Origin of the sequence: Microbispora sp. NPDC046973 (assembly GCF_040644495.1) — a bacterium.
In the GTDB taxonomy this organism is placed as follows: Bacteria; Actinomycetota; Actinomycetes; order Streptosporangiales; family Streptosporangiaceae; genus Microbispora.
The window spans coordinates 352,623-410,293 of sequence record NZ_JBEYWQ010000003.1 but is presented as its reverse complement, the minus strand read 5'-3'; the positions used below and the strand labels follow the sequence as shown (position 1 = coordinate 410,293).

The window sequence follows — 57,671 nt, the reverse complement described above, 5'->3', positions numbered from 1 at the left end:
ATGGAGCCCCCCATAAAAACGCCTGCCCTATACCCACCCTTGGGAAGGCGTAACAACATGCCTGTAATTACACGCGCGTGGCGTGTGTGGCGTCAAGCGGCATAACGATACCCGGGGAAAGACCTGCTCGCCCCGGTTCGTACGCCCCGATCTACGGTCCTATCAGCGTTCGGAACCATACCAAGGGAGGTTGGGGTCGGTTCCGCGGCCTGCCTGATCGGGGGCGGAACCTTCCTCATACTTTGCCTGCGACCTGTCGGGCGTGTAGATGGCCGTCGGGTCGAGCGGCTCCTCCCTGCGCAGCGGGTCGCTGAGCGGGTCTCCCTGGTAGCCGGAGGGGTCGAAGCGGACCGTCTGGTCGGCGGGGCCGGGCGCCGGGGGCTGGAACGGCGCGGGCTCGGACTGGGGGTGGCCGAGCGGGTTGTCGTAGTACTCCGGCAGGTCCTGCGGACCGGTGGGGTGGTCGGGCAGGGCGCCCTTCTGGTAGCTCTGCGCCTGCTGGTAGGCCTGCGCGAGCTGCTGCTCCCTCGGGTCGGCCGGGCCCTCGTACGCGGGGGGAGCGTCGAAGGCCGGGCCGCCGGTCCCGTGCTCGGCGGCCTGGCGGGCGAACGCCTGGCCCGAGTAGCCGGAGAACGGCGAACCCTGTCCGTACGGCTGGTCCTGCTCGTACGGCCTGGCCTCCGGGGCGGGGCTCGGGCTGTAGGAGGAGGGCTGGCCGTAACCACCGGGGGCGTTGCCGGGCGCGGCGGGGGGAGCGCTCGGGAACTGCCCGTAGCCGCCGGAGTCCGTCTGCTGGCCCGCGTAGCCGTACTGGTCGAACACCGGGCCCTGCGGCGGCGGGGAGTAGTCGGGCCGCTGAGGGGCGGGCGCCTCGGGCTGCGCGCCGTACGGACCGTAGTCGGCGTAGTGCGCGCCGGTCTGGACGTCCTGCAACGACGGCCGGGACTCCTGCTGCGCCTGTCCGTAGCCGGGACCCTGGGACGGAGCCGGGGCGCCGGGCTGCCCGAACGGCGGGGGCTGCGGGGCGGTCGGGGCGGGGGTGTAGGAGGGCTGCGGCTCGTATTCCTGGCCGTAGACGTCCTGGGGCCGCTCCTGGCCGAAGGCCCCCTGGCCCCGATCCTGCCCGTACTGCTGGTCCTGCCCGTACTGCTGGTCCTGCCCGTACTGCTGCTCCTGGGCGTACTGCTGGTGCTCGGCGTACCGGTGCTCGGCGGGCGGCAGCTGGGGGTGGACCGGCGCCGGCGCGCTCTGCCCGTACGCGGGCGCCTGCGGCTGGCTCTGGGGCTGGCCCTGGTGGGGGGCGTCGTACTGGCCGCCGGGGGCGGCGGCGTGCGAAGCGACGTGAGGGCTGACGGGCGGGGCGGCGTGCGGAGCGTTCTGGGGGACGTTCTGCGCGGGAAGGGGGTTGTTCTGCGGGTCGCCCGGGGCGGGGTGGCCGAACTGCTGCTGGCCGGGAACCTGCTGACCGGGCATCGGGCCGGGGTTGGGGGTGTGAGCCGGCGCGCCCGCACCTGCCGCTCCCGCACCTGCCGTTCCCGCACCTGCCGTTCCCGGAACCTCGCCGTACCCCTGCGGCGCCTGATGTCCGTGCGGGCCCTGCGGCAGCGCCGGAGCGTACGACTGGGCCGGATAGGTGTCCTCGCGCCTGCCGAAGTAGTCGCCCGCCGGTTCCCTGGCGGGCTGGAGCGCCGATGCCGTGCTCAGCGCGAACAGCGCACCGAAGACGGCGAGCGCGACCATCGGCAGTCCGGTGATCAGGTATTCGAACCGGATGCGGAACGTGCCCACGTCGCCCACGAGCACGCCCAACACGGCGATCACGCCGAAGACGATGCCGAGGCCGAGCGCCCCGGCCGCGCCGAGCGCCACCAGGCGGGCGCGGGGGGTGGGCGCGCCGGCCTTGGCGACGAGCAGCACGGCGCCGGCCGCGAGCGCGGTCGAGACCGGGGACACGAGGGAGTACAGACTCGACACCGCGCGGAGGCCGAACGTCATGCTCTCCAAGGAGCCGATCAGCAGGCGTGCGATGCTGACGAGGACACCGGTGATCACCACCGCGAGCATCGTCCACGCGGCCGGCTCGCGGAGCCGGCCGGTATCGACCTTGAGCACGACTACCCCCATCGGTCCAAAAGGCACTCGGGGAAGTTTTGCACATGCCTGACTTAAACGTCGGCAGACCCAAGAACCTCACAAGCGGAACACACCCTACATATCGCTGTTCATCCCGCTCTTGGGGTGGGTGTCGACGATCCCGCGGACGGCCGGTGGAAGACTGGCGGCATGCGCATCGTGTCCCTCGCCGGAGGAATCGGCGGCGCCCGGTTCCTCCGAGGTCTCAAGGCGGCGGCCCCCGATTCCGAGATCACCGTGATCGGCAACACCGGCGACGACATCACCCTCTTCGGCCTGCGCGTGTGCCCTGACCTCGACACGGTCATGTACACGCTGGGCGGCGGCATCAACGAGGAACAGGGCTGGGGACGGGCCGGTGAAACGTTCACGGTGAAGGAGGAGCTCGCCGCGTACGGCATGGAACCGCAGTGGTTCGGCCTCGGCGACCGTGACTTCGCCACCCACATCATCCGCACCCAGATGCTGGGGGCCGGTTATCCGCTCTCCCAGGTGACCGAGGCCCTGTGCGACCGGTGGCGTCCAGGGGTGCGGCTGCTGCCGATGTCGGACGACCGCACGGAGACCCACGTGGTCGTCTCCGACGAGGCCGGCAGGAGGGCCGTCCACTTCCAGGAGTGGTGGGTGCGGCTGCGCGCCTCGGTGCCGGCCGAGCAGATCGTGCTCGTCGGCGCGGACGAGGCCCGTCCCGCGCCCGGCGTGCTCGACGCCATCGCGGCGGCGGACGTCGTCATCCTCCCGCCGTCGAACCCGGTCGTCAGCATCGGCACGATCCTCCAGATCCCGGGCATCCGGGCGGCGCTGGAGGACAAGACGGTCGTCGGCGTCTCCCCCATCATCGGTGGCGCGCCGGTGCGCGGCATGGCCGACGCCTGCCTGACGGCGATCGGCGTGGAGACGAGCGCCCAGGCCGTCCTGGAGCTGTACGGCTCCGCGCTGCTCGACGGCTGGCTCGTGGCCGAGGAGGACAAGGGCGTGGCACTCGACGGCGTGGTGGTGGAGGCCCGCCCGCTCCTGATGAGCGACCCCGAGGCCACGAGGGACATCGCCGCCGCGGCCCTCGCCCTGGCCCGCTCCCTCGCGTCCTGAACCGACCCAGAACGGATGCCAGCACAGATGTCAGAGGAGCACATGCCCCACATCACCGTCAGCGGCGTGCCCGGCCTGCCCGAGGTGCGGCCCGGCGACGACGTCGCCCTGCTCGTGGCGCAGGCCGCGCCGGACCTCCGGGACGGCGACATCCTGGTCGTGACCTCCAAGATCGTGAGCAAGGCCGAAGGCCGGATCCGCCAAGGCGACAGCCGTACGGCCGCGATCGAGGAGGAGACCGAGCGCGTGGTCGCGCGCCGCGGGGACACGGTCATCGCGCAGACGCGGCACGGCCTCGTGATGGCCGCGGCCGGCGTCGACGCCTCCAACACCTCCCCCGGCACCGTGCTGCTGCTGCCCGAGGACCCGGACGCCTCGGCGGGCCGGATCCGCCGCGGGCTGCGCGAGCGGCTCGGCGTGCGGGTCGGGGTGATCGTCTCCGACACCTTCGGCCGGCCCTGGCGGCACGGCCTGACCGACGTCGCCATCGGCGCGGCCGGCGTGCGGCCCCTGGAGGACCTGCGCGGCGGCACCGACGGCTACGGCAACCCGCTCAACGCCACCGTCACGGCCCTGGCCGACGAGATCGCGGCGGCGGGCGACCTGGCGAAGGGCAAGCTGTCCGGCGTCCCGGTGGCCGTCGTCCGCGGGCTGGGCGACCTGGTGACCGAGGAGGACGGCCCGGGCGGGCGGGTCCTCATCCGCCCCGCCGACGAGGACATGTTCCGGTACGGCTCGGCCGACGTCGTCTTCGCCCGCCGCACGATCCGCGAGTTCTCCACGGCCGAGGTGGACCCGGCGGCCGTACGGCGGGCCGTGGCCGCCGCCGTCGCCGCGCCCGCCCCGCACCACACCACGCCGTGGCGGTTCGTGCTGCTGGAGACCCCGCGGGCGCGTACGGAACTGCTCGACGCGATGCGGGACGCCTGGATCGAGGACCTGCGATCCGACGGCTTCTCCGAGGAGTCGATCGCCCGGCGGATCCGGCGCGGCGACGTGCTGAGGAACGCGCCCTGCCTGGCGGTGCCGTGCCTGGTGATGGACGGCTCGCACACCTACAGGGACGAGCGCAGGAACGCCGCCGAGCGGGAGATGTTCGTGGTGGCCACCGGCGCCGGCGTGCAGAACTTCCTCGTCCAGCTCGCCGTGCAGGGGCTGGGCTCGGCGTGGGTGTCGTCCACGATGTTCTGCCGCGACGTGGTGCGCAAGGTGCTCGACCTGCCGCAGAACTGGGACCCCATGGGCGCCGTGGCCATCGGTCACCCGGCCGCTCCGCCGAAGGACCGGCCGCCGCGCGACCCCGCCGACTTCTACGTCACGAGGTGAGCGCGGGGATCACTGCCGCTCCGGGTACCACTCCTGGTCCGCGAGGTTGTTGCAGGTCCACTGGATGGCCTTCTTCCCCTTGCGGACCTCCCCCTTGCCGATGGCCAGGCACAGCCCGGTGGCGCGGTTCTGCAGGCGCCGCATGTCGTCGCGGACCCACTCCTGCTCCGCGCCGCCGTCCGTGCAGGGCCACTGGATGACGTACGCGCCCTTGCGGGTCTCGCCGCCGCCGACGGCGAGGCACATGCCGGTCTTGGCGTTCACGAGCCGGTGGCCGGTGTAGATCCACCTCTGGTCCTTCAGTCCGTTGCAGGTCCACTGAATGACCTTCTTCCCGGCCCTGACCTCGCCCTTGCCGATGGCCAGGCACAGACCGGTCTTCGCGTTCCTGAGCTGCCCGCCCTGTGTTGCCGACGCCTGTGTCGCCGATGTCCGGGTGGCCGCGGCGGAGGCGGGCGCCGCGACGGACACACCTGCCACCGCGGCCGCCAGGCCGACGGTGAGGAGCTTGTTCACCACGGTCGATCCCTTCGGTCGATCTGCTCTGTTCGCGGGATTAGATGCAGATCGCGGTGAAGTGGTTGTGACCGGTTCTCAGTGCGGCACGCAGGTCGGGTGGCACAGCCGCCGCGCCAGCGCCGACAGGAACACGTCGATGATCTGGCCCGGCTCCTGGGCCACGTAGAGCTGCCCGTTGGTGGCCGAGACGATCTCGTCGAGCGCCGGACGGTCGGCGGCCTTGCCGAACGCGACCACGATGATCTGCACCGGCTTGTCCGGGTCCCACTCCCTGCGCAGCCTGTCGACGAGCTCGCGCCGTGAGACGCCCTTCCCGTCGTCCACGCCCGCGGTGAGCACCAGCAGCGCGTTGCTCATCAGCGGGTCGTAGCCCTTCGACACCGACCGGAAGCCCGCGTCGATCGCGTCGTACAGCGAGCTGCTCCGGTCGCCGAGCGCCTTGATGCCGTCGGCCACCCGGAACAGGGCGGTCTTGCGGATCTCCTCCTGACCGTCGTCGGGCTTGCCGATCGGGCCGAGGCCGACGAGTTCGCGATGGTCCGCGCCGTCCTTCATGTCGCGGGCGAACTCCCACAGGCCCATGTGGGTCTCGTTCGGGAACAGCTGCAGGCCGAGCTTGGCCGCCTCGACCGCGACGTCCAGCCGGGTCTTCCCGCCCGCTTTCATCGGTTCCGCGTTCTCCTTCGACACGTCCGCGAGCACGAGGAGCCGGCTCGGCGGGGCCAGCCTGCTCCACGCCTCCAGAGCCTCGTCGATCACCTCGGCCGTGATCGACGGCCGCGGACGCGGCAGCTCGGTCGAGATGCCCGCACCGCCGTCGAACGGCGGCTGCCCGCCGGCGCCGCGGAACCCCGCCTTCCGTACGGCCTCCTGCGTCGCCGCCGACCGCAGCCATGCCGCGAACAGCCGCGAGGCCGCCGCCCGGTCGGGGTCCGCGGCCGTCACGACGTACGGATAGTCGAGGTTGATCGTGCCCTCCTTGGGCTGGAGGGCGACCACGGGCTCGGCGCCGCTCTGGCGGTTGTGCGCCCACACCGACTGCTCGGGGACGATCACCACGGGACGCGACCAGAAGCCGGGGGCGTCCACCGCGCCGAGCATGCTGCGGTAGTCGGGGGCCGACCCCGACTGCGCCATGCGCACGAACGCCGTGAGATCGCGGTCGGCCTTCTTACCCGTGCCGACGATGTCACGGGCCGCCGCGACGGTCGCGATCCCCGCCCCCGACACCGACGGGTCGGGGATGCGCACGATGTCGGGCTCGTGCTCGGTGGGCTGCAGGCGCCCCCGCACCGTGGCGGGGAAGACCATGTCCCAGCTCATGGCCGTCCCCCCGGCGGCGAACCGCTCGGCGAGCGAGCGCCGGGTGGCGAAGACCAGCGGGGAGGTCGCGACGACGGTCTCGTCGGCGGCGATGTCCTGCCCGCCCTGCTTGCGGGCCAGCCGCGCCCACACGGAGGAGTCGGCGATCCATCCGTCCGGGCGGTCGGGCAGGACCCCGGCCCGGTCGCCGATCAGCGTGCGGAGCACCGGCGCCGGGGGCTGCTCGGCCACCTGGACCTGGACGCACCGCCCCTCCACCCCCGCGCCGGAGGCGTTGAACCGCTCGGCCGCGTCCATCACCGGCGGCGCGACGTCCACGGCCGCCGCGACGCTCACGAGAATCGGATCCCGGGCGGAACACGTTCCCGTCGAGCGCGTGAGGAAGAGGACGACCCCCGCCACGACGATCGCCACGGCCGTCAGGGCCGCGACCACGCCCTTCCACCTGGCCTGCCTGCGGCGCCGCTCGACGGCAAAGGCGGCGCGGTGACGACCGGACGGCACGGTGTGGGTCCTTCCCAGTTCTCATGACCGGTGCAGCGGCATTGCGATTCTGCCCGCCCACCCCGCGTGCGGCGCAAGAGCGAAATAGAACTTGTTATATACAGCTCGTCCAATTACTCCTGCCGTGCGAGGGGAGAGACCGTGAGCAGCGGCCTGCGGACCGACTGGCACACCCCGTCGCTGCGCCTGGCCGCCTCGGCCCGCTCCTCGCTCGGCCGGCCGTACGACGTGGTGCGCTGGCGCAGCGGGCGGCCGGTCGGCGCGACCATGGCCGCGATCTCGCTGATCGTCTTGTAGGAGCCGTTCTCCGAGCCGGCCATCCGGCTGATCGTCTCCTCCATGAGCGTGCCGCCGAGGTCGTTCACGCCTCCGGCGAGCACGTCCCGGCACAGGTCGTCGCGCAGCTTCACCCAGGAGCACTGGATGTTGCGGATCGCGCCGTGCAGCATGATCCGCGCCAGCGCGTGGACGGCCCGGTTCTCGCGCGCGGTCGGCCCCGGACGGGCGATCCCCGCCAGGTAGATCGGGGCGCTGTGGTGCACGAACGGCAGCAGCACGAACTCGCTGAACCCGCCCGTCTCCTCCTGGATCGACCGGATGAGCCGGATGTGGCGCACCCAGTGCTCGTGGGTGTCCACGTGGCCGTACATCATGGTCGAGGTCGTCGGGATGCCGACCCGGTGGGCGGTGGTGATGACCTCGATCCACTCCCGGGCCGGGAGCTTGCCCTTGGTCAGCACCCACCGCACGTCGTCGTCGAGGATCTCGGCGGCCGTGCCGGGCAGCGAGTCGACCCCCGCCTCCCGCGCCGCGTGCAGCCACTCCTCGACCGACAGGTTCGTACGGCTCGCGCCGTTGACGACCTCCATCGGCGAGAACGCGTGCACGTGGATCTCGGGACAGCGTTCCTTCACCGCGCGGGCGATGTCGAAGTAGGCCGTGCCGGGCAGGTCGGGGTGGATGCCGCCCTGCATGCACACCTCGGTCGCCCCGGCCTCCCACGCCTCCTGCGCCCGGTCGGCCACCTCGCTCAGCGACAGGGTGTAGGCGTCGGCGTCGGTGCGCCGCTGGGCGAACGCGCAGAACCGGCAGCCGGTGTAGCAGACGTTGGTGAAGTTGATGTTGCGGTTGACGACGTAGGTGACGTCGTCGCCCACCGCCTCGCGGCGCAGCCCGTCGGCGATCCGGCACAGCTCGTCCAGGCCGGCGTCGTCGGCGCCCGCCCCCGACTGGTCCCCGGCGAGGTCGAGCAGCGTCAGCGCCTGCTCGTCGGTCAGCCGCGCCGGGTCCGCCTCGGCCTGCCGCAGCGCCTCCCGCACGTCCGCCCCGACCGACCCGTCTCGTCCGCCGCTGGGCAGGCGTTCGCGCAGGGCCTCCCAGTCGCCGTAGACGCTGTCGAAGTCGGCGCGGCGGTCGCCCGTCCGGCCCTCGGCGTCGACGGCGGTGTGCAGGTCGGCCCGTCCGCCGGTGACGAGCCCGCCGAGGCCCCCGTCGGGCTCCTGCCAGGGACGGCCGAGGAGGACCGCGTCCTCCCGCGCGAGCCCGGTGGCGGGATCGGCCAGCGCCGCGACGTGCCCGGTGAGCCGGGGGTCGAGCCACGGCTCCCCCGCGAGCACGTACTCGGGATAGATCGTGAGGCGCTCGCGCAGCGTGAACCCGGCGGCGGCGGTGCGGGCCGCCAGGTCGTCGATCTGCGGCCACGGGCGCTCGGGGTTGACGTGGTCGGGCGTGAGCGGGGACACCCCGCCCCAGTCGTCGATGCCCGCCCGCAGCATCAGCGCGTACTCCTCGCCGATCAGGTTGGGCGGCGCCTGCACGCGGACCTTCGGGCCGAGCACGAGCCGCGTCACCGCGATCGTCGCGGCCAGCTCGTGCAGGTCGGCATCGGGCATCCCGCGCATGGCCGTGTCGGGCTTGGCGCGGAAGTTCTGGACGATCACCTCCTGGATGCCGCCGTACTCCCTGGCCACCCGGCGGATCGCGAAGATCGACTCGGCCCGCTCCTCGATCGTCTCGCCGATGCCGATCAGCAGGCCCGTCGTGAACGGCACGCTGGAGCGGCCGGCGTCCTCCAGCACGCGCAGCCGCACGTCCGGGTCCTTGTCGGGAGAGCCGTAGTGGGCCTCGCCCTTCTCGGTGAACAGCCGCCGTGAGGTGGTCTCCAGCATCATGCCCATCGAGGGCGCGACCGGCTTGAGCCGCTGCAGGTCCTTCCAGGTCAGCACGCCGGGGTTGAGGTGGGGCAGCAGCCCCGTCTCCTCCAGCACCCGGATCGCCATCGCCCGGACGTACGACAGCGTGTCGTCGTACCCGTGGGCGTCGAGCCACTCGCGCGCCTGGTGCCACCGGTCCTCCGGCCGGTCGCCGAGCGTGAACAGCGCCTCCTTGCAGCCCATCGCCGCGCCCTGGCGGGCGATCTCCAGCACCTCGTCGGGCGACAGGAAGGCGCTGGGCAGCTTGTGCGGCGCGGTGGCGAACGTGCAGTAGCCGCATCTGTCCCGGCACAGCCGGGTCAGCGGGATGAACACCTTGCGGCTGTAGGTGATGACGCCGGGCCGGCCCGCTGCCTCCAGTCCCGCGTCCCTGACCCGTGAGGCGTGCGCGAGCAGGGCGTCGAGGTCGTCGCCGCGGGCGCGCAGCAGGATCGCCGCCTCGCCGAGGTCGAGGGTCTTGCCGTCCCTGGCCCGCGCGAGCGCTCGGCGGGTGCCGCTGTCGGAGCTGACGTTCGGGGGTCGCTTCGCCGTCATACGCCGCACCCTATGAGGCGTGGGTCCGTCCGGCGCACTCAGCCCCCGGCCGTCCGCACGGGGGAAGTCATGGTGTGCGCCCGCCGGGGAGTTTGCGGCCGCAGGGTATGAGCGATGGAGCGAGATCGATGAACAGGCGGGGAACCGATGGCCGGTATCAGGGTGAATAGTGCGTTTTGTCTGGCCTCGGTGGCCCGGTCGCTGGCCGTCGCGACGCTCGTCATCGGGTTGTCGGCGCCGCTCGCGGGTGAGGCGTTCGCGGCGCCGTACGCCGGGCACGGCCACGGATCGGGCAAGGGCCACGCCAAGCAGGTCACGGACGGCCGCAACACGGCCAACACGCCCGCGATCGCCAGCGCCCCCCGGCAGGTGTCCATGGGCAGGCGCAACGTGAACGCCGCCGCCGGCAACAACGGCCTCGCGTTCGCCGGCCTCCAGCAGGAGTCGAGCGTCGGCTTCTTCACCAACACCCTCAGCGGCACGTGCCATGCGGGGGTCGAGCACTGCGGGATCAACCAGGACCTGCGGACGGGCGAGGCCGGCGGCGCGCGGCGCGCCGGACGTGGTCAGAAGGCCCTGTAGTCGCGCGGGGCCATGCGCGGGCCGCGCGCCGGCGGCCTGACGCCGCTGAGCTCGATCAGCCTGACCACGCGGTGGCGGTGCCCCCGGAACGGCTCGAGCAGTTCGAGCATGCCGTCGTCGTCGGTCTTCCTGCCGGTCAGCGCGTAGCCGACGATGCCCGGCAGGTGGAAGTCGCCCACGCTTGGGGCGTCCGGGTCGCCATGGGCCCGCTGGCGCACCTCGGCGGAGGTCCACACGCCGATCCCCGGCAGCGCCCGCAGCAGGCGGTCCGCCTCCGCCGACGCCTCCGCCGACGCCTCCGTGGTGCGCTCCAGCTTCTCGGCGTGCCGGGCCGCGTTGACGATCGTCTTGGCCCGTACGGCCTCCGCGCCGGCCCGGTGCCAGCCCCACGACGGGATCGCCCGCCACACCTCCGGCGGCGCGATCACGTACATGCCCTCGGGGGCCGGGCCGGGGGCCGGCTCGCCGTACCGGCGGACGAGGAACCGCCAGGCCCGCCACGCCTCCCTGCCGACCACCTTCTGCTCCAGCACGGCCGGCGCGAGCGCCTCGAAGACCCGCAGGGAGCGCCCGATCCGCAGCCCGGCGGCACGGTCGGCCAGGCCCGCGACGAACGCGGCGGCGCGGGCCTGTCGCGGATCGCCCGAGCGGGTGAGCCGCGCGAGCATCGCGGCGAAGCCGGCCACGTCGTCGTCGGCACCCAGCAGCGACGGGAGCGTCTCCAGCAGCCAGTCCGCCCCCGGCCCCCACGCCTCCCCGAGGACCTCGCCGCGGCCCGCCGTCACGCGCAGGGTGCCGGGCCCTTCGGGGGTGCGCGAGGTGCGCCAGACCGCCCCGTCCGGGGTACGCCGCCAGGCCGGGTCGCCTCCCCCGTGCCGGTGCGGCGACAACGTCAGCGCGAGGTCGAACGGCGCGGACGGCCGCCAGCGCCGCTCGCTTCGCCGTCCGGTGGAAGCCGTGCGGATCATTTCAGACGTCGCTGGAGAAGCGGACCGCGCACTCGGGGAGATTTACCCCGGGCCAGACGCGCATACCGGAAGTGAGCTCGTTGCCGGGGCCGATGAGCGCGCCGTCGCCGACGACGACCTGGCGCAGCACGGCGCCGGAGGCGACGCGGGCGCCGGCGCCGACGACCGAGTCCACGACGGTCGCGCCGGACGCGACGTGGCAGCCCTCGGACAGCACGCTGCCGCGCACGCTCGCACCGGCCTCGACCGTGGCCCGGGCGCCGACGACCGTGCCCCCGGTGACCTTGGCCTCGGGCGACACGACGGCGCCGTCCAGCAGGAGGCTCTCGCCCACAGGACCGGGCAGCGCGGGCGAGCCGAGCTTGCCGAGCACCAGGTCGGCCGAGCCCTGCACGAACGCCGCCGGCGTGCCCACGTCCAGCCAGTAGGACGTGTCGGCGTAGCCGAGCACCAGCTCACCGGCCGCGATCAGCCCGGGGAAGGTCTCCCGCTCCACCGACACCACCTGGCCCTCGGGAATCGTGTCGATGACCGAGCGCTGGAACACGTAGCAGCCGGCGTTGATCCGGTTCGTCACGGGATTGGGCGTCTTCTCCAGGAAGGCGCTGACCCGGCCGTCGTCGTCGGTCGGCACGCAGCCGAACCGCGACGGGTCGTCCACCTCCGTAAGGTGGAGGGTCACCGCGGCCCCTCGTGAAACGTGCAGGTCCACCTGCGCCGCGATGTCGTGCCCCGACAGGATGTCGCCGTTCAGCACGAGCACCGGCGCCTCGGGCGGGCAGGTCAGCGCCCGCGCGGCGTTGCGGATCGCGCCGCCGGTGCCGAGCGGGGTGTCCTCGGTCATGTAGACGATCTCCAGGCCGAAGCCCGACCCGTCGCCGAACGCCTCGCCGAACATCGAGGCCCGGTAGGACGTCGCGAAGACCACCCGGCGCACCCCGTACGCCCGCGCCTTGGCCAGCTGGTGCGCGAGGAAGGGCACCCCCGCCGTCGGAAGCAGCGGCTTGGGCGTGCTGAGTGTCAGCGGCCGCAGACGCGTGCCCTGGCCGCCCACGAGAAGGATCGCCTCAAGACCGTCCGGCGACCGCACAGAACTCTCCCTCACAGCCGCGAGGGTAGCCTAGCCGGGCCCTTCGTATGGCTCGCCGCCGCCGACCGTTGTCCGGACGTTTCGCACGATGCACGGAATCCCCGTTCAGGAAACATAGGCGGGGGCAATTTTCGCCGCAACATGAGCAGCGGAAACGGATGCCCGAAATTCGGGACCGGCATCACAGTTTTCGGCGGATCGGCTTCGCATCATGTCCGCTCGGACATATAGGCCTCACCTGTCACCGGCCCGCGATCGCCTGCCGGCCGCACCCATGCCGTCACAACGCGACTGGTCATGACGGGAATCGACGCAGCAGCGGCGGTTCGCCGCGTTCTCGCCCGGCAAGCAATCACCACAACGCGGTTTGACTCTCCTCTTAACCGGCGCATTACATGTGTCGGCGCGCCAAGAGCACCCGAAGGCGCCGATTCCCCTTCACCCCGTCATCGGGGACCTCCCTCCTTTCTCTCGGAGTCCTGCTTGAGGCTGCACCGTGTCATGCCCGCGTTCGCGCTGCTCGTCGCCGCGTTGTCGCCCCTGACCCCGCCGGCCCGCGCGTAGGCCGAGCCGGTTCCGGCGGCGCAGCCCGACGAGGCCACGGCGTCCCGAGCGGCCCGCGACTCGGGGCAGCCGGTCGAGGTGCTCGATCAGCGCACGGAGAACCGGACCGTGTTCGCCAACAGCGACGGGACGTTCACCCTCGAGCAGAGTCCGCTCCCGGTCCGGATCCGCCGGGGCGCCGGCTGGGCTCCCGCCGACCCCGGTCCTCGTCCACAACACCGGTGGACTGTGTGGGGAATACGCGAACTTTTATGGAGGTTCGGAAGGCGGAGTGATGGCCACCGCCAAGGACGGCGTTCTCAGTCTGGCAATCGAAAAAGGCCCGACAACTCCACGCGGCTCTCAAATGTTCGACGACGGAGTCAACCACTTCGGCGTGGAAAACATTTCCGCGATCGAAGGAAAATGGGTGCCCGCGATGCCCAGCAACCTCAATACATTCAATCAGATGGTTCGGGGCGGCATGCCCCTTGAAGAGGCTGCGGCGAATGCCTTCACCGGTAAGATGGCGGCACGACACGGCTTCACAAATGTCCAGGCGCAGAATGTCGTAGGCGACCCGGGCGCATACACGAACGTCCTGGTCCGCTTCGCACGGCAGGGGGTTAGATGGAAGATGTTGCAGCTGACGTCCGTCAGCGCATTCACGAAGGATGCCGTTTCATTGATCTGCTCAGCTTTCTCGCAGTGGACGAATCCTTCAAGCTGACTCCCCTCAACCTGATGAGGGTTCTCAGTGAAGCGATCGGGCTATCCATGATCGAGTCTCGCGAGATGGTTTCGATGTTCGATGAGAACTTTTCTCCGCTGGTGCCGGATGCGGATATCGAACGCCAATGGCGAGCGATCCTGGATGGCCGCAGGGGAACCTGAGCCTGAACCCACGGCCCGGAAGGTGATCGAAGCGTCCTAAGAATAGCCGGCAGGCTCGCCGAAACCGTGGTTCGGGAGTTGCTTATCGGGAAGTTTCATGGGGTCGGAACTATGGCCCTGGGGTGGAAGATGAGGACTGAAGCACTCAACCGGCTCACCACGACCAGGGAGCTTGTCAAGAGAAAGAGGGTTTCGAGGTCAGGCGGCGAACCCCGACCGGCCTGAGCCAGGAGAACCCTCGCTATAAGCCGTAACGTCGAGAGAGCGAGGATGATGATCGTGCTGAGGAAGCTGTTCCGGCACCGGGCACGGCCGTCCTCGACTCCGAGCGAGGATCAGGTGATCGCCTGGGTGCAAGAGGTGCTCTGGAAGCCCGACGACCGCTGGGTGCTGTTTCGGAACGGCACGGTGGTGTTCCAACGGCACCTGCCACCGGGGACCGTCGGGCAGGAGGCCCGCAGATTCCTTCGAAGCAAGGGGCACGTTGTGCCCGGGACGCACTTGGGCGACTTCTCCGTCTATGACGCCAGGCCGGAGGGATGGCTGGTAACCGGACACCAGGACGGCATCGCGACTTACGTCCACCCGTCCGAGACCGACACCGACGACCACCTACGTGTCGGCCTACTGGGGCGGACGAAGCGCGAAAAAGATGTCCAAGAGCCGGACATCATCTACCAGCGGGACGGCGATGGAATGCCCCCAGAGGCCCCGGATCACTGATCAGCCCTGCAACAGGTCCGCGGCTTCGGCGGCCCGTTGGTAGGCGAGCAGATGGGCCTCGGCCGAATGCCGCCAGGTGAACTCGCGCGAGCGGGTGACGCCCGCCTGCGCCAGCGACTCGCGCCGCTCCGGCGACTCCAGCAGGGCGCGCAGTGCCCGCGCGATGCTGTCGGCGTCGGGCTCGGTGTAGGCCACGGCGTCGCCGCCCACCTCCGGCAGCGAGGCGCGGTGGGTGGTCAGCACGGGCGCGCCGCAGGCCATCGCCTCCAGCACCGGCAGCCCGAATCCCTCGCACCGCGACGGGGAGGCGACCACGAGCGCCCCGCCGAGGAAGCCCGGCAGGTCGGCGAAGGGCAGGAAGCCGGGACGCACGACCTTCACCCGGGGCGGCAGCGCGGCGACGGCGGCGTCGACCTCCTCGTCCCACGCCGGGCCGCCCGCCAGCACGAGCGCGGGCGGCGAGGACAGGTGGGCGACCGCCCGGCCGAAGCCGGTCACCAGGTTCGGCACGTTCTTGCGCGGCTCCAGCGCGCCCAGATAGGCGACGTACGGCCGGCCGTGCAGGCCGATGCGCCCGGCCACCCGGCGCACGTCCTCGGGCGCCGGCGGGTGGAACAACGTGGGGTCCACCCCGTGGTAGGCGACGTCGATCCGGGTGGGGTCGGCGTCCAGCACCCGGACCAGTTCGTCCATGGTGGCCTTCGAGGGCACGATCACCCGGTTGGCGTGGCGTACGGCGGTGCGGGTGGCCGACCGGAAGAACGAGGCCCTGACGGGGTCGTGCTGGTCGGGGTCGGTGAACGAGGTGACGTCGTGCACGGTGGCCACCGTGGGCAGGCCCGAGCCCAGCGGGATCGAGTAGTAGGGGGCGTGGATCACCTGGGCGCCGGCGTGCCGGGCCAGGACCGGCAGCCCGGTCTGCTCCCAGGCCAGCCGCTTGTTCCGGTTGGTGATCGCGGGCGGTCCGGAGAGGATCCGCGCCGAGGGGGCCAACGCGGCGTACCGCTCGGCGTCCGCACGCTGGCAGACCACCGCGATGTCCGCGCCCGCCTCGTGCAGGGCCGCGACCAGTCCATCGACATACCTGATCAGGGCGCCGCGATCGGCGGGGACCGCGGCGGCGTCGACGAGCACCCGGGGTGTCAAATGAATCGCTCCCCTCACTGGGCCCGCACCGGCCGGGAGGATCGCTCCCCGCCCGCGCGGCCCCGCTGGTTCCGGCGGTGTTCCGGCAGGGGCCAGGGGCCCCGCGCCACGAACTGACGCCTTCCCCCGCATCCCTCCCTGTCACTCTATTTCCGGCGTCCCCCGAAACGTGAGTGATATCACATGAGGATCATCTCTCAGGGCGTGCGACCCGCGCCGATTCCACGGGTTCAGGCCCGTGCTACGGGTTCCTCCCGCGTACGGACCGCGCGCCGGGAGGCGAGACCGGCGGCACCGGCGCACACCAGGTCGCCGACGGACACGATGAGCCGGGAGCACAGCGCGGCGGCGATCGCGGCGGGCCGGTCGAGCACCGGGGCGAGCGCGGCCACCATCGCGACCTCCCGCACGCCGGCGCCCGCCGGGGCGATCACGAACACGAACCCCAGGCACCAGGCGAGCGCGAACGCGCCGAAGCTCAAGATCACGGCCGAGGGCCCGCCCGCCCCCAGGCCGTGCACGATCAGCGCCAGGTGCACGCCGTACGCCGCCCACCCCGCCAGGGCCCAGCCGCAGGCGACGAGCACGCCGCGCCGGGTGAGCGGCCGTTCGAGCGGCGGGCGGCGCAGCTTGCGCAGCCCGAACGCGATGACGCCGTTGACCACCTTCGGATGCAGGGCGGCGGCGATCACGGGCACGAGCAGCAGCAGCCAGGCGTATCTCGCGACCGACTGCCCGGCGAGCACCGGCAGCGTGACGACGGCCACCAGCAGGCCGGTGCCAAGGTAGATCGGGTAGGTCAGGAAGAAGGCGGCCGCGCTGCGCGGCCGGGGGATGCCGTGGTCGCGGCCCATCTCCATCTGCGCGAGCATCGGCCACACCGACCCGGGGATGTACTTGCCGAGCTGGCCCACGAAAAAGATCTTGGACGCGTCGGTGAACGCCAGCGGGGAACCCAGGTCCGTCAGCAGCGCCCGCCACATGAGCATCCCCGCCAGCAGGGCTCCGAGCACGGCCACCAGCGAGCCGGCGAGCTCCGCCCACGACAGGCGGGCGAACCCGTCCGCCACGGCGGTCCACTGGCTCGCCACCGCCCAGACGCCGAATCCCAGCGCTACGAGCAGGAACAGCGCGCGTAAGGCCTTGCGGCGGCTCATCGGGACGTACGGACCGGCTCGGGCGGCTGCGGGAGCGGCGCGCCGAGGGGGCGGCGGGGTGTCTTGGTGGCGACCCACAGGTAGGTGGGGACGACCGGCAGCAGCGCCCGCAGGGCCGGGCGCGGGGTCCGCTCCAGCGTGGCCTTGGCCGCGCGGCCGACCGCGCCGGGGAACAGCTCGCCCCCGGCGAACCGCTCGGGCGCGGCCAGCACCGGGAACGTGTAGTCCCACACGTGGAAGTCCGCCAGCATCCGCCGCAGCCCCGGCCGGGTGCGGAAGCGCTCGTAGTAGTGGTCGGCCCGGCCGAACGCCCGCACGTAGCGGTCGGCCGCGGCGGGCGGCAGGTAGGACAGGAAGGGCAGCTTGTAGTGCGGCTCCATGACTCCGAGGCGGTTGCCCAGGCCCAGGTAGAGCACGCCGTCGTCGGACAGCACCCGGTGCATGTCGGCGATCACGGCGTCGGGGTCCACCACGTGCTCGTAGATGTGGTTGAAGACCAGCACGTCGATCGAGCCGTCCGGGAACGGCAGGCGGGAACCGTCGGCGCAGACGAACGCGACCCGCTCGCCGAACCGGTCGGACGCCTTGCGCAGGCCCGGGACGTCGATGTCGAGCCCGAGCGTGCGGCGCGCGCCCGCGGCGGCGAGCTCGTCGGCGATGAACCCGGCCGAACACCCGACGTCGCCGACGGTCAGCCCCGACAGCGCCTCGCCGGGCTTGACCGCGTCCCTGCCCAGGAAGTGCGCGAGCACAGCGATGATCTTCGCGGCCTTGCGCCTGCGCTTGTCCTCGTCGAGCATCGCGGCCTGGAACTCGGAGTATTCGAGCTGGGCCGCGCGTTCCGCGCTCACCCTCGTCCTCCGCTCACCCTCGTCTTCACGCTGCCCAACAGTACCCGTGCCCGCGCCGCCCCCGTCTCCCGATCAGCCGACCCTGTGGACAACCCGCGCGGCGGACCTACCGATCAGTAGCTTCAGGCTTTACTGTGGGGCCCGTGCCGCGCCTGCTGAACCGCCTGCGCTCCAGCCCGCTGCTGCGGGTGCTGCTGGCCCTGGTCGCGCTCGCCTTCCTGGCGTACGGCCTGGCCCGGAACTGGACGGAGACCTCGGCCGCCCTGTCGCGGCTGTCGTGGTGGTCGCTCGGGGTCTCGTTCCTGGCCGTGCTCGCCGGGCTGGGGTTCATGCTGGTCGCCTGGCGCGACATCCTCGCCGGGCTCGGCTCGCCCCTGCCGCTGCGCGTGGCCGCGCGCGTGCTGTTCGTGGGCCAGCTCGGCAAGTACATCCCCGGCTCGGTCTGGGCGTTCGCCGCGATGATCGAGCTGGCCCGCGACCACGGCGCGCCGCCGCGGCGGACGTTCAGCGCCACCGCCCTCGGCCTGGTGACCTCCCTGGGCTGCGCGCTCGCCCTCGCCGCGGCCACGCTGTCGCAGCAGATCGCCAGGCAGGCGTGGTGGCTGCTCGCGCTCGTCCCGGTCATCCTCGTCGGCCTCCACCCACGGGTGATGACGTGGGGGCTCAACCTCGCCCTGCGCGTCGCCCGCAAGGAGCCGCTCGACCGCGTGCTCAGCGGCGCCGAGATGGCCAAGGCCGCCGCCTGGACGATGGTGGGGTGGCTGGTCTACGGCGTGCACCTGTGGGTGCTCGTCGGCGGCGTGCGCCCGGCGGGCCCGTCCCTCTACGCCGTCGCCGCCGGGGCGTACGCGCTGGCCTGGGCCACGGGCATCCTCACGGTCGTGGTCCCCGCGGGGATCGGTGTGCGGGAGGGCGCCATGGTCGTGGCGCTGGCGCCGGTGCTCGACACGCCGAGGGCGCTGGCCATCGCCGTGGTGTCCCGCGTGATGTTCACCGTCGCCGACGCCGCCTGGGCCGGGCTCGGCTTCCTGCTCGCCCGCGGCCGCGCCGCCCCGGCCGGTCAGCTCCCCGACGCGGCCAGCAACGTGTCGAGGTAGACGGCCCAGTGCGGCTCGGGATCGACGGGCGCGACGCCCGCCCGCAGCCGTTCGGGCGTCCCCGGCTCGTAGAACCGCTTGAGCGCCTCCGCCAGCGCGCCGGCCGACCCCGGCTCCACCAGCAGCCCGTCCACGTCGTCGCGTACGTTGTCGGGCAGCGCCCCGACCCGGGTGGCGATCACCGGCACGCCGTGCTCGTGACCCAGCCACACGTTCTGGCTCGCGGTCGCCGACCGGTAGGGCAGCACCAGCGCGTCGGCCCCGGCGAACAGCCCGGGCACGTCCTCGGCCGCCACGTATCCCGGCCGGATCTCGACCCGGTCGGCCAGACCGAGCCGGGCGATCAGGGCACGGGTGTCCTCCAGGCCGCCCCAGAACTCGCCGGCCACCGTGAGCCGTACGCCGGGCACCTGCGCGAGCGCCTCGAGCAGCAGGTCGAGCCCCTTGTAGGGCCGGACGATGCCGAAGAACAGCAGGCTGCCCCGGGGATCCCGGCCCGCCGTCTCCCGCGCGCCGCGCGCCGGCAGATGTGGCGCGAGGGCGGCCACCCGGACGGGCGCGGCGGTGAGCGCGCGGGCGAGGTCCGCCTGTTGCTCCGAATGGGCGAGCACGCCGTCCACCCGGCGCAGCAGCGCCTTCATCAGCGGCCTGTCGTACGGCTTGCTCTCGTGCGGCAGCACGTTGTGACACAGTGCCACCACAGGGGCCCGGCCGCGCAGGCCGTACAGGATGCCGAGGTACGCGGGCACCTGCACCGGGCTGAGCACGGCGAGCACGACGAGGTCGGCCCCGCGCAGCCGCCGTCCGCAGGCCACCCAGCCGTCAGGCCGCCGCCAGTCGAGGTCGCGGCGGGTGCCCGGGTAGGGCTCGCCCTCTGGGCTGTCGATCGTCTGCTGCCCGGGGTACAGGAACGAGGGGTACTGCGCCCGCCACGACTCGATGACCACGTCGTGGCCCCGCGCCCGCAGCCGGTGGGCCAGCTCGGTCGTGTGCTGCGCCCCGCCGCCCTTGTACGGATACGTCGGGCCGACGATCGCGATCCTCACACATCACCTCTCGACCGCACGATCAGGTCGGCCAGCAGGGCGACCGCCCCGATCAGCATGCCGGATATGAAGATCACGATGGCGTTGCTGGTGAGGTAGAAGCCGTAGCGGATCACGTCGTACAGGCCCTTGACGAAACCGATGCCGACCAGCCAGAGCGCGGGCGGCATCAGCACCTTGAGCGGGTTGAAGTACATCACCATCCGCAGCACCTGCAGGATGTAGCGGTAGGCGTCGGAGACGAAGTTGAACTTCGACTTCCCGGCCCGCTTGGAGTACTCGATCGGCAGGTAGTAGACGTCGTGCTGGTTCGACATGAACGCCAGCGTGATCGTCGTCACGCAGGAGAAGCCGGGGGGCAGCAGCCGCAGGTACGGCTTGGCCACCGACTTGCGGAAGGCCCGCAGGCCCGAGTTGAGGTCGGGGATCTTCTGCCCGGCCAGCCGCTCGGCCACCTTGCGGATGAACCACTTCGCGGGCACCCGCAGGAACTTGTGCGAGCCCTCCTCGGTGGTGCGCGCGCCCACGACCTGGTCGATCGTCTGGTCCTTCTCCAGGATCTGGACCAGCTCGGGGATACGCTCGTTCGGGTAGCTCATGTCGGCGTCGGTCCACACGACGATCTCGCCGCGGGCCTCCTGGCTGCCGATCCTGCGTACGGTGCCCGAGCCGCCGTTGCGGTGGAACGCCCTGATCCGCATGTGCGGGAAGCGCGGCGCGGCCTCCTGCAGGCGCGCGAGCGTCTCGTCGGTGGAGCAGTCGTCCACGGCCAGCAGTTCGTAGGTGTACCCGCTGGCGTCCATGGCCGCGCAGATGCGCTCGACCTCGTCGATGACGTGGTCCTGCTCGTTGTAACAAGGCAGGACAATCGTGACGTACGGGGTTTCTGCGGGAGTCACGGCGCTTCCAGAGGTCTCGGGCGTGGTCACGTCCGGCTAGGGTACTCTGCCCCACCAAATCGCGGTCTCACTTCGAATCTCCTCACTCCCGCCGCCCGAACTCGCCGCCGCTACAGGGGGCGAACGTGCCGCGCCACCTTCACGACGCCCGGCATCCCGGCGAGGGCCCGCTGCACCTGCGCGAAGTCCCAATGGCCGGCGAACCTCACGTGGAAGGCCTCCGGCATCAGGTCCGCCTGGAAGATCTCGGGCGGTTCCCACCACTGCGTCTGACGCATGACCGTCGCGGCATGCTCGGCGTCCTCGAAGTAGATCTCGTCCACACCCGGCAGCGCGCGGATGCGGTCGAGCACGGCCTGCCGGTCCGCCGTGCCGCCCTCGCAGTCCTTCCGGCACAGCCGGACCGCCACGTCGGCCTTGCCCCACCAGAAGTCGTCCCGGTAGGACTCGACATACTCGACTCCCGGCAGACGCTGCACCTCGCCGAGGGCCCGCCGCCAATCCCCCGGCGCCAGGACGCCGCCGTACACCGCGCGCCGCAGCAGGTACTCGTCGAGCACGTCGCCGATGCGCCGGTCCTGGCGAGCGATGGCGAGGGCCTGCGCCGCCGTGAGCCGCCGGTATCCCCGGGTCTCCATGTGGCTCGCGAGCGCGCGCTCGACCTCCCTCCGCTGGGCCGCCGTCGCGGCGCCCTCGCAGTACTCGCCGGACGACCCACACAGGTGGATCAGGAACGTACCGGTCCGGGGCCACGGTCCGTCAGGTGGCGGCGACGGCTCCCGGGAGGCCCGGTAGGCGACCACCCCTCCCGCAGCCAGCGCCACGACGAGCACGGCCACCAGTCCGGCGACGACCAGCGGCTTGCGGAAGGGGTTCGTCCGAGATTCCGGCTCACGACGATCGTCGCCGAAGGACAATTCCTCCGTCGCGGGAGAACTCACACGCCGAACCCTAGATCTATCCGCTGGGAACGGTCATCCAGACGTCGATGTTGAGCGACCAGGTGCCGTTGGGCGGGTCCACCAGGGAACGTTCGTCCTGCCGCGTGTGCAGGCTCATCACCCGGGTCGCCGGGCCGTACGCCATGAGCTGCTCGGGCTCGGCGGCGAGCAGCACGGGCACCCGCCCGGTGCGACGGACGGCCTCGACCAGGCGCAGCACATCGGCAGAAGGCGGTACGTCGCGGCCCGAGGGATAGACCACCCGGGCCGTCGGCAGCCCGCACTGGCCGCGCACGACCTGCGACAGCCGCTCGCCCGTGACGCGCTCGACGATGAGCACGGAGGCGTTCGCCGGGATCGCCCGGCACAGGCCCGCCACCGCGGCGGCCTCCCCCCGGTTGACCGGCGTGAACGCGGTGCCGATCGAGGTGATCGCGGGCGGGACCGCCAGCAGCAGCGCCCCCGCCGCGACGGCGGCCCGCGAGCGTCCCTGCCGGGCGGCGAACCAGCGCGTACGCGCGAGCCGCCGCGAGAGCCACCGCAGCCCCCAGACGGCGAGCAGCACCAGACCGGGGATGACGATCGGCACCAGCCTGCGGGAGGCGAAGGGGTGGTCGGGGGTGATCGCGGGACGCCACAGCGTCGTCACGGTCGTCCACCCGATCACGGCCAGCGGCAGCAGCCAGCCGAACTCCTCTCCCTTCATCAGGCCGCCCCTCGTCAGGAGGCGGCGCGCGAGCACGGCAGCCGCCACGGTCGCCAGCACGACAGCGGGGATCCCGACGTACCAGACGACCCAGTCGAGGGAGTGCTCGTAGTACAGCCGGGACTTGTCGGTCACCAAGCCGTTGGCGATCTGCGTCTTCTCGATGAAGTCGGCCGTGAGCCTGTCCTCGGGCGTGACCGCGTCACGGCGCACGGTCTGCACCCAGGGCCGTACGGCGAAGCCCGCCATGATCAGGACGACCAGGGCCGCGGCGGCGTTCGGCAGCCACCCGGCCCCCGTGCGGAGCCGGCGCGCGCGGACGGCGATCCAGGGCGCGAGGGCCGTGCCGGCGACCGTGAGCGCCACGACGACGGCGCAGATCGCGAGCAGGGGCATGAGTGAGCCCGACAGATACTCCAGGTATGGCCGGGCGAGGACGTATCCGCCGGTGAACCCCCACAGACCGCCCACGACCAGGCCGGTCAGCAGGGGCGCGCCCAGCCGTCCCTCCGGGAAGGGCCTCGCACGGGGAATCCGCCGGAGGGCGATGAGCACCCCGGCGAAGGCGAGCACGGGCAGCACGTCGCGCAGGCCGTCGATGCGCACCAGCAGCGCCAGCCCGAACGACAGCCCCGCGAGCGCGGCGGACGAGAAGCCCGCGCCGGGCAGGGCCGCGGTGAGCCGGGCCCGGGCGTCGAGCAGCAGGTTCATCGCGCCGAACAGCAGGATCAGCGAAGGGATCTCGCTGAACGTGGTCCGCGACGTGTAGAGGACCGGCAGGCTGACCGCGAACACGAGGGCGGCAAGGGGCGCCCAGCGCGCGCCCGCGAGCCGCGCGGCCGTCCCCGCGACGGTGAGCACGGCGAGCGCGCCCAGCACGGGCGGCACGAGCAGCAGGCCCGGGACGCCGCCCAGCCAATGGCCGATCGCGTAGGTCATCGGCGGCCCGGCCATGAACTGCGGGACGATCCCGCCGTCGGTCACGTAGACGCCCATGCTGTCGAAGCGCAGAGCGGGATCGGGACCGCCGAAGTCCCCCACCGGGATCGGCAGCGACCCGTGCCGGGCGAGCCAGACGGCGTACTGCGCGTAGGTCGACGGGTCACGCCTAACGATCAGCTGCTCGCCGTGCAGGAGCCCGTTGAACACTCCCGACCCGAGTGCCACGACGAGAGTGGCCGCCGTCGCCCAGCGGTGCGGCGTGGCGGTCCCGGGCAGGCGCCGCAGGCCCGACGCGCACAGCAGGAGGGCGGCGCCGCCGCCGAGCAGCGCCATGGGCAGCGGCCGGAACCACCCGAGCAGCAGCAGCGGCAGCCCGGCGAGCAGCCACCCGCCGAGCGCGAGCGCGGGCACGACGGAGACGGCCGCGAGCGTCCTGCCCGCCGCCTCCTGCTCTGGCGGCAGCCCTGTGCGGCCACGCGAGTGGCCGGATCTGTTCACTGGAATGCACCCGAGACTAGCGGCCCGCCCCGGCGCCCCGCCTTCATCAGGCGGCCCGCCCGCTCCGCGCGTCGCGGTCGTCCACAGGCGCGTGCGGAGCTCGCACGAGGCTCGTACGGAGCCGGTAGCGTACGCCGGGAGGCAGGCAGGGGGGCATATGAGGGTGTCGGACAGCCGGGGCGCGGCGCCCTGGCCGGAGCGGGACGAGCCCTCGCACGCGCGCCCCGAGCCCGCCCGGCCCGGCGAACCGCCGTCCCCGGGTCCGCCCACGACGCCCGCGGACGGACGGCTCGCGAACGGGCAACTCGTCTCGGACGGGCAGCGCGCGACCCTGCGCCACATGGGCGAAGGACTCGTCGGGCGGCTCGCGGGCGGGCGGCCCGGGCAGTGGCTGCGTGAGCGTCTCGCGCCCCGCGATCCGCTGCACCCGGTGGCCTGGGCGCGTACGGATCTCCCCGGCTGGGCGCGCAGGCATCGGTGGTTTCTCGTGGTCTTCGGGCTGGGGACGCTCCTGCGGCTGGTGACCGCGCTCGGCTACCGGCCCGCGCTGTGGTTCCCCGACTCCTACACCTACGTCGTGACGGCCATGCGACCGAGGCCGGACCTCGTCCGCCCGGCGGGCTACTCGATGTTCCTGAGGCTCTTGGAGGCGTTCCACAGCTTCGCCCTGGTCGTGACCGTGCAGCACGTGCTGGGGCTGCTCGTCGGCGTGATGCTCTACGTGACCGTCCTGCGGCGCGGCGCTCCTCGGTGGGCGGCCGTCCTGGCCTGCGTCCCCGTGCTGCTCGACGCGTACCAGATCGAGCTGGAGCACCTGCTCGTCTCCGACTCGCTGTTCACGTTCCTGGTCGTGGGGGCGGTGTGCCTGGCGATGCGCCGCCCCCTGACGCCGCGCTCGGCCGCCGCGCTCGGCCTCGTGCTCGCCGCCGCCACCCTGACCAGGACCGTCGGGCTGCCGCTGATCGCCGTCTTCGCGCTCCTTCTGCTCGCGTACGGCGTGCGCCGTGCGAGCGGGGCGAACGGTGCGAGTGGGGCGGGCCGCCCGGGCCGGACGGTGGCCCGGCTCACCGTGCCCTTCCTTGTGGCCGCGCTCCTGCCGGTCGCGGGCTACGCGGGCTGGTTCCACGCGACCTACCAGCGCGTGGGGCTGGTCGGCTCGAACGGTGTCTTCCTCTACGCCCGCACGATGGCGTTCGCCGACTGTTCGGTGATGAAGCCGCCGGCCGACCTCGCCGTGCTGTGCGACTCCCGGCCTCCCGCCTCCCGCCCGGCGTCCCAGGAGTACATCTGGAACGCGGAATCCCCACTGGTCCGGCTGCCCGGCATCACGTTCACCAAGGAGACCGACACCCTGGCCGGGAGGTTCGCCTCGCTCGCGATCCGCAGCCAGCCGCTCGACTATCTCCGCGGCACGCTGACCGAGCTCGGGAGGTCGTTCACGCTCGGTCGGCCCGTCTATCCCGACGCCGACACGTACAGGTACTACGAGTTTCCGGAGACCGTGCCGCCGCCGCCCGGGCGGCATCCCGCCGTGAGGGGAAAGGAGTTCGCGCAGCGCTACGAGCGCGGGGACATCACGGTGCGCATCTCCGAGCCGTTCGCGGGCCTGATGCGGGCCTACCAGGACGTCGCGCGGCTGCCGGGGGCGGCGCTGCTGCTGATCCTCCTGGTGCCCCCGGCCGCCTGGGCCGTGCGGGCGGTGCGGGCCGGGTCGGCGCGGACGCGACGGCCGCCCGCGAACCGAGCCTCCGCGAACCGGGCCCCCTCGAACCGGGCCCGCTCGAACCGGGCATCCTCGGACTGGGGCATCGCCTGGGCGACGGCCTGGGCGCTGCTGCTCGTCCCGCCCGCCACGGCCCAGTTCGACTACCGCTACGTCCTGCCCGCGGTGCCGCTCGCCTGTCTGGCCGCCGCCCTGTCCGTCCGGGGAGTCCGTCAACGGACATGACCGGCTACCTGGGCAAACGACCGACGGAACACCAAATCCAGGTAAAGGCAAACTCAATCCCATACCCAAAATGTCGGCGTTTAGTATGCTCTGCCCCTGGATCAGGGGGACGTGGCACGGCGTGATCGCGGCCCGGATCCTCCCAATCGCGACGCCCGCAGACGCTTCAGTGACCTACCCTCGGAGCGCGACGTGTGATCGCCAGGCAAGGAGGACAAGTGTGCGAGCGAACGAGTAATTCTTCCGGCCCCTCGCCCACTCGTCCTGCCGTCACACTGGGCCGTACGGCCGCCGCGCCGTGTCGCCCGGCTGTCGCGCGGTGTCTCCCGGCTGTCGCGCCGTGTCGCCCGGCTGTCGCTTTCTGGGCAGGCATGCGGTGAGCGAGCGCAGGCGCGTCGCCGCGCGTTCCGGCCCCCCGCCGGCTCCGTCCGACCAGAGGGTCTGGGGTCCTCCCGAAGACGGCTCGTACGGCGGCGCCTTCGAACCTCCCCGGGGCCGCAGAGGGGCTCCCGCGCCCGCCGGGTACGCGGACATGCCGGTGGCCACCGCCCCGGCCGGCTACGCGGAGATGCCGGGAGGACGGGGCGGACAGCGACCGCCCAGGGACGACTACCCGCCCGAGACGTACGACGAGGGACGCCGCCGAGGCGGGCGACGGGCCGAGCCGAGCGGGCCTCCCGAACCCTCCTATGAGGAGGAGCCGCCGCGGCGGCGCGGCCGCAGGCGCGGTGGCGACGAGGACACCGGCTACGGCCCGGCCCCCACCGCGCCCACCGTCGCGAGCCGCGCGTCCGGGGGCGGTGGTGACCTCCCTCCGGACGGCAGGCCGTCCCGCCGGCGTGGCGGGGGCGGCGGCAGACCCGGCCTGGGGATCGGCGGCTGGATCAGCGTCGTGCTCACGTGCGTGCTGGTCATCGGCACGCTGACGGCCTACAAGGTCTACCGGAGCACGATCGGCCTGATCAACAGAGGCGCGTCCACCGACGACCTCGACAAGAACCGCCCCGTCAACGAGACCGGCGCGATCAACGTGCTGCTCGTGGGCTCCGACACCCGCGCGGGTGACAACAAGAAGTACGGCCAGCACCTGGTCAACGACGGCGAGCGCACCGACACGATCATGCTGCTGCACGTGTCGCCCAACCGCGACGGGGCGACGCTGCTCAGCTTCCCCCGCGACTCCATGGTGATGATCCCCGCCTGTTACAACAGGAACAGAACGCTCGTCCCGGCGCACCTCGGGATGATCAACTCCGCGTTCTCCGACGGCGGGATGATCTGCACGCGCCGGACCATCGAGAGCCTCACCGGGATCCGCGTCCACCACTACGTGAAGGTGGACTTCACCGGCTTCAAGAACATCGTGAACGCGCTCGGCGGCATCGAGATCTGCCTGCCGCAGGCCGTCAACGACAAGAAGTCGAAGCTCACGCTGCCGGCCGGCAAGCAGATCGTGAAGGGCGAGGCGGCGCTCGGCTACGTGCGGCTGCGCTACGGCCTCGGCGACGGCAGCGACATCTCCCGCATCAAGCGCCAGCAGGTCTTCATCTCCCAGGTCGTGAAGAAGGCGACCAGCAGCGCCCTGCTCACCGACGTCGGCAAGCTGCAGAACTTCATCGCCGCCGCGGCCAAGTCCGTCACGATGGACGACGCGCTCAACACCGAGGAGCTCATCAAGATCGCGCAGAGCGCGCAGAAGCTCTCGGCGAAGGGCTTCAAGGCCACCACCGTGCCGTGGGAGCCGTACGTCGCCGACAGGAACCGCGTGCAGTGGAAGCAGCCGGCCGCGGGCAACCTCTTCAGGGCCATCGCGAACGACACCGAGGTGACCCCCACCGCCAGCGCGACCCCGAGCGCGGCCGCTTCGCCGTCCGGCCCGGTGGTCACCAAGCCGCAGCAGGTCAAGGTGCAGGTGTTCAACGGCACCAACACCTCCGGGCGGGCCAAGGAGGTCGCCGAGGAGCTCGCCGCGCTCGGCTTCAACGTCGTCGGCGTCGGCGACGCGAGGAAGCCAGACGGCACCGACCAGCCGAAGACCATGGTCCGCTACACCGGTCAAGGCTGGAACTACTCGAAGATCCTCGTCGGCAAGCTGGTCAACCCCGTCAGCCCGGAAACCGGCAAGGTGGCGAGCGGCCCGGCCACGCCCTTCACGCCGTCCTCGCCGCCGCCGGACGCGCCCAAGGGCAAGGTCCGCGGGCCGATCATCCAGCTCGTCGTCGGCGCCGACTGGAAGGGCGTCCGCTCCCCCATCAACCTGGGCGACAACGTCGTCACCTCCGACACCAACCCCTGCGCGAGCTGACAGCCGTCACACCTGCCACAACGCGGCCGGGGCTCCCGAACCGTCCACGAGGACGGGGGCCCCGGCCCGTTCCGTCTCCGGCGGTCTGACAACAGAACCGACAGACGTCACATGCGTTATGTTCGGCCTCAGAGGCGACATCAGCGTCCAAGAACGTTAGGGTGAACACCTGGCGAACGCGCCCTGTTCGCCCGTTCGGGCTGATGCGCCGGGGCGCCTTCGCTAGTGTCCGAAAGGACGCGGCGACGCTACGCCAGGCGTGGCCGTTCCCCCCGAGCCTCCAACAGATAGCTGAGCGTTTCTCCCGTGAGTGACACCCGCCATCACCCGCCGGTTCCCGGATCCCCGCAAGGCAACGACCCCGATGCCGAAGAGGCTCCCACCGGAGTGATAGGCCGCATCACCGGAGACTGGCCCGCTCCGGACCGCGGCCTGCCGCGGCGGGAGCCGAAGACCGCGGGCGGTCCGGAGACGGAGCAGGGCGCGGACCGGCCCGGCTCGCAGGCCCACAATTTGCCCGAGCACGGGCGTCACGAGGGCGGCATTTCCGCGGCCGGTGACGAGAGCGCCGTCGCGCCTGCGCACGGGCGCCACGAGAGCGGCGAGACGACCCCGGGAAGCACGACAGGCGCGGCCACCGAAACGGGCAGCGCCGAGGGCTCCGGCGCAGGCCCGAACAGCGCCGCGCCAAGCGGTGCCGGGCCGACCGGTGCCGCGTCCGCGCCCGCAGGCACCCCGCCGTACGAGAAGCAGCCGCTGCCCGTGCGGAAGCCGCGCAGCGCCGGAGGGCCCGGCAGCGCCGTGGCCAACAGCGCCGTGTCCAACACCGCCGGGCCGACCGGTTCCATGCCTGCCCCTTCCGCGCCTGCCGCTGCCGCCTCGCACGACAAGCCGTACGAGAAGCAGCCCCTGCCCGTACGGAAGCCGCGCCAGCCGGGCGCCTCCCGCCTGGGCATGCCGCCCGCGTCCGCCCCGCAGCCGGACGGCTTCGACTACTTCTCCGCAGGCCGGGGCCCAGATCGTAAAGACACAGACCGCCGGGGCAGGGGTCGTCAGGGCACGGAGAGTGCCGCGGCAGGCGTGAGCGCCGCCGACGGCCCCGCGTGGCCGCAGACGTTCCCCGAGCACGGTCCCCGCAACCTCGCGGACGCCTTCCCCGGCGCCGCCCGGCGGCCGTCCGCCCCCGGCCCGCAGGACGCCGCCGACGTCCCGACGCCCCCCTTCGGGGACTCCCCGGCCTTCCCCACCCCGGCCTTCGGCGCCGGTCCGGAGCCGCTGGGGACGCGGTTCCCCGACTTCCCCGAACCCCCGGGCTTCCCTGAGTCTCCGGCGGCCGCCGTCGGCAGGACGGCGAACCCCTTCCTCGACACTCCCCCGTCCGGCGCCGGCGCCGTCTTCACCCCGGACGACCCCTTCGGTGCCGCGCCGTTCCCCGAGACCACCCGCGACCCGCGCGGCGGGCGGGGCGGGGACGCCTTCGCCGGAGCCGCTCCGCACGCGGCCTTCAGCCCCGCGTCCCCGCTCGACGCGCCGGCTCCCGCGTGGCCCGGCCAGGAGGCCGCCGACCCCGCCCAGTGGGACCCCTGGCGGCGCTCCCAGGACGGTCCCGGCGCGAACGACCCCCGCCAGACCGGTCCGCTCGGCAGGCCGCTGCGCGCCCCGCTGCCCGCCTGGGCCGAGGTGCCCGTCCGGCCGGACGACCCGTTCGCCCGGGGTACGGGGCAGTATGACGGCCCGGAGGACGAGCCCGAGCAGGAGCCCGCGCCCCGGGCCAAGAAGCCGCGCGACCCCTATCTGGACAACGTGAAGTTCGTCGGCATCGCCCTGGTGCCGATCGGGCACTCGCTGGTCCCGACGCTCGCGGCCGACTCCTCCCGTGCGGCGTACCTGTTCATCTACGTCTTCCACATGCCGCTGTTCGTCATCGTCAGCGGCTACCTGTCCAGGAACTTCTGGAACTCGAACGCCAAGACCAACAAGCTGGTCGACACGTTCCTCGTGCCGTACGTGATCGTCGAGCTGGGATACGCCCTGCTGCGCACCGCCTTCGGGCACAAGTTCAGCATCACGATCATGGATCCGGCCTGGTTGAACTGGTATCTGCTCGCGCTGCTGTTCTGGCGGCTGTCCACACCCGTGTGGAAGCGGATGAAGTATCCGTTCGTCATCTCGATCGCCGTATACCTGTTCGCCGGGTTCTCCGAGCTGACGGGCGACTTCAGCATGGACCGCTTCTTCGGCCTGATGCCGTTCTTCGTCCTCGGCCTCGTGCTCAAGCCGGGGGTCTTCGACTTCCTCAAGCAGCGCTGGGTGATGGTGCTGTCGGTGTTCGTGCTGCTGGGCGCCGCGGGGGTGGCGATCTTCCTCGTGAAGAACTACTCGGTCAAGCTCGGCCCGATCTACTACAAGGACAGCTACAAGGACCTCCACCTGGTCTGGTGGAAGGGCATGCTGCTGCGGACGGGCCTGCTGGTGGCCGCGCTGGCCATGTCGGCGGCCGTGATGTCGCTGATCCCCCGGCGCCAGACGTGGTTCACCGACCTCGGCACCCGCACGCTCTACTGCTACCTGCTGCACGGCGTTCCGGTGATGATCGCCAAGGAGATGGGCTGGCTCAGCTTCTCCTGGCTGTACGGCCCGCTCGGCGTGGCGGCCATCGCGTGCTCCTGCTTCGCGCTGGCCATCGTGCTGTGCCTGCCGATCACCCGTACGGCGTTCAAGTGGCTGCTCGAGCCCCGGCTGACCTGGTTGTACCGCAGGCCGAGCGGGCAGGCGCCGCAGCCGGCGAGCACCGGAAGTTAAGCGGCATTTCGGGGGCCATTCACCCGGCGCATCCGGTCATTTCGGACGGTGCGGTCAGCCTCCCCATATGAGGGTATGCGTCGGCACGACAGTCCATCACCCCGAGGACGCCCGGATCACCCACCGGCAGATCCGGGCGTTGCTCGACGCCGGGCACGAGGTGACCTTCGTCGCGCCGTTCACGCACTGCAACGTGACGCCGCGGCCGGGCATCCGGGCGGTCGACGTGCCGAGGGCCGTGGGCCTGCACCGGGGCAAGGCGCTGCGGGCCGCCACCTCCGCCCTGCGCAGGGCGGCGCGAGACGCCGACCTGCTGCTCGTGCACGACATCGAGCTGCTGCTCGCGCTGCCGCGCAAGCGACCGCCCACGGTCTGGGACGTCCACGAGGACACGATCGGCGCGCTGAACGCCAAGACGTATCTGCCGGGGCCGTTGCGGAGCGTCCTGCCGCCGCTGATCCGCGCGGTCGAGGGCCGGGCGGAGCGGCGCCTGCACCTCATCCTCGCCGAGGAGTCCTACCGTAAGCGCTTCCCCGGCGCGCATCCCGTGGTGCCCAACCACACGTACGTGCCGACGACGCCGCCCCCGCCGCCGGGAGACCACCGGATCGTCTACGTGGGCCACATCTCCCTCGCGCGCGGCGCGGCCGAGATGGTGGAGATCGCCCGGCGGCTCCGGCCGTACGGCATCCGCCTGGACCTGATCGGACCGGCCGACGCCGCGGTGCGTCCGATGCTGCGCGACGCGCAGCGCGCCGGACTGCTCGACTGGTTCGGGTACGTCCCCAACAACCACGCGCTGCGGATGGCCGAGGGCGCCCTGGCCGGGCTGTCCCTGCTGCACGACGTGCCGAACTACCGCGAGTCGACGCCCACGAAGGTCATCGAATACATGGCCCGCGGCATCCCCGTCGTGACGACCCCGCTGCCGAGAGCGGCGTCCCTGGTCGGCCGGGTCGACTGCGGGACGATCGTGCCGTTCGGCGAGGTCGGCGCGGTGGCCGACGCGGTCGTGCAGTGCGTGCTCCGCCTGCGCGAGGACGCCGAACGGCGTGCCGCGATGGGCGCGCGGGGCTACGTCGAGGCGCTGAACCACTATCACTGGCCCGCCGTGGCCGGGGAGTTCGTCGCCCTGCTCGAACGATGGGCCCAGGCCCCGAGCTCCGTCGCCGCCCTGCCGGACCGCTCTCCCGCCGGCCGCCTGACCAACCTGTCGGGACAGAACGTCTAGCGACCTGTGCACGACCGCCACGCCCGCCCCGGTGGGCGCGGGCGGTCGCGTCACGGTCCAGGAGCGGCCAGGTGAGCCGCTGCCGGCCGTCCTGCGCTACCTCGGCTCCCGCACCTGACGCAGGCGGCGGCCGAGGAAGGCCCGCTCGGCGGCGTTGCGGGTGCGGGCGATCGCCGCCTCGTACGCCCGCGCGGCCTCCTCGGTCCGGCCGAGCCGCCGCAGCAGGTCGGCCCTGACGGCGTGGAACAGGTGGTAGCCGTCCATGCCGAGGTCGTCCAGGAGGGCGAGCGCGGCCCGCGGCCCGTCCACCTCGGCCACCGCGACCGCGCGGTTCAGTGCGACGACCGGGTTCGGGGCGAGGGCGAGCAGGTGGTCGTACAGGCTCAGGATCTGCCGCCAGTCCGTGGCGGCCGCGATCGGCGCGTCGGCGTGGACGGCGTTGATCGCCGCCTGGATCTGGTAGGGCCCCGGCCGGCCGCGCCGCAGGCACGCCCGCATGATGTCCTGGCCCTCGGCGACGAGCGCGCGGTCCCACCGGTCGCGGTCCTGCTCCGGCAGCGGCACGAGGTCGCCCGCCGGAGTGGTGCGGGCGTCGCGCCGCGCGTGGACGAGCAGCATGAGCGCGAGCAGCCCCATGACCTCCGGCTCGTCGGGCATCAGGCCGGCCAGCAGGCGGCCGAGCCTGACGGCCTCCGCGCACAGGTCCTCGCGGGCCAGCCGATCGCCCGCGCTCGCCGTGTGCCCCTCGTTGAAGATCAGGTAGACCACGGCGAGCACGGCCCGGAGGCGGTCCGGCAGGTCGGCCTCCCGCGGGACGCGGTACGGGATCCCCGCGTCGCGGATCTTGGCCTTGGCCCTGACCAGCCGCTGGGCCATGGTCGGCTCGGGGACCAGGAACGCCCGCGCGATCTCGGCCGTGGTGAGACCGCCGAGCAGGCGCAGCGTCAGCGCGACCCGGGCGGCCGGGGCGAGCGCGGGATGGCAGCAGGTGAAGATCAGGCGGAGCCGGTCGTCGTGCACGGGGCCCTCCTCGGCCGGGCCGTCGTCAGCGTCGTCCGGGGCGTGCAGCAGGACGGCCCGCGCGTGCCGGTCCGCACGCAGGGACTCCCGCCGGTGGCGGTCGATCGCCCGGTTGCGGGCGGTCGTGATGATCCAGCCGGCCGGGCTCGGCGGCGTCCCGTCGCGCGGCCAGCGCCGCACCGCCTCGGCGAACGCGTCCTGGACCGCCTCCTCGGCGACGTCGATGTCGCCGAAGTGGCGGACCAGGACCGCGACGGCCCTGCCGTACTCCTCGCGGAACACCCGCTCGACGTCGGGGTCCCTACTGCCGGTCGTCATCGCCCTCCACGACGCCCGCGAAGGGGCGCACCTCAACAGGGAGCGTGGTCGCGCGGGCGAGCCTGCGCCCCCATTCGAGCGCCGCGTCGAGGTCGGGCGCCTTGATGATCGTCAGCCCGCCGACGTGCTCCTTGCCCTCGGTGTACGGGCCGTCGGTGACGAGCTCCTCCCCGTCGCGCACCCGCACCACGGTCGCCGTGCCCGGATCGTGCAGTCCGCCGGAGAAGACCCACGCCCCCGCCGCGCGCAGTTCCTCGTTGAGGACCGCCAGGTCCCGCATGATCGGCTCCAGGACCTCCGGCGGGGGCGTCCCGCCGTCGGGCTGCTGGATGCTGAGCAGATAGTGCCTCACGGTCTCGTCCACCTCCTCGGCGGGGCCCGCCCGGCGCGGGCCCGCTCATCCTCTATACGAACGACCCCCCGGATATCGACATCCGCCGGAAACCAGGACTGGAACAACCTTGCCGCCGTACGGCTGTCGCCCGGACGCCGGGCTTGCTGTACTGGAAGCATGGCAAGCCATGTCGTCCAGGGTCGCAGGGTCGAGACGCCGGTGGAGGTCCGCGACGCGTCGGTCTGCCTCGCCGCCTACCTGGTGCGGGCCGACGCGGCCCGCGCGGTCCTCGCGTACTCCAGGATGGACGTCACCGAGGTCCTGCCGGGCAAGGCCCTGTGCTCGCTGGTGTTCGTCCGATATCACGACTCGGACCTGGGCTCCTACAACGAGTTCGGGGTCACCTTCCTCGTACGGCCGGCCGACGCGGGCCCCCCTCCGAGGCGCGGGCCGCTGGCCGGGCTGAGGGACCTGCGCGGGTCGGGGTCGGGCGCCTTCGTCCACTGGCTGCCGGTCGACCAGACGTTCACGCTGGAGGCCGGACGGACCATCTGGGGCTTCCCCAAGGAACTGGCCGAGGTGGATCTGCGGCTCGGCTCGCCCTACAAGCGGTGCCTGCTGCGCAGGGACGGCCGGATGGTGGTCGACCTGCTGCTCAGGCCGGGCATCCCGTCGGCGCCCGCGCCGCTGCTCGGTGAGGCGCTGCCCGTGCCGGACGCCTACGCCCACCTGGACGGGGTCACCCGCCGCATCCCCTGGACGGTCCGTGCCCGGGGCATCCGCTGGCGGCCAGGCGGCGCGCTCATACGCCTCGGCAACCACCCGATCGCCAAGGAGCTGAGCGAGCTCGGCCTGCCCCGGCGGGCCCTGATGACGGCGACGGCCGAGCACGTGTCGATGGCGTTCGAGGAGCCGGGGCGGGCCTGACGCCGCCACGAGCCACCCCCGGCCGGGCTGGAAGAATCGGCGGGTGACCATTCGCGTCCTGATCGCCGACGACCAGGAGATGGTGCGGCGGGGCCTGCGCCGCATCCTGGAGAGCCAGCCGGACATCCAGGTCGTCTGCGAGGCCGCCGACGGAGTGGCCGCGGTGGAGATGGCCCGGCGGTTCCAGCCGGACGTGGCGCTCGTCGACATCCGCATGCCCAGGATGGACGGGCTCGAGGTGACCCGGGTTCTCGCCGGCCCCGGCGCGCCGTCCCCGACGAAGGTCGTGGTGGTGACGACCTTCGACCTGGACGAGTACGTCTATCCGGCGCTGCGGCACGGCGCGTCCGGGTTCCTGGTCAAGCGCTCGGGCCCCGCGCTCCTGGTGGAAGCGGTCCGGGCCGCCGTGGCCGGCGACACTCTGATCAGTCCCTCGGTCACGGTGCGGCTGCTCAGGCACGTCACTGGCGGCGGCCCCCGGCACACGCCGCCGCCGGAACCGCTGACCGAGCGCGAGATCGAGATCGCCGGCCAGGTGGCCGAGGGGAAGACCAACGCCGACATCGCCGCCGAGCTGTTCATCTCGCCGGGCACGGTCAAGACCCACGTGGCGAGCATCCAGCGCAAGCTCGGCGTGCGCAACCGGGTCGGCATCGCCGTACGCGCCTGGGAGCTGGGGTACGCCAGGGGGAATTGAAGGAGAAGGTCCCCGCCGCGTGCGTACCCTCGGTGGCATGACGAGGTCCCGGGTCCGCGCCTTCCTGTGCGTCGTGGTCGTGGTGATGGTGCCTGCGCCGGCGATCCTCGCTCCCCCGCACGCGCTCGTCGTCGCCCTCTCCGCCACCCTGGCCGTCGCCGTCGCGCCGGCGCGCCTGCCCTACCGGCGGATCGGCCTCGCCCAGGCGGCGAGCGTCGTCGCGCTGGTCTCCTACGCCGTCACGTTCGCCTACCAGGGGCGGCACCAGCTGGCCGGGCTGTGGCTGCCCGTCGAGATGGGCGGGCTGCTGCTCCTTTTCGGACGGGTCGTACGGCGGCTGCCGGGGCGGCAGGCGGCGGTCATCGGAACGGCGCTCGGGATCGCGGCGGCAGTCGCGCTGCCGTTGCGGCTGACGCTGCGCATGCCCCGCCCGGCGGCGGAGGCGTCGATCATCGCCTGCCTCCTGTCGTTCATCGCCGTGGTCGCCGTGGCCGCCGTCGCGCTGTACCTCAGGTCGCTGGACGACCGGCGGGTGCGCGCGGTGGCGGACGCGCGGCGGGCCCAGCGGCTGGAGACGGCCCGCGACCTGCACGACTTCGTCGCCCACGAGATCACGGGGATCGTCCTGGAGGCCCAGGCGGCGCAGCTCGGCGCGCTCGATCCGCACGAGGCGCGCGAGCTCGCCGTACGCGTGGAGGAGGCGGGGCTGCGCGCGCTCGCGTCCATGGACCGCATGGTGAGCGCGCTGCGCGACCCGGACGAGCGGGCGGCGGAGGAGCCGCCGCCGACCCGGGTCTACGGCCTGGCCGACCTGCCCGACCTGGTCGGCCGTTTCTCCGCCACCGGAAGGATCCCGGCCAGGCTCGACATGCCCGGCGACCTTCCCCCGGTGGCGCCGGAGATCGCAAGCACCGCGTACGCCGTCGTGCTCGAGGCGCTGACCAACGTGCGGCGGCACGCCTCCTCCGCGACCGGGGTGGTGGTCGCGGTCGCTCCGGCCGACGGTCCGGCCCTGCGGGTGTGCGTCACCGACGACGACGGCGGCGGCGCGTCTCTCACCGGGCTCGCGGGGGACGACCGGCACGGCGGGGGCACCGGCCTGATCGGCCTGGCCGAGCGGGTGAAGGGGCTCGGGGGCGTGCTCCACGCCGGCCCCGGGGCGGCGGGGTGGCAGGTCAGCGCCGTCCTCCCCGTTCCGGAGGGCGCCCGGGGAAGGAGCCGGAGCCGCGCCGGCCGCTGAACGTCGCCATGGGGTCGCGGATATCTGCCGAACGGCAGATGCCCGCCCGGCCGCCCACAGCGGATCCTGCTCGGGACGGCTCAACCGGAGGATCCGAATGACTACGCGCAAGACGGTGTGGTGTGTCCTGGCGGTGCTCGCGGCGGCGGTTGTGAGCGGCTGCGCGGACGCCTCGAAGGCCACACCGGTGTCCCAGACCTTCTCGTTCAGCGGCAGGACGCTCGACGTGCGGGCGCACGACACCCCGACCGACCTCGTCTCGGCGGACAGGAAGGACATCAAGGTCACCCTGTGGTTCGACGTGCACGGCACCAATCCCCATTCCAGTCAGACGCTCGACGGGAACAGGCTCGATCTCGACGCGGGATGCTCCGGGTGGGCCGACTGCTCGGCCCGCTACCGGGTCGAGGTGCCTCGCGAGGTCAGGGTGCTGCGCGACGGCCGTAAGACGGACCTGCGCGGCCTGCCCGAGTAGGGGGACGAGATGATCGATACTCCGACGCTCGAACTGGTGGACGTCACCAAGATCTACAAGGGCGGCAGGCGCGCGGTCGACGGCCTCACCCTGCGGTGCGGCCCGGGACTGCTCGGCCTGCTCGGCCCGAACGGCGCGGGGAAGTCGACGCTGATGCGGATCTGCGCGACGGTCACCAGGCCGACCCGCGGCAGCGTCCTGTTCGACGGGACCGACGTGGTGTCCCGGCCCGACGCGCTGCGCGGGGTTCTCGGCTATCTCCCGCAGGACTTCGGCGTCTACCCGCACCTGACCTCGCGGGAGTTCCTCTCCTACCTCGCCGCGCTGAAAGGGCTGGCCGCGCGTACGGCGCGTGCGCGTGTCGACGAGCTGCTCGAACTGGTCAACCTCACGGAGGCGGTCCGGACGCCCCTCGGCGGATACTCCGGCGGCATGCTGCGCCGGATCGGCATCGCCCAGGCCCTGCTGACCGATCCGAGGGTGCTGATCGTGGACGAGCCGACGGCGGGGCTCGACCCCGAGGAGCGGGTGCGGTTCCGCGCCATACTCGCCGACCTGGCGGAGGACCGGGTGGTCCTGCTGTCCACGCACATCGTGTCCGACATCGAGTCCGTCGCGTCCGACGTCGCCGTCGTGGCCGGGGGACGGCTGCTGCGGCGCGGCACCCCCGAGGCGCTGCTCGCCGAGGTCGACGGCCACGTCTGGGAGACGGTCGCCGGGCCCGCCGAGGCCGCCGTCCTGCGGGAGCGCCACCCGGCCGGCCGGGTGATCCGCACGGTGGACGGCATCCGCCTGCGGCTCCTGTCGGACGCGCCGCCGGCCGCCGACGCCGTACGGGTGCCCCCCGACCTGGAGGACCTGTACCTCGCCGTCGTGGGCGGCGGCGTCCGGGAGGCGGCCCGATGACGGCACGGGTCGCGGGGCGGGTTTCGGCGGGGGTCACGGCGCGGGCGACGGTCGCGCTCGCCGTCGCCGACTTCCGGGAGCGGGTGCGGCGGCCCGCGTACGCGCTGATCCTGCTGGCGGCGGTCGGCCTGGCCCGGCTGGCCGTCCCGCCCGCGGACTCCAGGTGGGTGATCCTGGACGTCGGGGGCTACCGCGGCGTCTACACCAGCGCCTGGGTCGGAACGGCGACCGCGCTCGCCGGCGCCCTCTGGCTCACCGTGGGCGGCTTCTACCTGGTGCGCGACGCGATCGGCCGGGACGAGCGCACCCGCGTGGGCCAGCTCGTCGCCGCCACGCCGCTGCGCACCTCCGCCTATCTGCTGGGGAAGTTCCTCAGCGACTTCCTGGTGCTCGCGTCGATGGCGGCCGTGCTCGCGGTGACCGCGCCGATCATGCAGCTCGCCCGGGGCGAGTCCGCAGCCGTGGATCCGGTGGCGCTCCTGCTGCCCTTCGTGACGATCACGCTGCCGCCGCTGGCGCTGACGGCGGCGGCCGCGGTGCTGTTCGAAACCGTGCCGCTGCTGCGGGGCGGCGTGGGAAACGTCGTCTGGTTCGTCGTCTCCCTGGTCCTCCTGATCGGCGGCCAGTCGCGGAGGGCGCCTCTCGGCGGTCTCGGGGTGCACGCAGCTACTCAGTGGGCCGCCGACTCGATGCGCGCCGCCCTCGCCGCACAGAGCATCCACGTGCAGGGCGTCGACGTGCACGGCCGGGAGTTCAGCCTCGGCCTGACCGCCGTCGCCAGGCCGCTGCGCACCTTCCAGTGGGACGGCTTCTCCGTCACCGGCGCGTTCCTCGGCACCCGTCTCGTCCTCGTCCTGGTGGCGGTCGTCCTGGCGCTGCTGCCGTGTCTCTGGTTCGCCCGGTTCGACCCTTCGCGCCGTCTCACCGCCCCGGCCGTCACGCCGTACGAGCCGGGCGTCACCGCCGAGGGCAGCCGGCCGGCCTTCCTGACGACCCTCCGGACCGCGCCCTCGGGCACGCCGCGTCCGGGCCGGGCGTTGCGACGGCTTCTCGCCGGTGAGCTGCGCATCCTCCTCCAGGGCGTCTCACGCTGGTGGTGGCTCGTGGCCGCCGGGGTGACGGCGGCCGCCTTCGCCACGCCGGAGCCCGCGACCATGCTCCCGTTCGCCTGGATATGGCCGGTGCTGATCTGGTCGAGGCTGGGCACCCAACGGGTGGAGTACGGCGTGGAGGGGCTGCTCGGCGCCTATCCCGCACCCTGGCGCGGGCTGCTCGCGGAGTGGGCGGCGGGGGTCGTCCTCACGGCCGCGACCGGTGTGGGGCCCCTCGTCCGCATGGCGGTCGCCGCCGACTGGCCTGGAGTGGGCTCGTGGGCGGGCGGCGCGCTGCTGGTGCCCTCGCTCGCCCTGGCGCTCGGCGCGGCCTGCCGTACGCACCGGGTCTTCCAGGTCGTCTACCTCGGTCTGTGGTATCTCGTGGTCAACGGGACGGCGGCCGTCGACTACATGGGCGCGGTCCGTGTGGCGGGGCTGCCCGCCGGGCCGTCCCCGCTCGTCGTGACCGGCCTCGCCGCGGCCCTGCTCTGCGCCGCCCTGGCCGTCCGCACCGCCCGCCACGCGACCCGCTGACGAGGACCGCCGCCGTCGGGCAACATGAGCCGGGGTGGGGCGGGGGGCGCTACGGTCGGAGGGCCGCCAAGCGAAAGGTGCCCATGAAGCCCGCAGACCCGTCCTTCCCGCCTGTCCGCCGCCTCGGCCTCGGCGACCTGCCCCACTGCCTCGATGTGGCCCAGGACCGGTCCTGGCCGAGGGAGGAGCGCAAGTGGCGGCTCCTGCTGGAGAACGGCGAGGGCTTCGGCGTCGACGCCCCGGACGGCGGCGGCCTGGCGGGGACCGTCGTCCTCACCCGATACGACAGGACGGCGGCCGCGGTCGGCATGATGCTGGTCGCCTCCCGCTACAACGGGCGAGGGCTGGGACGCCGTCTCTTGAACCACGTCCTCGCGGCGGCCGGCGACGCGACCCTGTTCCTGTGCGCGACGGAGTACGGCCGGCCTCTGTACGAGAAGCTGGGCTTCGAGACGGTCGGCGTGATCGAGGCCCGGGTCGGCCGCTTCGACGCCGGCGACGGCCCGTACGGCGAGTCGGGTCCCGGCCGGAACGCCTCACGGCTCGCCGAACCCGGACGGGACCTGGCCGCGCTGTGCGCCCTCGACGTCGAGGTCTTCGGGGCCGACCGGTCGCGTCTGCTGGCCCGCCTGTTCGCCTTCGCCGAGCAGGTCAGGGTCGCCGAGCGGGACGGCGAGATCACCGGCTACGGTGCGGCCTGGCGGAGCGGCGACAGACTGTTCGTCGGCCCGATCGTCGCGGAGGACGACGAGAGCGCCCGCGCCCTCGTCACGGCCCTGGCCGGGGACTCGGTCGTCCCGGTCAGGATCGACCTCGACCACCGCCGCCAGCAGTTGATCTCGTGGCTCGCCGGACGCGGCCTGGCGCGGGCCTCCACGACGTCCTTCATGGTCCACGGCGGGCGGGCGCTCCCCGGCGACCGCTCCCGTCTCGTCGCCTCGTTCATGTCGGCGCTCGGCTGAGCACCGAGACGTGGGGCGCCGTCATCGGCTCGCACCGCAGCCGTCGTCCGCCAGATCGACCGAGCGCCCTGGACGACAGGCCCTGGACGACGGGCCCTAGACGATGGGCGGGCGGCCGAGGCGGAGCATGCGCCAGGCGGTGCGCCAGGCCATGGGACGGCGCTCGCCCGCCGGCTCGCGCAGCCCTTCGAAGAAGCCGCGGAACCACGCCTTGATCGCGGGCATCGAGCGCTCGCGTACGAGCGTGAGCACGACCCAGTTGAGCAGGTAGAACATCGCGAGCGGCCACGGCAGGTTGCGCCGGGCCAGCCAAACGCGGTTGCGGGCGTTCAGCCGGTAGAAGTCCGTGTGCCGGGACGGCAGCACCAGCGGGTGGTACATGACCGTCTCGGCGTCGTACTCGATGCGGTAGCCCTCGCCGAGCAGGCGCCAGGCGAGGTCGGTCTCCTCGTGGGCGTAGAAGAACTTCTCCGGCAGCCCGCCGACCTGCAGGAACGCCGACTTCCTGATGGCGCAGGCGCCGCCGAGGAAGGTCGTCACCGGGGAGGACCGCTCGGGGTCGCCGGCCCGCAGGCGGGGCACGTGCCGCCGCTGCACCGAGCCGCCCTCGGGGTCCATCACCCGGAAGCTGATCACGGCGAGGTCGGGCTCGTGCGTGAACCGCTCGCGGACGTGCGCGGCGACCTTGGAGTTGGCATACCAGCCGTCGTCGTCCAGGAACAGGACGATGTCGCCCGAGCACTCCTGCACGCCGCGGTTGCGCCCCTCGGGGATGCCCGCGTTGTACTCCAGCCGTACGGTCTTGATGCTCGCGGCGGTGCCGGGCAGCGGCTGGACGGTCAGCTCCGGCACGTCCGCGCCGTTGCCGACGATGACCACCTCGATGTCGCCGTCGGTCTGGGTGAGCGCGGATTCCACCGCCCGGTCGAGCTCGGCGATCCTGTTGCCCATAGTGAGGATGACACAGGAGATTTTCACCGCGTCATCGCCTCGACGTGGGGCGCACTACACACGACTTCATGATCACCGAGTCTGTATGGCCGGGCAATCCGGAATCTGCCTGGTTTACCGTGGCATAAGGGTATCGGAACTGCCACCAAACCCCTACCCAACGGCGAATGTACGGCCGGTCGGCTGTGCCTCCCGCTCACCATCGCGGCGCTCATATCCGCTCGGTCGTGCCGGAGGCGCGCCATGAACCCCCCTCGTCGCGCTCTGGTCGCTTCGCTCCCGCGCGCTCCTCAGTCCAGACCGGCGGCGCGCCCCTCCGGATCGCTCTAATGAAAGCCCGCGCGGGAAACGACGCGCTCATGACAGCCGCCGGGAGGCGAGGATGCTGACCAGGTGCAGCACGAGCTGGACTCCCGCGATGACGACGCAGGCGACCACGAGGATGCGGGTGGCGGAGAACCAGTTGTCGAGCACCGCCGCGACCACGACGATCAGCGACAGCTCGACGGCCTGGATCACCCGGTGGAACCGCAGCGCCGCCGCGGCCCTGCGGGCCAGCGCGAGCCGCGGCGAGGTGAACTGCTGCGCCGCCGCCTCGGTGGTCGCCACCAGGCCCGACCGGGCGCGGGCGACGTCGACGAGGTCGGTCTCCGACTTGATCAGGATCGCGCCGAGCGCCGCCGCCAGGCCCATCACCGTGTACCAGTCGGGCAGGGTCTCCGAGGCCCGGAAGCCCAGCCCGATCAGCAGCGCCGCCTCGGCGAAGTAGTGCCCGACCCGGTCGAGATAGACCCCGGTGATCGAGGTGCGGCCGGTCCACCGGGCCAGCTCCCCGTCCGAGCAGTCGAGCAGCAGATAGATCTGGATGAGCAGGGCCGCGCCCAGCGCCGCCCACAAGCCCGGGAGGGCGAGCACGGCGCCCGCCGCCACCCCGCACAGGATCATCAGACCGGTGACCTGGTTCGGCGAGATGGGGGTCTTGGCCAGCAGCCAGGTGGCGTAGATGGACAGGCGCCGCATGTACAGCAGGCCGGCCCAGTGCTCGCCGCTGCGGCGGTCCATGGTGGTCTGCGGCTGGGCGACCGCGCGAAGCTCAGCGACCGACGGCGCGGACATAGTCCTCAACTCTCCCACGGACCTCGTGCTCCGACAGCCGGAGGTGCTCAAGGATGGTGTAGCGGCCGGGCCGGGTGCTGGGGGCCAGCATCACCGCGGCCGTGAACTGGTCGATCGACAGGCCGACGTCGCCCGGTGCGACGGGCAGGCCGTGCCGCCTGAGGCAGCCGGTCACCTGGCCGAGCCGGTGCGCGTCCTCACGGAGGAAGTAGCAGAACGCCGCGCCGATGCCGGCCAGCTCACCGTGATTGGAGGTGCCGGGGAAGAGCTGATCCACAGCATGAAGGATCTCATGATCGCCGCCACTCGCCGGACGGCTTGACCCTGCGATGACCATCGACATCCCGGACAGGATCAGCGCCTCGGCGAGCACGGTCAGGAACGCGTCCGACTCGACCGAGTCCGGCCGGCCGAGCACGGCCTCGGCGGCGGTGCGCGACATGGAGATCGCCAGCCCGTCGATGGGCTCGCCCCGCTCGGTGTTGCCGAGCTGCCAGTCCTCGATGGCGGACAGGTTGCTGAGCACGTCGCCGATTCCAGACCGGACGAGCGAGGACGGGGCGTCGTGGACGAACTCGAGATCGACCATGATCGCCAGTGGCATGGGGACGCCGAACGAGCCCTTGCCGCCCTCGTACACGAGCGATGCCACCGGCGAGCAGATGCCGTCGTGCGAGAGGTTGGTGGCGACCGCGACCATCGGGATGCCGGCGAGCGACGCGGCGTACTTGGTGGCGTCGATCGTCTTGCCGCCGCCGACGCCGACCACCGCCTCGTAGTTGCCCTTGCGCAGGTCCGCGCCGAGTGACACGGCGGCGTCCACGGTGCCGTCCGCCACCCGGAGCACCTTGGCCTCACCCAGCGACGGCGCGATGACCTCCGCGATGCGGTCGCCCTGCCCGACGCCGACCGCGACCGCGACCCGGCCGGAGGTGGCCACCCTGCTGTCGGCGAGCAGGGTGCCGAGCTGCGCGATCGCGCCCCGCCGCACCTCCATCGTGAGAGGCGCGGGGAGCATCCTTGCCAGAATCGGCATGCGAACTCCTCAGAAGACCGCGGAAATCAGTAACGGCACGCGATCTCACGGGCCTTCGCGAGGTCGTCGTGGTTGTCCACCTCGACCCACTCGACCTTGCCGATCGGCGCGACGGCGATCTTCTCGCCGCGCTCGACCATCTCCTGGTAGCCGTCTTCGTAGTAGAGCTGCGGGTCGCGCTCGAAGGTGGCCTTCAGCGCGTCGGCCAGCCGCTCGGCCGCGGCGGGCCGGATCAGCGTGGCGCCGATGTACTCGCCGTACGCCTCGGCAGGGTCCATCAGCTTGGTGATCCGCTTCAGCCGGCCGTCCTCCAGTGTGACCTTCATCTCCTCGTCCGCCAGCGACTTCACGTCGTCGACGGCGAGCAGGATGTCGGAGGTGTCCTCGGCGGCCAGCAGGGTCCGCTCCACCGACACGGGGTGGACGGTGTCGCCGTTGACCAGCAGCGCGCCCTGGGAGAAGTAGTCGCGGGCGCACCACAGGGAGTAGGCGTTGTTCCACTCCTCGGCCTTGTCGTTGTGGACAAGCGTGAGCGTCACCCCGTGGCGCCGCTCCAGGTCGGCCTGCCGTTCCCGTACGGCCTGCGCCTGGTAGCCGACGATCACCACGACCTCGCGGAGGTCCACGGCCGCCAGGTTACGCAGGGCGATGTCGAGGATCGTGGTTTCACCGTCGACCGGCACCAGCGCCTTTGGCAGCGTGTCGGTGTACGGCCGCAGGCGACGTCCGGCTCCGGCGGCCAGCACCATTCCGAGCAATTTCCCGCACTCCTTGAGGTCGAGCGTCAGACAGTAACCCCAAAGGTTAGTTGGCTCGGCACCCCGCTTGGGTAATCCACCGTTGGTCTGACGTTAATCCTGGGCTGCCGGTTCCACGGCCTCGTCGGGAGTGCGGGGGGCGGCGAGCCAGCAGGTCAGGCTCTCCCAGCCGAACAGGGCCCACAGGTAGAGCGCGAGCAGCACGAACACGGCGGTCATCACGTCGAGCAGGCCGCCCATGGCGACGACGAGCATCCGGCCGTCCCAGCCCAGCCCGGCCGTCGCCAGCCACGGCGGCGGATACACGTGCTGGCGCAGCCGGTAGACCGTGTCGTAGTGGTGGAAGGCCATCGCGCCGATCAGCGCGACGATGAGCGCCGGTGGGACGGAGCGGGCGAACCCGGCCGAGGCGATGAAGCCGTACTCGGTCAGCCGCAGGATCGGCGGCGCCAGCCAGTCGAGCCTGCCGTCGTGCCGGTGGGCGCTGCCCGCCCCGGCCAGCAGCAGGGCCACCGCCGGGGCGAAGACCGCGAAGTCGTCGGCCCCGGCGATGCCGAGCACCAGCAGCACGGCGGTCACGAAGGCCCCCGCGACCGCGGGCGGCAGCGGCGGGAGCTGCCCGGCCACGAGCAGCCCCATCGCCTTCGACAGCGGGCCGTCGTCGCGGTAGGCCACCACGGCGCTGGGCGGCACCGGCGTCATGTGCACGGAGATCGCGCCCCGGGACTTCCCGCCGGCCTCACGGGGGCGCCGACTCATGCCACCTCCTCGCCTTCGGCTCGCAGTGGCATGCGCCAGACGCTGCGTTGACTGATTCGCTCGCTACGCTCGCTCATGCGAAGGACCTCGCCATCCGCCCGGCGGCCGTGTAGGCCAGGGCCACCGCGCCCCAGCCCAGCAGCGCGAGGAACGTCACCCGCGCGTCGAACAGCGCGGCCGTCACCGAGATCAGCGCCATGCGCTCCCCAATCGGCAGGACGATCATCTTCTTCGCCCAGTAGGCCACGCCCCTCGCGCCGCTCAGCGCGTCGAGCCGCCGCGACAGCGCCAGCACCGATCCGGTGCCCTTCGCGGCGGCCGCCGCGGGCGCCTCGTCCCAGGGCACGGCCATCGGACGCGGGGCCGCCGCCCGCAGGCCCGCCGCCCTGGCCCGGTCGGCCACCGCTCCCGCGTAGGAGAAGTCGACCATGTGGCGGATGGTCTGGAGGATCATCGCGCCCACCGCCAGAGCCCAGATCTCCCACGGCTCCCGCGATCCGGCGAAATATCCGGCCGCCAGGCCGACGTACACCAGGTATTCCTTGAGCCGGTCGCAGATGGCGTCGAGCCAGCTCCCGAGCGGGGAGAAGCGGCGCGTGTACCTGGCGAGCTGGCCGTCCAGGCAGTCGAGCACGAACGACAGGTAGAGCGCGGCGGCGCCGACCACGAGCCCCGCCCGGCGGCCGTCGGAGAACCAGATCGCGGCGATGGCGGCGAACCCGACCGAGATGCCGGTGACCGTGTTCGGGGTCAGGCCGAGACGGGCGGCCGGGCGGATGAGGTGACGCGACCACGAGCTGACGCAGTACGTGGTGAAGAAGCCGTCGCCGCTCTTCACCGCGGCGTCGAGCCTGGCCTGCGCCTCGTCGACGTCGGCCAGCTCGCGCACCGCGCGCTCGGCGGCAGGGCGCGTGCCGGCCCGCCCGCAGTGCAGGGTGTTCAGCGCGACGGCGTGCACCTGCACGCCCGCCCGCACCAGGCCCGTGAGCAGCAGTTCGGGAACCTCGCCGTCGCCGACCCGACCGAGGTGGCGGCGCTGGGCCAGGTCGGCCAGGTCCTCGGCGATGTCGGCCAGGCCGGCCAGGTGGGCCTCCCCGACCTGGAGGACGCCGCGGAACGTGCCGTTGGCCCACTCGACCTCGTGGAAGGACGTGCCCGCAGACACGACGCGGCCCCACTCGGTCCGTACGGGCGGCCGCAGTGGGGCCGGGTCGCCGCTGGCGACGATCGCGCCGGTCGGGCGCGCGGGATGTTCGAGCAGCAGCGACAGCGCCTCGGTGTGCGCGACCACGTCGGCAGCCAGCACGGCGACCGGGGAGGTCGAGGCGCGGGCCGTCTTGGCCACGATCCGCAGGTCCTCGGCGAGCCCGTCGCTGACGCAGATCTGGTGGCGCGGGCCGCTGCTGTCCGCGTCCCTCTCCCACCCTCCCGCCTGGGTGTCCTGGCTGCGCACCACGACCAGCACCTCGCGGACCGGCAGCGTGAGGAGCTGGGCGGTGAGCCGCTCCAGGAGGCTGCCGTCGGACCGGGCGCCGTCGGACCAGGGCAGCCCGGCGGCCGGCGAGGTCGCGAGGACGACCGCCACCGTCTCTGTGTCCCGTGACGTACCGGGCTTACTCGGATCCGCCCCCATATGGAAACCCGCTTCACGTCGATCGCACGTGCTCACCTCGCAAAGTAACCGAGTGATCACTAGGTGGCAATCACCTTCTCCGGCTTCCGGCACGGGTATGGTCTCCTCCGGGGAGGACATCATGATCGCCGAATCGCGTCTGCGCAGGGTGGGGGTGGTGCTGGCCGGCGGCGTCGGCCAGCGCGTGGGCCTCAACACCCCGAAACAGCTTCTGAAGATCGCCGGGAAGACGATCCTGGAGCACACCCTCGACGTGTTCGACGGCCACCCGGAGATCGACGAGGTCGTCGTCCTGATGGCCCCCGGCTTCGTCGCGGAGGCCGAGGAGCTCGTCAGGAGGAACGGCTACACCAAGGTCGGCCGGGTGCTCGAAGGAGGCGCGAGCCGCACCGAGACGACCTGGCGGGCGCTGTGCGCGCTGGGCGAGCAGGAGTGCGACGTGCTGCTGCACGACGCCGTACGGCCGCTGATCGAGCCGCGCATCATCAGCGAGTGCGTGGCCGCGCTCGAACGCTACGAGGCGGTCGAGGTGGCGATCCCCTCCTCCGACACGATCGTGGTGGCCGCGCCGGGCCCGCGCGGCGACATCATCCGCGACATCCCCGACCGCTCGCGGCTGCGCCGGGGGCAGACCCCGCAGTGCTTCCGGCTGTCGGTGATCCGGGCGGCGTACGAGCGGGCCCTCGCCGACCCCGAGTTCCCCTCGCTGCCCACGACGGACGACTGCGGCGTCGTGCTGCGTTACCTGCCCGACGTGCCGATCTACATCGTGCCCGGCAGCGAGCACAACATGAAGGTCACCCATCCGGTCGACGTCTTCATCGCCGACAAGCTCTTCCAGCTCGCCGAGAACACCGCGCCCGCGCTGGACGAGGATGCCTACCGGGCCGGGCTGGAGGGCCGCACGCTCGTGGTCTTCGGCGGCAGCTACGGCATCGGCGCGGACATCGTCGCGCTGGCCAGAGGGTACGGCGCGAGCGTCCACTCGTTCTCCCGCAGCCAGAACGGCGTGCGCGTCGAGGACGTCGCCGCCGTGGAGGACGCGCTCGCCCGGGTGTACGCCGAGACCGGCAGGATCGACTACGTCGTCAACACGGCGGGCGTGCTGCACATGGGCAAGCTCGGCGAGGCCGGGCAGCACACGATCGAGGAGACCATCGGGGTCAACTACCTCGGACCGGTCAACATCGCCCGCGCGTCCGTGAAGTACCTGATGGAGACCCGCGGCCACCTGCTGCTCTACACCTCCTCGTCCTACACCCGCGGCCGGGCCGACTACAGCCTCTACTCCTCCACGAAGGCCGCCGTCGTCAACCTCACCCAGGCGCTCGCCGACGAGTGGGCCTGCCAGGGTGTCCGCGTCAACTGCGTCAACCCCGAGCGCACCGCCACCCCCATGCGGCTGCGCGCGTTCGGCGACGAACCCGCCGGAACGCTTCTCTCCCCCGCCGCCGTCGCCCGCACCAGCATCGACGTGCTGCTGTCCCGTCTCACGGGACAGGTCGTGGACGTACGGCTCAGCCGATGACCGCAACCATGTACGGAGGGACGGGCGCTCGCCCATGGGGGGAAACATCACGGGGCGCAGAGCCCCGAACACACTGGTCGCGATAGTCCGGCGGCCGGCGCTGAGAAGCCTTGCCGGCGGGCGCAGGGGCGCGTTCACCGCGCTCACGCTCGCGTCATACCCGGCCCTGCTCGCGGCCGCCCTGTGGCCGCTGCCCGCGACCTTCGCGGTGCTCGTGCCGCTGTCGTACGCCGCGGAGATCGCACTGCCCGGCCGGGCGGCGGGGGCGCTGAGCCGGGCCCATCTCGGGGCCACGGTCCGCTTCCTGTCGCGTGAGACGGCCGCCGTCGTGCTGCTGGCGCGGCTGGCGCCGGGCCGGCCGTTGTGGTTCGCGGCGCTGGCGGCCGGGCTGTTCCTGTTCCACGGCCTGCGTGCCGTGCAGACGTGGCTCTCCGAGCACGTCGACCGCCGGCACAACCAGATGCCGGTGGTGACCCGCAACATCGACCTGCCCGCGCTGCGGATCCCGCCCGCGCCGCCCCACGCGCTGCTCACCTGGCGCGGTGCCCGGCTGCTCTACCTCGACGCGCTCGCGGTCGTGCCCGCGGCGGCGACGGCGCCCATGGGCCTGGGCTGGACGGGCGTGGCGGGCGCCGGCGCGGCCCTGATGCTGGAGCTCACCGCCGTGGTCGCGCTGCTGGCCCACGCGAGGCGGGCCAGGCACCTGGGCGACCGGCGGCGGGTCCTCGCTGCCGTGGACGACTGGGTCGCGGCCTACCGGCCCGAGGTCGTCATGTACTTCTCGGGACCGGCCACGGCGGTCTACCAGGCCACCATGTGGCTCGGCACGCTGGAGCGGATCACGCCGAGGACGCTGGTGGTGCTGCGCGAGCGGCCGCTGGCCGCGGCCCTCGGCCCGACGAGGCTGCCCGTCGTGTGCATCCCCTCGTCGGTCGACCTCATGAACTTCCGCGCGCTCGACGGCGTGCGGGTCGCGCTGTTCCCCGCCAACGTCGGCAACAACATCCACATGCTCCGGGTGCCGGGGGTGCGGAGCGTGTTCATCGGCCACGGCGACAGCGACAAGGAGGCGTCCTTCAATCCGTACACGAAGGTGTACGACGAGGTCTGGGTGGCCGGGCCGGCCGGGCGGGACCGCTACCTGCGCGCCCAGGTGGGCGTGCGGGACGAGGTCGTCGAGGAGGTCGGCCGGCCCCAGCTCGCCGGGGTGCTGCGCACCAGCCCGTACGCCGAAGGGGCGGCGCCGCACCAGACCGTCCTGTACGCGCCCACGTGGGAGGGGTGGAGCGACGACCTGTTCCACAGCTCGCTCGTCGCCATGGGACCGGCGATCGTGCGCGCCCTGCTCGACCAGCCGGTGCGGGTGATCTACAAGCCCCATCCGCTCACCGGGCACCGCTCACCGGCGGCCAGGGCGGCGCATCGGAAGATCATGGCTCTGCTGGGCGAGAGCACGGGAATGCCCCACGTCGCCGTGACGGGCCGGGAGCCGTCGCTCTACGAGTGCTTCAACGAGGCCGACGTGCTGGTCTCCGACATCTCCAGTGTGGTGTCGGACTTCGTGGCCAGCGGCAAGCCGTACGTCGTGGCCAACGTGGCGGGCCTTCCCGCGGACCGGTTCCGCGAGCGTTATCCGGCCGCCGGGGCGGCGTACCTGCTCGGGCCCGACCTGGCGGAGCTGCCCGACATCCTGCGCCGCCTCGGCGTGCCCGGGGAGGACGACATGGCCGCGGCCCGGCGGGCCCTGCGCGCCTACCTGCTCGGCGCCGACCACCCGGACCCGCTGACCCGCTTCGAGGAGGCCGTACGGCGTGCCGCCGCCCGCGCCGAGGCCCGCGCCCGCTCCCTCGGCCTCGAAGCCCTTGCCCCTTCCGCCCGCGACTGAACGAGCCGAGGAGAGTTCTATGGATGCCGACGACGAGCCGCCCAGGCCCGCTCTGGCGTCGGTGCCCGGCCGGCCGCTGCCCAGAACCCCGCGCGAACTGTTCGATGCGCTGCCTCCGCTGCCCGGACTGCGGACAGAGGTGATCGACGGACGGCTCATCACCCGCCTGCGGGACGCTCCCGAACACGGTCAAGCCGCCATGCGCCTGTTCCGCGCGTTCATCCCCCTCATGGACGAGCGGGGATGGGAGGCCTTCAGCGGCAACGTGGACGTGTGCATCGACGGCAGTCGCGATCCGGTAGAGCCGGACTTCGTCATCGCACCGGTCGACTGCCCACGCTGGGGGAACCGGGAGTTGTTCTCCAGCGGGCTTCTGCTGGTCGCCGAAGTGGTCTCAAAGGGAAGCGCGGAGGACGACCGCCTCAAGAAGCCGGCGATCTACGCCGGGGGCGGGGTCCCGGTGATGCTCCTCGTGGACCCGCTGACGAGGCCCGCCTCGGTCACGGTCTACAGCGACCCCAAGGAGGGTCAGTACCAGGTGACCTCGACGGTGCCGTTCGGGCGGGAGATCCAGGTCCCCCACCCGATCGGCTTCACGCTGGACACCTCAGTCTTCGAAGAGGTCCTCTAGGCTCGCCCGTTCCGGCTTGGGACGGGGCTTGCTGAGCTTCGGGGGGCTGGTCAGGAAGCCCGTCCCCCACGAGATGTGCATGGTGGCGTACACCAGCGGCAGGCGCGCGAGCGCGGCACCCGGCAGCCCGCGTCCGGTGAGGACCGAACCCGCGAGGATCGCCGCGAGGTAGCCCGCGGGGATGATCAGGCCGGGCCAGAAGAAGGGCGAGACCACCAGGCCCAGCGCCATCGCCGCCACAGCGGCGGGCGGGGCGAGGTAGCGCAGGTTGATCGTGCCCTGGTGGGTGCGGGAGACGACCCGCCGCCAGCGGCCGTAGTGGAAGTACTGCTTGGCCAGGGCGCGCGCGTTGGGCCGGGGACGGTAGGTGACGCGCATCCTCGGCTGGAACCACACCAGCCCGCCGGTCTCCCGGATGCGGTGGTTCATCTCCCAGTCCTGCGCGCGCAGGAAGTGCTCGTCGTAGCCGCCCACCCGGTCGAGGGCGCTGCGGCGGAAGACGCCCAGGTAGACGGTGTCGGCCGGGCCGGCCTCCCCGCCCGTGTGGAACCGCGCGTTGCCCACGCCGATCTTCGAGGTCATGGCGCAGGCCACCGCCTGCTCGAACGGCGTGATCCCCTCGGCGGCCATGATGCCGCCGACGTTGTCCGCACCGGTCTGCTCCAGCGTCTCCACGGCCGTACGCAGGTAGTCGCGGGGCAGGATCGCGTGCCCGTCGACCCGCGCGACGATGGGGTTGCGGGAGGCCGCGATGGCGGCGTTCAGCGCGTTGGGGGTGCGGCCGGTGGGGTTCGGCACGACGACGACGCGGCGGTCCTCGGCCGCGATGGCGTCGGCCACCTCCTGCGTGCGGTCATGGGAGGGGCCCACGCTGATGACGACCTCGAGAGGGCCCTCGTAGTCCTGTTCGAGTACCTGCCGTACGGCGTCGCGCAGGTGCCGCTCCTCGTTGAGCACCGGCATGATCACCGAGATCGGCGGCCAGTTCCGCGCGGGATTCTGGCGCGACTGTCGCGAGTCGGGAAAGGGCTTCATGGCGGCGCTCACGCTACTGTACGGAGGGGTGGAGACGGCAACCGGAGGACGGGAATGCCCGGCGACCATGAGGAGGACTCCGGCGTCCGCGTAGGGGGCGACGGGTACGGCGGGGTGAGGCTGACGGCGCAACGCGCCCGCCGGCGGAGGACGAACCTCCGATCCCTGGTCATTTCGGGCTCGCTGTCCGGAGTGGTGCTGATCGGCTCGGGCGTCGCGTGGGTGTCGTCGGACTACGCCGCCAGGCAGATCGAGGCGGTGGACGCGGGCACGAGCGAGACCGGGTCCCGGGGGGCGATGAACATCCTGCTCGTGGGCGTGGACAGGCGCGACAACCTGACCAGGCGCCAGCAGAACCAGCTCCACCTCGGCCGCGACGTCGGCGAGCGCACCGATACGATGATGGTGATCCACCTGTCGGAGGACCACGACAAGGTCACCGTGGTCAGCCTGCCGCGGGACACCTGGACGACGATCCCCGGCAAGGGCGAGCACAAGATCAACTCTGCCTACCAGTTCGGCGGCGCGAAGCTGGCCGTGAAGACGGTGGAGCAGGCGACGGGGCTGCGCATCAACCACTACGTCGAGGTCAACGTGCTCGGGTTCATCGACGTGGTGGAGTCGCTGGGCGGCGTCACCGTCTGCACCCCCGTGCCCATCGACGACCCGAAGACCAAGCTGAACCTGCAGCCGGGCACGTACACGCTGGACGGCGTCAACGCGCTCGCGTACGCCCGCACGAGGGCCACGGCCCGCTCCGACCTCGACCGCATCGACCGGCAGCAGCAGGTCATCTCCGCCCTGCTCAACAAGGCGCTCAGCAGCGGCACGCTGGCCAATCCGGTCAGGCTGAAGGGGTTCCTCGACTCCACCTTCAGGACGCTCAGGGTGGACCAGGAGCTGCAGAAGGACCTGCTCGGCATGGTCAGCCAGTTCAAGGAGGTCTCGACCGACGACGTGTCGTTCGCGACCGTGCCGCTCGCCGACGTGAACTACCACGCGCCGACGGGCGAGTCGGCGGTGCTGTGGGACAAGACGGCCGCCCGTGACCTGTTCCAGCGGATCGACGCCGACCAGTCCCTCGTCAAGCCGCCGGCGCAGGCCTCGGCGTCTCCTTCCGGCAGCCCCGCGGCGTCGGCGAGCCCTGCGTCCTCTTCTGCGTCCTCCCCGGCGGCCTCTCCGACGGCGCTCACGATCCCGCCGGGCCGAATCTCGGTCAAGGTGCTCAACGGCACGCTCGTCACCGGCCTCGGCGCGACCACGAAGGCCCGCCTCGTCGAGGCCGGGTTCATGGTGCCGTCGCCCCCCGGCGACACGGCCCGCCGCGACTTCGCCACCACCGTCATCCGCTACCCGCCCGGCCGCGAGGACTCGGCGCGTACGGTGGCCGCCGCCATCCCGGGCGCCGAGTTGCGCGAGCAACCGGACGTCACCGGCATCGAGGTCGTCGTGGGCCAGAAGAACCACGACGTCAAGAAGGTGACGGTGGCCGCGCCGGAGGGCTCCGCCACGCCGGCGACGCCCTCGCCGCAGGCGACCCCCTCGGCCCGCACCGCCACGCAGAACATCTGCAAGAAGACGCCGACTCAGTGAACGTACATGCCCGAACGGCGCCGGCACTGATGAAACGGGAAGACCGGAAAGACCGTAAGTATCGTGATATCCACCTGAACCTTGCGCTGTCGGTGGAGACTGTCCATGCTGGCCTAAAGATCCTCTGAACCACCCCCGCCGCGCCGACGCCTTGCACCACGGAACCCCTGTTGGTGCCCGACGGGCGGGCGCGCCGGCAGGTACGCCCTCACCTTGCTGTTCCGCACCGACGCGACAGGGAGTGGCCGGTGGAGTTTCGACTGTTGGGGCCGGTCGAGGTGACGGTCGCCGGGGCGCCGGTCCCGCTGGGGGGAGTCAAACCGAAGACGCTGCTGGCCGCGCTGCTGCTCGAACAGGGGCACGTCGTGCCGACACACCGTCTGATCGACATCATCTGGCCGGACAGTCCACCGGGGACGGCGAAGGCCGCGATCCAGACCTACGTCAAGACGTTACGCCAGGCGCTGGCCCGCGCCGGCGCTCGGGACGTGATCGTCACCCGGGCTCCGGGCTACCTGGCCCAGATCCCCGCCGGATCGCTGGACGTCGACGTGTTCGAACAGCGCATGGCCGACGCACGCTCGGCGTCCACGTCCGAGGAGACCTCCGAGTCGTTCGATGCCGCGCTGGCGTTGTGGCGCGGGCCCGCCCTCGCCGGGCTGAGTGATTCACCGCTGGCCGGGGAGGCCGCCCGGTTGGAACAGCTTCGGCTGACCGCCACCGAGGAACGCATCGCGGCGGACCTGGCGCTGGGCCGGCATGGCCGGCTGGTGGCGGAACTGGCCGCGCTGGTCGGGCGCCATCCGGTCAACGAACGGCTGCGCGGCCAGTACATGACGGCTCTGTACCGGCTCGGCCGCCAGTCCGACGCGCTGGCCGCGTTCCGGCAGGGCAGGCGAATCCTGGCCGAGGACCTCGGGATGGACCCGGGGCCGGAGCTGACCGCCCTCCACCACGCCATCCTTCGCGGCGACCTTTCCCTGCTGGCACCGCCGTCCGGAAAGACGGTCCGCCTCGCCGTACCGGCCCAGTTGCCGTTGGCGCCGGCCGACTTCACCGGCCGTCTCGCGCAGAGCACGGCCCTGGTGACGGCGCTGGTGTCGGGAGAGGCCCCGACGATCCAGGTCGTCGCGGGCCGGGCCGGCAGCGGCAAGTCCGCCCTGGCGATCCACGTCGCCCACCAGGTCGCGGACGCCTTCCCCGACGGCCGGCTGTACGCCGAGCTCCGCGGGATGAGCGAGGCTCCCGCCGATACGGGTGAAGTGCTCGGGAGGTTCCTGCGGGCGCTCGGGGTGGACCAGGCCGACCTCCCCGCCGCCACCGCCGAGCGAACCGAGCTCTATCGAAGCCTGCTGGCCGGACGCCGGGTGCTGGTGCTTCTGGACGACGCCGCCGGGGAGCCGCAGGTGCGCCCACTGCTGCCGGGTGGCACCAGTGGCGTACTGATCACCTCACGTAACCGGCTCGGAGGACTCAGCGGTGTGCGCCGTACCGACCTGGACGTCCTCGGACCCGCCGAGGCCGTCGAGTTGCTGGCCCGGATCGTGGGACCCGAGCGGGTGGCCGCCGAGGGGGCGGTGGCCCATGACATCGTCGATCTCTGCGGCCGGCTGCCGCTGGCGATCCGCATCGCCGGGGCCCGGCTGGCCACCAGGCAGCGATGGCCGCTGCGGCTGCTCGCCGACCGGCTGGCCGACGAGCGGCGCAGGCTGGACGAGCTGGCGATCGCCGACCTGGAGGTGCGGTCCGGCTTCGAGCTGAGCTACCGGGGACTGGACGACGACGAACGCCTGGCGCTGCGGCGGCTCGGTCACCTGGGGCTTCCGGAATTCTCCCCGTGGATCGTCGCCTGGCTGTGCGACATCGACGACAAGCTCGCGGAAGACATCGTGGAACGCCTGGTCGACGCCCAGATGGTGGACTTCAGCCGGGTCGACGACCTGGGCACGCTACGCTACCGGATGCACGACTTGGTGCGCATTTACGGACGCGAGCGCGCGGAGGCGGAGGAGCCGTCCGAGCGGCTCACGGCGGCCGTGGGCCGGGTGCTCGGGGGCTGGCTCGCCCTGGCCGACCAGGTGGCGGCCGACGCCCCGTCCGATGAGATCGGCTGGATGCACCCCGCCGCGGCCGCTCCGGTGATCCCGGACGCGCTGATCGCGCAGGTGCTGGCGGCTCCGCACGACTGGTTCGAGATCGAACAGCCCGCGCTGGTCGTCGGTCTGGAGCGCGCCGCCGTGCTGGGCCTGCACGACATGGTCTGCCGGTTCGCCTCCGCGCGACTCGGCCCGTCGTTCCTCGGCGTCAACAGGTTCGAGTCGCGGGAGCGGATCAACGGTGCGGCGCTGGCCGCGGCTCGCCGGGCGGGCGACCGGCACGGCGAGGCGACCATGCTCGCCGAACTGGGCCGCCTTCGCTACCTCCAGGACCGGTTCCCGGAGGCGCGCCACGTCCTGGGCGACGCACTCGCCGCCTTCCGGGAGTTGGGCGACGCGCGCGGCCTGGCCGTGGCGCTGGCCGGACTCGGCGGGACCTGCCGGGAGACGGGCCGCCTGGTCGAGGCGCTGCACTTTCTGGACCAGGCCGACGTCCTGCTCACGGACCTCGGCGACGATCTCGGTGTCGCGTACCTGCGGCGGCTGGCCGCCTCGGTGCGACTGCAGCGTGGGGACTATCCGGCCGCCTGGTCCGGTCTGGAGGAGTCGCTGGCCCGCTACCGCCGCCTCGGCAGCCGCCGCGGCGAGGGGGTGGTCTTGCGCACCATCAGCCTGTTCCATAGGGCGACTGGCCACTACGACGCGGCCATCGAGACCGCCGACGCCGCGACGGCCATCTTCGTCCAGCTCGGCGATCGGCTGCTGGAGGCCTATTCCGTCCGGGCGTGCGCCAAGGCCCGGCTCCGGCTGGGCCAGACGCGGCAGATTCTGGCCCCGCTGGAAGGCGTGCTGTCAACCTGTCAGGCCATGGGAGACCGGTGGGGGCTGGGAATGGCCCTGCGTACCCTGGGCGAACTGCACCTCGCCGAGGGCCACCTGACGGACGCCGCCGCCTGCCTCGCCTCCGCCATGGAGGTGTGGGCGGGCATGGAGGCCCCGCTCTGGCAGGCCCGCACGGAACACACCCTGGCCCTGCTGCACGAGGCGAGCGGCGACGCCGAGACGGCGGCGACGATCCGGGCGGGAGTGCTGAAGATCTTCCACGACCACGGCGCACGCGAATACAGCGAGCTCAACGGCGACGCGCCCGCGTTCTGAAACCTCCAGAAGAGCCGCTGAAAACCACCTTCCCTGAACTTTCACCGTGTTTTCAGCGCCTCGATCGAACCTTTCGGTGCACGGACGACATCCCCTCTCCCACCGGAAGGTCCCCATGACGATCAACCGCCTCATCTCCGGCGCAGTCAGCATCACGGCGGCGGTGTCCCTCGGCTTCGCAGGGGCGGCGGTGACCACCCTCACGATCGCCACGCCGGCTCACGCCGCCTCGACCGCCGGCGGTCAGATCACCCCCGCCGAGATCCTGGCCCGCGCCCAGTACTGGGTAGACCAGGGCTACACCTATCTGAACAGCTCGGACAGAAGCACCTGGCGGACGGGGCCCGCCGGGAGCGAACGGTACCGCCGCGACTGTTCCGGGCTGGTGTCGATGGTGTGGCACCTGCCGGAGGACTACTACGACACCAGCGTCTTCGAGAGCTGGATCGGCACCAAGATCACTCGCCTGGGCGGCTTCAACGACCTGAAACCCGGCGATGCGATCCTCCGCGTCGGCTACAAGGGGCTCTCGGACCATATGGAGCTGTTCGCCTTCTGGAAGAACAACGACAACCACGCCGAGGGCGCCTACTTCTACTCGTTCAACGAGACCGGCGAGACGGTGCGCAACCCGTACAAGCAGAGCAACAATGGCAAACTCGGCTTCCGTTCTTTGAGCGACATCACCACGAACTTCGAGCACGCGATCCACTACAACAAGAACATCGACGACGTCCGGCCGGTGGTCGATCCGCAGGCGGGGCGGTTGGTGGATTTCGACGGTGACGGCAGGACCGACGTCCTGGGGCTCGGCGTCGGCGGCAACGACCTGTGGATGGTGCCCGGCACCAGCACCCCCGGCAACCCCTCACGCGGCCAGAGCATCCACCTGTCCGACGGATGGAAGACCGTCACCCGCTACTGGGTCGCCGACTACGACAGCGACGGCAAGACCGACCTACTCGGCCTCAACGG

At 72.2% G+C, this 57,671-nt stretch carries 46 protein-coding genes; 24 read left to right on the top strand and 22 right to left on the bottom strand.

What is annotated here, in order from left to right; genetic code table 11:
* Positions 1-162: 162 nt before the first annotated feature.
* Positions 163-2,112: a hypothetical protein gene (locus ABZ860_RS09020; RefSeq protein ID WP_357217171.1), complete on the bottom strand. Its 1,950-nt coding sequence runs from the start codon at positions 2,110-2,112 to the stop codon at positions 163-165.
* A gap of 171 nt (positions 2,113-2,283) precedes the next feature.
* On the opposite strand from ABZ860_RS09020, the gene cofD reads away from it, so the two are divergent.
* Together cofD and ABZ860_RS09010 are read left to right on the top strand one after the other, a co-directional pair.
* Positions 2,284-3,222 carry a 2-phospho-L-lactate transferase gene (cofD, locus tag ABZ860_RS09015; RefSeq protein ID WP_357217168.1) on the top strand — a complete coding sequence of 313 codons (939 nt, stop codon included), beginning with the start codon at positions 2,284-2,286 and terminating at the stop codon, positions 3,220-3,222.
* 42 nt (positions 3,223-3,264) lie between these two features.
* Positions 3,265-4,548 (top strand): coenzyme F420-0:L-glutamate ligase, encoded by a 1,284-nt coding sequence (locus ABZ860_RS09010; RefSeq protein ID WP_357217165.1) that lies wholly within the window; start codon positions 3,265-3,267, stop codon positions 4,546-4,548.
* Positions 4,549-4,557: 9 nt separating this feature from the next.
* On the opposite strand, the gene ABZ860_RS09005 is transcribed toward ABZ860_RS09010, so the two are convergent.
* The 3 genes from ABZ860_RS09005 to ABZ860_RS08995 all read right to left on the bottom strand — a co-directional run bounded on the left by ABZ860_RS09005 (position 4,558) and on the right by ABZ860_RS08995 (position 9,641).
* The gene (locus ABZ860_RS09005; protein WP_357217163.1) at positions 4,558-5,067 is read right to left on the bottom strand and encodes an RICIN domain-containing protein; all 510 of its coding nucleotides are present in this window, start codon (positions 5,065-5,067) and stop codon (positions 4,558-4,560) included.
* Positions 5,068-5,142: 75 nt separating this feature from the next.
* Entirely contained in the window at positions 5,143-6,894 is a 1,752-nt protein-coding gene (locus ABZ860_RS09000; RefSeq protein WP_357217160.1) for a substrate-binding domain-containing protein, read from the bottom strand.
* A gap of 113 nt (positions 6,895-7,007) precedes the next feature.
* Entirely contained in the window at positions 7,008-9,641 is a 2,634-nt protein-coding gene (locus tag ABZ860_RS08995; RefSeq protein ID WP_357217157.1) for a bifunctional FO biosynthesis protein CofGH, read from the bottom strand.
* Positions 9,642-9,788: 147 nt separating this feature from the next.
* Here ABZ860_RS08995 and ABZ860_RS08990 point away from each other — a divergent pair, with 147 nt between their 5' ends.
* Entirely contained in the window at positions 9,789-10,223 is a 435-nt protein-coding gene (locus tag ABZ860_RS08990) for a hypothetical protein (protein ID WP_357217154.1), read from the top strand.
* Here ABZ860_RS08990 and ABZ860_RS08985 read toward each other — a convergent pair.
* Together ABZ860_RS08985 and ABZ860_RS08980 are read right to left on the bottom strand one after the other, a co-directional pair.
* Positions 10,208-11,191: a DNA-3-methyladenine glycosylase 2 family protein gene (locus ABZ860_RS08985; protein WP_357217151.1), complete on the bottom strand. Its 984-nt coding sequence runs from the start codon at positions 11,189-11,191 to the stop codon at positions 10,208-10,210. The genes ABZ860_RS08990 and ABZ860_RS08985 overlap by 16 nt on opposite strands.
* A gap of 1 nt (position 11,192) precedes the next feature.
* Positions 11,193-12,296 (bottom strand): NDP-sugar synthase, encoded by a 1,104-nt coding sequence (locus tag ABZ860_RS08980; protein ID WP_357217149.1) that lies wholly within the window; start codon positions 12,294-12,296, stop codon positions 11,193-11,195.
* 823 nt (positions 12,297-13,119) lie between these two features.
* Between ABZ860_RS08980 and ABZ860_RS08975 the strand changes: the two genes are divergently transcribed.
* The 3 genes from ABZ860_RS08975 to ABZ860_RS08965 all read left to right on the top strand — a co-directional run bounded on the left by ABZ860_RS08975 (position 13,120) and on the right by ABZ860_RS08965 (position 14,441).
* The gene (locus ABZ860_RS08975; protein ID WP_357217147.1) at positions 13,120-13,554 is read left to right on the top strand and encodes a hypothetical protein; all 435 of its coding nucleotides are present in this window, start codon (positions 13,120-13,122) and stop codon (positions 13,552-13,554) included.
* A complete protein-coding gene (locus tag ABZ860_RS08970; protein ID WP_357217145.1) occupies positions 13,533-13,718 on the top strand; it encodes a hypothetical protein in 186 nt (61 codons plus the stop codon). The genes ABZ860_RS08975 and ABZ860_RS08970 overlap by 22 nt, the downstream gene beginning before the upstream one ends.
* A gap of 270 nt (positions 13,719-13,988) precedes the next feature.
* On the top strand, positions 13,989-14,441 hold the full coding sequence (locus ABZ860_RS08965) for a hypothetical protein (protein WP_357217142.1): 453 nt from the start codon (positions 13,989-13,991) through the stop codon (positions 14,439-14,441).
* Here the strand turns inward: ABZ860_RS08965 and ABZ860_RS08960 are convergent, their stop codons facing one another.
* The 3 genes from ABZ860_RS08960 to ABZ860_RS08950 form a co-directional block, all read right to left on the bottom strand.
* Positions 14,442-15,587 carry a glycosyltransferase family 1 protein gene (locus ABZ860_RS08960; protein WP_357217139.1) on the bottom strand — a complete coding sequence of 382 codons (1,146 nt, stop codon included), beginning with the start codon at positions 15,585-15,587 and terminating at the stop codon, positions 14,442-14,444. It lies immediately after the preceding gene.
* A 230-nt stretch (positions 15,588-15,817) separates the two neighbouring features.
* Positions 15,818-16,744 carry a lysylphosphatidylglycerol synthase transmembrane domain-containing protein gene (locus ABZ860_RS08955; RefSeq protein ID WP_357217137.1) on the bottom strand — a complete coding sequence of 309 codons (927 nt, stop codon included), beginning with the start codon at positions 16,742-16,744 and terminating at the stop codon, positions 15,818-15,820.
* Positions 16,741-17,595, bottom strand: a complete 855-nt coding sequence (locus ABZ860_RS08950; RefSeq protein ID WP_357217134.1) for a class I SAM-dependent methyltransferase — start codon at positions 17,593-17,595, stop codon at positions 16,741-16,743. Before ABZ860_RS08950 ends, ABZ860_RS08955 begins: the two co-directional genes overlap by 4 nt.
* A 143-nt stretch (positions 17,596-17,738) precedes the next feature.
* On the opposite strand from ABZ860_RS08950, the gene ABZ860_RS08945 reads away from it, so the two are divergent.
* Entirely contained in the window at positions 17,739-18,692 is a 954-nt protein-coding gene (locus tag ABZ860_RS08945) for a lysylphosphatidylglycerol synthase domain-containing protein (protein ID WP_357217131.1), read from the top strand.
* Here ABZ860_RS08945 and ABZ860_RS08940 read toward each other — a convergent pair.
* The 4 genes from ABZ860_RS08940 to ABZ860_RS08925 form a co-directional block, all read right to left on the bottom strand.
* Positions 18,656-19,738: a glycosyltransferase family 4 protein gene (locus ABZ860_RS08940; RefSeq protein WP_357217128.1), complete on the bottom strand. Its 1,083-nt coding sequence runs from the start codon at positions 19,736-19,738 to the stop codon at positions 18,656-18,658. The genes ABZ860_RS08945 and ABZ860_RS08940 overlap by 37 nt on opposite strands.
* The gene (locus tag ABZ860_RS08935; protein WP_357217126.1) at positions 19,735-20,667 is read right to left on the bottom strand and encodes a glycosyltransferase family 2 protein; all 933 of its coding nucleotides are present in this window, start codon (positions 20,665-20,667) and stop codon (positions 19,735-19,737) included. Before ABZ860_RS08935 ends, ABZ860_RS08940 begins: the two co-directional genes overlap by 4 nt.
* Before the next feature lie 80 nt (positions 20,668-20,747).
* Entirely contained in the window at positions 20,748-21,578 is an 831-nt protein-coding gene (locus ABZ860_RS08930; protein WP_357217123.1) for a permease-like cell division protein FtsX, read from the bottom strand.
* A gap of 16 nt (positions 21,579-21,594) precedes the next feature.
* The gene (locus tag ABZ860_RS08925; protein WP_357217120.1) at positions 21,595-23,724 is read right to left on the bottom strand and encodes a hypothetical protein; all 2,130 of its coding nucleotides are present in this window, start codon (positions 23,722-23,724) and stop codon (positions 21,595-21,597) included.
* 157 nt (positions 23,725-23,881) lie between these two features.
* Between ABZ860_RS08925 and ABZ860_RS08920 the strand changes: the two genes are divergently transcribed.
* The 4 genes from ABZ860_RS08920 to ABZ860_RS08905 all read left to right on the top strand — a co-directional run bounded on the left by ABZ860_RS08920 (position 23,882) and on the right by ABZ860_RS08905 (position 32,010).
* Positions 23,882-25,672 (top strand): hypothetical protein, encoded by a 1,791-nt coding sequence (locus ABZ860_RS08920; RefSeq protein WP_357217117.1) that lies wholly within the window; start codon positions 23,882-23,884, stop codon positions 25,670-25,672.
* Between the two features lie 376 nt (positions 25,673-26,048).
* A complete protein-coding gene (locus ABZ860_RS08915; protein ID WP_357217114.1) occupies positions 26,049-27,977 on the top strand; it encodes an LCP family protein in 1,929 nt (642 codons plus the stop codon).
* Between the two features lie 306 nt (positions 27,978-28,283).
* Positions 28,284-30,779, top strand: coding sequence for an acyltransferase family protein (locus ABZ860_RS08910; RefSeq protein WP_357217111.1), 2,496 nt, complete (start codon positions 28,284-28,286; stop codon positions 30,777-30,779).
* 67 nt (positions 30,780-30,846) lie between these two features.
* Positions 30,847-32,010 (top strand): glycosyltransferase, encoded by a 1,164-nt coding sequence (locus ABZ860_RS08905; RefSeq protein WP_357217108.1) that lies wholly within the window; start codon positions 30,847-30,849, stop codon positions 32,008-32,010.
* A gap of 96 nt (positions 32,011-32,106) precedes the next feature.
* Here ABZ860_RS08905 and ABZ860_RS08900 read toward each other — a convergent pair whose 3' ends face one another.
* Both ABZ860_RS08900 and ABZ860_RS08895 read right to left on the bottom strand, forming a co-directional pair.
* On the bottom strand, positions 32,107-33,348 hold the full coding sequence (locus tag ABZ860_RS08900) for an RNA polymerase sigma factor (RefSeq protein ID WP_357217106.1): 1,242 nt from the start codon (positions 33,346-33,348) through the stop codon (positions 32,107-32,109).
* Complete coding sequence (locus ABZ860_RS08895; RefSeq protein ID WP_357217103.1) at positions 33,332-33,712, bottom strand: YciI family protein; 381 nt, start codon at positions 33,710-33,712, stop codon at positions 33,332-33,334. Before ABZ860_RS08895 ends, ABZ860_RS08900 begins: the two co-directional genes overlap by 17 nt.
* A 147-nt stretch (positions 33,713-33,859) precedes the next feature.
* Here ABZ860_RS08895 and ABZ860_RS08890 point away from each other — a divergent pair, with 147 nt between their 5' ends.
* From ABZ860_RS08890 to ABZ860_RS08860, 7 genes are all read left to right on the top strand, one after another.
* The gene (locus ABZ860_RS08890) at positions 33,860-34,609 is read left to right on the top strand and encodes an acetoacetate decarboxylase family protein (RefSeq protein WP_357217100.1); all 750 of its coding nucleotides are present in this window, start codon (positions 33,860-33,862) and stop codon (positions 34,607-34,609) included.
* Between the two features lie 43 nt (positions 34,610-34,652).
* Positions 34,653-35,306, top strand: a complete 654-nt coding sequence (locus ABZ860_RS08885; RefSeq protein ID WP_357217098.1) for a response regulator transcription factor — start codon at positions 34,653-34,655, stop codon at positions 35,304-35,306.
* Between the two features lie 37 nt (positions 35,307-35,343).
* A complete protein-coding gene (locus ABZ860_RS08880; RefSeq protein WP_357217095.1) occupies positions 35,344-36,546 on the top strand; it encodes a histidine kinase in 1,203 nt (400 codons plus the stop codon).
* A gap of 97 nt (positions 36,547-36,643) precedes the next feature.
* Positions 36,644-37,021 carry a hypothetical protein gene (locus ABZ860_RS08875; RefSeq protein WP_357217093.1) on the top strand — a complete coding sequence of 126 codons (378 nt, stop codon included), beginning with the start codon at positions 36,644-36,646 and terminating at the stop codon, positions 37,019-37,021.
* A 9-nt stretch (positions 37,022-37,030) separates the two neighbouring features.
* The gene (locus ABZ860_RS08870; RefSeq protein ID WP_357217090.1) at positions 37,031-37,927 is read left to right on the top strand and encodes an ABC transporter ATP-binding protein; all 897 of its coding nucleotides are present in this window, start codon (positions 37,031-37,033) and stop codon (positions 37,925-37,927) included.
* A complete protein-coding gene (locus ABZ860_RS08865; RefSeq protein WP_357217087.1) occupies positions 37,924-39,555 on the top strand; it encodes a hypothetical protein in 1,632 nt (543 codons plus the stop codon). Before ABZ860_RS08870 ends, ABZ860_RS08865 begins: the two co-directional genes overlap by 4 nt.
* Before the next feature lie 83 nt (positions 39,556-39,638).
* A complete protein-coding gene (locus tag ABZ860_RS08860) occupies positions 39,639-40,517 on the top strand; it encodes a GNAT family N-acetyltransferase (protein ID WP_357217084.1) in 879 nt (292 codons plus the stop codon).
* Positions 40,518-40,613: 96 nt separating this feature from the next.
* Here ABZ860_RS08860 and ABZ860_RS08855 read toward each other — a convergent pair whose 3' ends face one another.
* The 6 genes from ABZ860_RS08855 to ABZ860_RS08830 all read right to left on the bottom strand — a co-directional run bounded on the left by ABZ860_RS08855 (position 40,614) and on the right by ABZ860_RS08830 (position 46,722).
* Complete coding sequence (locus ABZ860_RS08855) at positions 40,614-41,495, bottom strand: glycosyltransferase (protein WP_357217081.1); 882 nt, start codon at positions 41,493-41,495, stop codon at positions 40,614-40,616.
* Between the two features lie 330 nt (positions 41,496-41,825).
* Positions 41,826-42,584 (bottom strand): CDP-alcohol phosphatidyltransferase family protein, encoded by a 759-nt coding sequence (locus ABZ860_RS08850; protein WP_357217078.1) that lies wholly within the window; start codon positions 42,582-42,584, stop codon positions 41,826-41,828.
* Complete coding sequence (locus tag ABZ860_RS08845) at positions 42,562-43,602, bottom strand: iron-containing alcohol dehydrogenase family protein (RefSeq protein WP_357217615.1); 1,041 nt, start codon at positions 43,600-43,602, stop codon at positions 42,562-42,564. The genes ABZ860_RS08850 and ABZ860_RS08845 overlap by 23 nt, the downstream gene beginning before the upstream one ends.
* A gap of 44 nt (positions 43,603-43,646) precedes the next feature.
* Positions 43,647-44,378, bottom strand: a complete 732-nt coding sequence (locus ABZ860_RS08840) for a phosphocholine cytidylyltransferase family protein (RefSeq protein ID WP_357217076.1) — start codon at positions 44,376-44,378, stop codon at positions 43,647-43,649.
* Between the two features lie 93 nt (positions 44,379-44,471).
* Positions 44,472-45,137 (bottom strand): DUF5941 domain-containing protein, encoded by a 666-nt coding sequence (locus ABZ860_RS08835; protein ID WP_357217073.1) that lies wholly within the window; start codon positions 45,135-45,137, stop codon positions 44,472-44,474.
* Positions 45,138-45,210: 73 nt separating this feature from the next.
* A complete protein-coding gene (locus tag ABZ860_RS08830; RefSeq protein ID WP_357217070.1) occupies positions 45,211-46,722 on the bottom strand; it encodes a CDP-alcohol phosphatidyltransferase family protein in 1,512 nt (503 codons plus the stop codon).
* Positions 46,723-46,891: 169 nt separating this feature from the next.
* On the opposite strand from ABZ860_RS08830, the gene ABZ860_RS08825 reads away from it, so the two are divergent.
* Genes ABZ860_RS08825 through ABZ860_RS08815 form a run of 3 tightly spaced genes read left to right on the top strand, consistent with a single transcriptional unit; the run spans position 46,892 to position 50,814 of the window.
* The gene (locus ABZ860_RS08825; RefSeq protein WP_357217068.1) at positions 46,892-48,298 is read left to right on the top strand and encodes a bifunctional cytidylyltransferase/SDR family oxidoreductase; all 1,407 of its coding nucleotides are present in this window, start codon (positions 46,892-46,894) and stop codon (positions 48,296-48,298) included.
* A 34-nt stretch (positions 48,299-48,332) separates the two neighbouring features.
* A complete protein-coding gene (locus ABZ860_RS08820) occupies positions 48,333-50,183 on the top strand; it encodes a CDP-glycerol glycerophosphotransferase family protein (RefSeq protein WP_357217065.1) in 1,851 nt (616 codons plus the stop codon).
* Between the two features lie 19 nt (positions 50,184-50,202).
* Positions 50,203-50,814: a Uma2 family endonuclease gene (locus ABZ860_RS08815; protein ID WP_357217062.1), complete on the top strand. Its 612-nt coding sequence runs from the start codon at positions 50,203-50,205 to the stop codon at positions 50,812-50,814.
* Here the strand turns inward: ABZ860_RS08815 and ABZ860_RS08810 are convergent.
* A complete protein-coding gene (locus tag ABZ860_RS08810; protein WP_357217058.1) occupies positions 50,791-51,849 on the bottom strand; it encodes a glycosyltransferase family 2 protein in 1,059 nt (352 codons plus the stop codon). The two genes, ABZ860_RS08815 and ABZ860_RS08810, sit on opposite strands and share 24 nt — an antisense overlap.
* Before the next feature lie 54 nt (positions 51,850-51,903).
* Between ABZ860_RS08810 and ABZ860_RS08805 the strand changes: the two genes are divergently transcribed.
* The 3 genes from ABZ860_RS08805 to ABZ860_RS08795 all read left to right on the top strand — a co-directional run.
* The gene (locus ABZ860_RS08805; protein WP_357217055.1) at positions 51,904-53,442 is read left to right on the top strand and encodes an LCP family protein; all 1,539 of its coding nucleotides are present in this window, start codon (positions 51,904-51,906) and stop codon (positions 53,440-53,442) included.
* A 248-nt stretch (positions 53,443-53,690) separates the two neighbouring features.
* Positions 53,691-56,696 (top strand): BTAD domain-containing putative transcriptional regulator, encoded by a 3,006-nt coding sequence (locus ABZ860_RS08800; protein ID WP_357217052.1) that lies wholly within the window; start codon positions 53,691-53,693, stop codon positions 56,694-56,696.
* A gap of 115 nt (positions 56,697-56,811) precedes the next feature.
* Positions 56,812-57,671: VCBS repeat-containing protein (locus ABZ860_RS08795; protein ID WP_357217049.1), on the top strand; the 860-nt coding region annotated here is incomplete at its 3' end.

What these genes read in the sequence shown, in the direction of transcription:
- ABZ860_RS08890 (WP_357217100.1), top strand. Translation starts at nt 33,860, where the DNA reads ATGGCAAGCCATGTCGTCCAGGGTCGCAGGGTCGAGACGCCGGTGGAG.
- ABZ860_RS08955 (WP_357217137.1), bottom strand. Translation starts at nt 16,744, where the DNA reads ATGAGCCGCCGCAAGGCCTTACGCGCGCTGTTCCTGCTCGTAGCGCTG.
- ABZ860_RS08835 (WP_357217073.1), bottom strand. Translation starts at nt 45,137, where the DNA reads ATGAGTCGGCGCCCCCGTGAGGCCGGCGGGAAGTCCCGGGGCGCGATC.
- ABZ860_RS08905 (WP_357217108.1), top strand. Translation starts at nt 30,847, where the DNA reads ATGAGGGTATGCGTCGGCACGACAGTCCATCACCCCGAGGACGCCCGG.
- ABZ860_RS08860 (WP_357217084.1), top strand. Translation starts at nt 39,639, where the DNA reads ATGAAGCCCGCAGACCCGTCCTTCCCGCCTGTCCGCCGCCTCGGCCTC.
- ABZ860_RS08865 (WP_357217087.1), top strand. Translation starts at nt 37,924, where the DNA reads ATGACGGCACGGGTCGCGGGGCGGGTTTCGGCGGGGGTCACGGCGCGG.
- ABZ860_RS08965 (WP_357217142.1), top strand. Translation starts at nt 13,989, where the DNA reads ATGATGATCGTGCTGAGGAAGCTGTTCCGGCACCGGGCACGGCCGTCC.
- ABZ860_RS08900 (WP_357217106.1), bottom strand. Translation starts at nt 33,348, where the DNA reads ATGACGACCGGCAGTAGGGACCCCGACGTCGAGCGGGTGTTCCGCGAG.
- ABZ860_RS08975 (WP_357217147.1), top strand. Translation starts at nt 13,120, where the DNA reads ATGGCCACCGCCAAGGACGGCGTTCTCAGTCTGGCAATCGAAAAAGGC.
- ABZ860_RS08875 (WP_357217093.1), top strand. Translation starts at nt 36,644, where the DNA reads ATGACTACGCGCAAGACGGTGTGGTGTGTCCTGGCGGTGCTCGCGGCG.
- ABZ860_RS08880 (WP_357217095.1), top strand. Translation starts at nt 35,344, where the DNA reads ATGACGAGGTCCCGGGTCCGCGCCTTCCTGTGCGTCGTGGTCGTGGTG.
- ABZ860_RS08815 (WP_357217062.1), top strand. Translation starts at nt 50,203, where the DNA reads ATGGATGCCGACGACGAGCCGCCCAGGCCCGCTCTGGCGTCGGTGCCC.
- ABZ860_RS08825 (WP_357217068.1), top strand. Translation starts at nt 46,892, where the DNA reads ATGATCGCCGAATCGCGTCTGCGCAGGGTGGGGGTGGTGCTGGCCGGC.
- ABZ860_RS08870 (WP_357217090.1), top strand. Translation starts at nt 37,031, where the DNA reads ATGATCGATACTCCGACGCTCGAACTGGTGGACGTCACCAAGATCTAC.
- cofD (WP_357217168.1), top strand. Translation starts at nt 2,284, where the DNA reads ATGCGCATCGTGTCCCTCGCCGGAGGAATCGGCGGCGCCCGGTTCCTC.
- ABZ860_RS08850 (WP_357217078.1), bottom strand. Translation starts at nt 42,584, where the DNA reads ATGTCCGCGCCGTCGGTCGCTGAGCTTCGCGCGGTCGCCCAGCCGCAG.
- ABZ860_RS08805 (WP_357217055.1), top strand. Translation starts at nt 51,904, where the DNA reads ATGCCCGGCGACCATGAGGAGGACTCCGGCGTCCGCGTAGGGGGCGAC.
- ABZ860_RS08845 (WP_357217615.1), bottom strand. Translation starts at nt 43,602, where the DNA reads ATGCTCCCCGCGCCTCTCACGATGGAGGTGCGGCGGGGCGCGATCGCG.
- ABZ860_RS08995 (WP_357217157.1), bottom strand. Translation starts at nt 9,641, where the DNA reads ATGACGGCGAAGCGACCCCCGAACGTCAGCTCCGACAGCGGCACCCGC.
- ABZ860_RS08990 (WP_357217154.1), top strand. Translation starts at nt 9,789, where the DNA reads ATGGCCGGTATCAGGGTGAATAGTGCGTTTTGTCTGGCCTCGGTGGCC.
- ABZ860_RS08810 (WP_357217058.1), bottom strand. Translation starts at nt 51,849, where the DNA reads ATGAAGCCCTTTCCCGACTCGCGACAGTCGCGCCAGAATCCCGCGCGG.
- ABZ860_RS09010 (WP_357217165.1), top strand. Translation starts at nt 3,265, where the DNA reads ATGCCCCACATCACCGTCAGCGGCGTGCCCGGCCTGCCCGAGGTGCGG.
- ABZ860_RS08920 (WP_357217117.1), top strand. Translation starts at nt 23,882, where the DNA reads ATGAGGGTGTCGGACAGCCGGGGCGCGGCGCCCTGGCCGGAGCGGGAC.
- ABZ860_RS08820 (WP_357217065.1), top strand. Translation starts at nt 48,333, where the DNA reads ATGGGGGGAAACATCACGGGGCGCAGAGCCCCGAACACACTGGTCGCG.
- ABZ860_RS08985 (WP_357217151.1), bottom strand. Translation starts at nt 11,191, where the DNA reads ATGATCCGCACGGCTTCCACCGGACGGCGAAGCGAGCGGCGCTGGCGG.